Genomic DNA, 54777 nt, shown 5'->3' on the forward strand with positions numbered 1-54777 from the left:
GGCGCGCCAGCGGGCCGGGCGGCCAGCGCGCCGGCCGGCCGCGCGCCGGGAGGCCTGGCCGTGCCCACCGCCGGCCGCGCGCCGACGGCTTCGGGCGCGGCGCGGCCGGGCTCGGCCTGCTTGAGGTAGGCCTGCACCCCGGCGCGCACATCCTCGAACAGCACCGTGTTGCCCCGGTCCACCAGCACGACAACGTCGCAGTTGCGCAGGATCTCCTTGGTGTTGTGCGACACCATGATGACCTTGGCGCGCTGCAGGCGCTCGCGCAGCAGGCGCTGGCTCTTCTGCCGGAACTGCGGATCACCCACGGCCATCAGTTCGTCGATCAGGTAGTAGTCGAACTCGAAGGCCATGCTGGCGCCGAAGGCGACTCGCGCCCGCATTCCCGATGAGTACGAGGACACCGGCAGATCGAAGTAGTCGCCGATCTCTGCGAAGTCGGCGACGAAGTCGAGGATGCGGCGCATGGCTGGCCCGGTGGCGCCGTGGATGCGGCAGATGAACTGCAGGTTCTCGCGGGCCGTCAGCGAGTTCTGGAATCCCCCGGAGAGCCCGACAGGCCAGGAGATCCGCGCATCAGTCACCACGGCGCCGGCGTTCGGCGAATCGATGCCGCCCAGCAACCTGAGCAGCGTCGACTTGCCGGCGCCGTTGCGCCCGATCAGCCCGATGCTCGCGTTGTCCGGGAACTTGAAGCTGAGGTCGCGAAAGACGTAGCGTCGCCCGAACGGCGTCTGGTACCACTTGGTGAGATTGCGCAACTCGAGCATGCCGGGAAGGGTTCAGCCGACCGCAACGAACTGGTGGCGATACACGCGGTAGGCGCTCATCCCGAGCGCCAGGACAACAAGCGCGAAGGCGGTCGGGTAGGCCGCGTCGACACCCGGAAGTATCGTGTAGCTGGGGATGAAGTAGTACCTGGAGAGTTCCACCAGGTGCAGCACCGGGTTCCACAGCAGCAGGTCTCGCACCTCCGGCGACAGCGAGTGCAGGGGGAAGATGACCCCGGAAACGAAGTACAGGGGGAAGAAGGCCAGGTTGATCACCGTCGTGACTCGTGGGCGGCGGTGCGATACCACGGCCACGACCAGGCCCAACCCGAGGCCGAGCAGCACCAGCACGTTCATGGTGGCGATCAATTCCAGCGGCGCGCGCGGCACGCAGTGGTAGCCCAGCCAGCCCAGGATCACCAGGGCACAGAGGTAGACGGCGCCGTACAGGCCGATCTCGACCACGGCGCGTGCCGCGAGCGCGTCGATCGGCAGCACCTGCCTGTACGCGAACAACTGTCGATTGGCGTTGATGGCGGTCGGCACCTGGCGCGCCAGGTTCCTGAAGATGAAGAAGGGCAGCATGCCGGTGACCAGGAACACGGGGAACTCGATGTTCAGCGTCACGGCGTTCTGGCGGAAGTTGAACAGGGCCAGCACGGCCAGCACGTGCGCGAGCGGCTCGAACAGCATCCACAGCATGCCAAGCCAGCGGCCCTGCACGCGCGCGCGCAGCTCCCGGATCACCAGCGCCACCAACACTGCGCGCTGCACCTGGTAGGCGTCGCGCTTGGGGGGCGTCGGGGGCAGTTCCTGGGTCAGCATGGTCGGCGGCGAGCCCGCATTGTGCGCGAGCCGCGCGGTCAGCCCCCCTGGGGGCTCAGTCAAAGGTCCGGGCCCGGGCCCGGGCCAGGGCGGGGGCTGCCGCGTCCTTGGCCGACACCTGCGGCTCCGCGCCGGCCAGCGGCCAGCCGATCGCCAGCGCCGGGTCGTCCCAGCGCACGCTCGCCTCGCACTCGGGGGCGTAGTAGTCGGTCGTCTTGTAGAGGAAGTCGGCCGACTCGCTCAGCACCAGGAAGCCGTGCCCGAAACCCGGCGGGATCCACAGCTGGCGCTGGTTGTCCTCGCTCAGCTCGACGCCGACCCAGCGGCCGAAGCCCGGGCTGCCGCGGCGCAGGTCGACCGCCACGTCGAACACCGCGCCGCGCGCCACCCGCACCAGCTTGCCCTGGGCATGCGGCGGCAGCTGGTAGTGCAGGCCGCGCAGCACGCCGCGCAGCGAGCGCGAGTGGTTGTCCTGCACGAACTCGACGTGGCGGCCCACCGCCGCGTCGAAGGCGCGCTGGTTGAAACTCTCCATGAAGAAGCCGCGTGCGTCGCCGTGCACCTGCGGCTCGACGATCAGCACCTCGGGCAGCGCCGTCGGGGTGAAGCGCATCAGTAGGCCCTCTCGCGCAGCAGCCGCAGCAGATAGGCGCCGTAGCCGCTCTTGGCCAGCGGCAGGGCGAGCGCCTCGAGCTGCGCCGCGTCGATCCAGCCGGCGCGCCAGGCCACCTCCTCGGGGCAGGCCACCTTCAGGCCCTGGCGGCGCTCCAGCGTGGCGATGAACTGGCTCGCCTCGAGCAGGCTGTCGTGCGTGCCGGTGTCGAGCCAGGCGTAGCCGCGGCCCATCAGCTCGACATTGAGCTGGCCCTGCTCGAGGTAGGTCGCGTTGACCTCGGTGATCTCGAGCTCGCCGCGTGCGCTGGGCTTGATCGACGCGGCGATGTCGCACACCTGCGTGTCGTAGAAGTACAGCCCGGTCACCGCGTAGTTGCTCTTCGGCGCCTTCGGCTTCTCCTCGATGCTGACGGCGCGGTGCTGGTCGTCGAACTCGACCACGCCGTAGCGCTCGGGGTCGTTGACGTGGTAGGCGAACACGGTCGCGCCGCTGTTCTGGTCGGCCGCGTTGCGCAGCATGGCCTGGAAGTCGTGGCCGTAGAAGATGTTGTCGCCCAGCACCAGCGCGCTGGGCGCGCCGTCGACGAAGCCGCGCCCGAGGATGAAGGCCTGCGCCAGGCCGTCCGGGCTGGGCTGCACGCAGTACGAAATCGCGAGGCCCCAGCGCGCGCCGTCGCCCAGCAGCGCCTGGTAGCGCGGCGTGTCCTGCGGCGTGCTGATGACGAGGATGTCGCGGATGCCCGCCAGCATCAGCGTGCTCAGCGGGTAGTAGACCATCGGCTTGTCGTACACCGGCAGCAGCTGCTTGCTCAGCGCCAGCGTGGCCGGGTGCAGCCGGGTGCCGGAGCCCCCGGCGAGGATGATGCCCTTGCGTCGCATGCGTTGCTCCTGCTTGCCTCAGGTGCCGGCCAGCTCGTCGACCACCCGCTCCACGCCCTGTTGCCAGGGCGGCAGCACGAGGCCGAAGGCGGCCTGGAAGCGTGTGCAGTCCAGGCGCGAGTTGAGCGGCCGGCGCGCCGGCGTGGGGTATTCGGCGGTGGGGATGGCCTCGATCGCCTCGCGGGCCACGCGCACCGGCAGCCCGGCGGCACGCGCCCGCTCGATCGCGTGGCAGGCGTAGGCGTGCCAGCTGGTCGCGCCGGCGGCCGCCAGGTGGTAGGTGCCGCCCAGCCGCGCATCCGACCGCCAGGCGCGCAGCGCGTGCGCCGTGGCATCGGCCAGCAGCTCGGCGCCGGTGGGTGCGCCGAACTGGTCGTCCACCACGCGCAGCCGGTCGCGCTCGGCCGCCAGCCGCAGCATGGTGCGCAGGAAGTTGCCGCCGCGCGCCGCGTAGACCCAGCTGGTGCGCAGGATCAGGTGGCGGCAGCCGCTGGCGCGGATCGCCTCCTCGCCGGCCAGCTTGCTGTGGCCGTAGACCGACAGCGGCGCGGTCGGTGCGGATTCGTCGCGCGGCGTGTCGCCGCTGCCGTCGAACACGTAGTCGGTGCCGTAGTGGATCAGCCCGGCGCCGAGTTCGGCCGCCGCACGCGCCAGCGCCGCAGGCGCCGCGGCGTTGACGGTGTGGGCGGGCCCGGGTTCGCTCTCGGCGCGGTCCACGGCGGTGTAGGCGGCGGCGTTGACGATCACGTCCGGCCGCAGGCGGCGCACGGTGTCGGCCAGCTGCTCCGGAGCGCGCAGGTCGGCCGGCCCGGCCGGGCCGTCGCGCTCGGGCGCGATCAGCTCGCCCAGCGGCGCGAGCGCGCGCTGCAGCTCCCAGCCGACCTGTCCGCGCTGCCCGAGCAGGAGCACTCTCATGCCGCGGCGGCCGGACCGTACTGCCGCGCGATCCACTCCCGGTAGGCGCCGCTCTGCACCTCGCGCACCCAGTCGGCGTGCTCCAGGTACCACTGCACCGTGCGGCGCAGCCCGCTGGCGAAGGTCTCGGCCGGGCGCCAGCCGAGCTCGGCCTCGATGCGGCGCGCGTCGATCGCATAGCGCCGGTCGTGGCCCGGGCGGTCGGCCACATGCGTGATCAGCCGTGCGTAGGGGCCGGCCGGGTCGGGCTTCAGCTCGTCCAGCAGCGCGCAGATCTGGCGCACGATGTCGATGTTGGCCTGCTCGTTCCAGCCGCCCACGTTGTAGGTCTGGCCGGGGCGCCCGCGTGCCAGCACCGCGCGGATCGCGCTGCAGTGGTCGCCGACGTAGAGCCAGTCGCGCACCTGGCGGCCGTCGCCGTACACCGGCAGCGGCTTGCCGGCCAGCGCGTTGACGATCATCAGCGGGATCAGCTTCTCGGGGAAGTGATACGGGCCGTAATTGTTCGAGCAGTTGGTGGTCAGCACCGGCAGCCCGTAGGTGTGGTGCCAGGCGCGCACGAGGTGGTCGGCGCTCGCCTTGCTGGCCGCGTAGGGGCTGTTGGGCTCGTAGCGGTGTTGCTCGGTGAAGGCCGGCGCGTCGGGGGCAAGCGAGCCGAACACCTCGTCGGTGCTGACCTGCAGGAAACGGAACGCCGCGCGTTCCGGGTCCGGCAGCGTGGCCCAGTAGGCCCGCACCGACTCGAGCAGGGCCAGCGTGCCCATCACGTTGGTGCGCAGGAAGGCCTCCGGCCCGCTGATGGAGCGGTCCACGTGGCTCTCGGCGGCGAAATTCAGCACCGCGCGCGGCCGGTGCTCGGCCAGCAGCGTGGCGACCAGCGCCCGGTCGCCGATGTCGCCGCGCACGAAGCGGTGGCGGGGGTCGCCGTCCAGCGCGGCCAGGTTGCGCAGGTTGCCGGCGTAGGTGAGGGCGTCCAGGTTGACGACCGGATCGCCGTCGCGGTCCAGCCAGTCGAGCACGAAGTTGCTGCCGATGAATCCGGCGCCGCCGGTGACGAGGATCATGGGGTCTGAGGCTCTGCCCGAAGTGGCCGCGGATTATCGGCGATGCGTTTGGTGACGCCGTGTCGGAGGGTACGCCGGCCGGGCTGACTACACTTGCGGCCATGCTTGTTTTCGTGGCGGCGTTCGTCCTCTCGGCGGCGCTGACCCTGATCGTGGTCCGGCTGCTGCGCAGCCGCGGCTGGGCCACCAAGGATCATGACCTCACCGGGCCGCAGAAGGTCCACGTGCATCCGGTCGCGCGCGTGGGCGGCATCGGCGTGTTCGCGACGCTCGGCGTGCTGGCGCTGGCCTTCGCGCTGCTGCAGCCGCAGTCCGCGCTCGGGCGCATGCTGCTGCTGCTGCTGCTGTGCGGCGCGCCCGCCTTCGTGGCCGGGTTGCTGGAGGACGTGACCAAGCGCGTGTCGGTGGCGATGCGCCTGCTGGCGGCCATCCTGTCGGCCGTGCTGGCGGTGTTCGTGCTCGGCACCGCCATCACCCGCACCGACCTGCTGCTGCTGGACTGGGTCGCCTCGTTCGCGGTCGGCGCCGCGCTGCTGGCGGTGGTGGCGGTGGCCGGCATGGCGAACGCCGTCAACATCATCGACGGCTTCAACGGCCTGGCCTCGATGTGCGTGGTGATGATCCTGCTGGCCGTGGCCTACGTGGCCGGCGAGGTGGGCGACGCGCTGGTGATGCTGCTGGCGCTGGCCGGCGCCGGGGCGATCCTCGGCTTCTTCATCTGGAACTACCCGGCCGGGCTGATCTTCCTGGGCGACGGGGGGGCCTATTTCCTCGGCTTTTACGCGGCCGAGGTGGCGCTGCTGCTGCTGGCCCGCAACACCCAGGTGTCGCCCCTGTTCCCGCTGCTGGCCTCGATCTACCCGGTGTTCGAGACGCTGTTCTCGATGTACCGGCGCAAGGTGGTGCGCGGCCGCGCGGTGGGCATGCCCGATGGCGTGCACCTGCACAGCCTGGTGTACCGGCGCCTGCTGCGCTGGGCGGTCGGGCGCACGGATGCCGCCGCCTTGACGAAGCGCAATGCGATGACGGCCCCCTATCTGTGGCTGCTGAGCATGCTGGCGGTGGTGCCCAGCGTGCTGTTCTGGGACGACTCGCGCATCCTCGGCGCCTTCATCGTGCTTTTCGCCGCGGTTTACGTCTCCCTGTATGCCCTGATCATCCGCTTCAAGGCACCGCGCTGGCTGCAACTGCGCCCCGGATCCCCCCCTCGGCGATAATCCGGGGTACATGCAAACCGAAACCCCGCTGCCGGACGTGCCGGCACCCGCGCGATTCGACACCCTCGCGCTCGACCCGAAACTGCTGCGTGCGGTGGCAGACGCGGGCTACCTGACGATGACGCCGATCCAGGCCAAGGCGATCCCGATCGTGCTCGACGGCCGCGACGTGATGGGCGCCGCCCAGACCGGCACCGGCAAGACCGCCGCCTTCTCGCTGCCGCTGCTGCAGCGCATGATGAAACACGAGAACGCCAGCATGTCGCCGGCGCGTCACCCGGTGCGCGCACTGGTGCTGGCGCCTACGCGCGAACTGGCCGACCAGGTGGCCGCCAACGTCAAGCAGTACTCCAAGTTCACCCAGCTGCGCGCCGCGGTGGTGTTCGGCGGCATCGACATGAAGCCGCAGACCGAGGAGCTGCGCCGCGGCGTCGAGGTGCTGATCGCCACGCCCGGCCGGCTGCTCGACCACATCGAGGCCAAGAACGCGGTGCTCAACCAGGTCGAGTACGTGGTGCTCGACGAGGCCGACCGCATGCTCGACATCGGCTTCCTGCCCGACCTGCAGCGCATCCTCAGCTACCTGCCCAAGCAGCGCCAGACGCTGCTGTTCTCGGCCACCTTCTCGCCCGAGATCAAGCGCCTGGCCGAAAGCTACCTGCAGGACCCGATCCTGGTCGAGGTGGCGCGCCCGAACGCCACCGCCTCCACCGTCGAGCAGCGCTTCTACAGCGTGGCCTCCGACGACAAGCGGCGTGCCGTGCTCAAGCTGCTGAAGGACCGCGGCGTCACGCAGGCGCTGGTGTTCGTGAACTCCAAGCTCGGCTGCGCGCGCCTGGCGCGCTCCTTCGAGCGCGACGGCCTGCGCACCAACGCGCTGCACGGCGACAAGAGCCAGGACGAGCGGCTCAAGGCGCTGGACGCCTTCAAGCGCGGCGAGGTCGACGTGCTGGTGGCCACCGACGTGGCCGCGCGCGGCCTGGACATCGCCGACCTGCCGGCCGTGTTCAACTTCGACGTGCCGTTCAACGCCGAGGACTACGTGCACCGCATCGGCCGCACCGGCCGCGCCGGCGCCTCGGGCCTGGCGATGACGCTGGTCTCGCGCGAGGACCACCGCTCGATCGGCGACATCGAGCGCCTGATCAAGAAGAAGATCGAGATCGAGCCGCTCGAGCTCGACGATGCGCCGCCGCGCCGCGACCACTACCGCGACCGCACGCGCCACGACGACGAGCGCCCGGCGCGTGCCACGGCCGCCGCGCGCCCGGCCTACGCCGCGCCCAAGCCTGCCGCCGACCCGTTCTTCGACGAGCCCTACGAGCCGCCGGCCGATGCGCCCAAGCCGGCCTGGGACCAGAAACCGGCGTCGCCCGCGCCGCGTGGCCTGTCGCCCTACATCAAGCCGAAGAAGAAGGTGGCCGCGCTGTTCGGCGCGAAGAAGACGGACGACGTGCCGTCGGCCTGAACACCGCGCCGGGTCAGCCCGCGAGCAGGGCGAACACCGCCGGGCGGTCCGCCGGCAGCCCGGTCGGGCGGAGCCGCCAGCCGTCGATGCGGTCGCTGCGGGTGAAGCCCTCCGGCGTCGCGAGCGCGCAGCCGACCGCCAGGCGCGTGTCGCCCTTCAGCTGCGCAAGCAGCGCCGCCAGCAGCGCGGCATTGCGGTACGGCGTCTCGATCATCAGCTGGGTCTGCCCGAGGCGGCGTGAGGTGGCCTCGAGCTCGCGGATGCGGGCATCGCGTGCGCCCGCCTCCACCGGCAGGTAGCCGACGAAGGCGAAGCTCTGTCCGTTCAGGCCGCTGGCGGCCAGCCCCAGCAGCAGCGCGCTCGGGCCGGGCAGGGCCACCACCGGGATGCCCGCGGCATGCGCCGCCTGTACCAGCGCCGCGCCCGGATCGGCCACGGCGGGCAGGCCGGCCTCGGAGATCAGGCCGAGGTCGTGGCCGGCCAGCGCCGGCGCGAGCAGCGGCCGCAGGTCGGCCGGCGGCGCCTTCGCGCCCTTGGCCGGCCGGGGCAGCTCCACGATGGACAGCTCCTGCAGCGGTGCGGCCAGTGGCACGATCGCGTCGACACGCTTGAGCAGCGCGCGCGTGGTCTTGGCGTTCTCGGCCACCCAGTGCCGCAGCTGCGCGGCGCGCTGCAGCACGCCCAGCGGCAGCACGTCGCTCAACGGCGCCGCCTGCGCGCCCTCGATGCCGAAGTCCAGCGTGTTCGGTACGAGGTAGAGCGTCCCGGGTGTATCGCTCATGGCGCGAGCGGGTCGATGCCGGCCTCGCGCAGCATCGCGCTGGTGCGGATGAGCGGCAGGCCCACCAGCGCCGTCGGGTCGTCCGACTCGATCGCCTCCAGCAGCGCGATGCCCAGCGTCTCGGCCTTGGCGCTGCCGGCGCAGTCGTAGGGCTGCTCGGTGCGCAGGTAATGCTCGATCTCGGCGTCACTCAGGTCGCGCAGGCGCACCGTCACCGGCACGCGCACGCTGCGTTCGTGGCCCGTGGCCAGGCGCACCACCGTCACCGCGGTGTGGAACACCACGGCGCGGCCGCGCATGGCACGCAGTTGCTCGACGGCGCGCTCGTGGCTGCCGGGCTTGCCGATCGGCGCGCCGCCGAGGTCGGCCACCTGGTCGGAGCCGATCACGACGGCCTCCGGGTGCCGGCCCGCCACGGCCAGCGCCTTGGCACGGGCCAGTCGCTCCGACAGCGCCGCCGGCGTCTCGCCGGCGTGCGGGCTCTCGTCCACGTCCGGTGCCATCACGTCGAAGGGCAGGCGCAGGCGTTCGAGCAGTTCGCGCCGATAGCGCGACGTAGAGGCGAGGATCAGGCGCGGGCGCGTCGGCATGGCGGCGATTGTCCCATCGCGCCGCATACACTTCCCCGCATGAAAGCGCGCGCCTTGGATCCTCTGCACCTGGATGTCGCCGCCTTCGCCGAGCAGGCGGCGCAACTGCAGGGCTGCTGGCCGCTGCGCGAGCTCGAACGTCTGGCGGCTTCGGCCCATGCCGACTGCCCGCCCGGTGACACCCCGGTCGACTGGCAGGCACGCGGCGAGCAGCGCGCGGTGCGAGGCGGGGCGCCGCAGGTCTGGCTGCACCTGCAGGCGCGCACCGCCTTGCAGGTGGTCTGCCAGCGCTGCCTCGGGCCGCTGCCGGTGGACGTGCGGGCCGAGCGCAGCTTCCTGTTCGTGCCGGGTGAAGACCAGGCGGCCGAGCTCGATGCCGACTGCGAAGACGATGTGCTGGCGCTCACTCGCTCGCTGGACCTGAAGGAACTGGTCGAGGACGAACTGCTCCTGTCGCTGCCGCTGGTGCCCCGACATGCCGCCTGCCCGCTGCCGGCGGTGGCGGCGGAGGCCGAGGTCCTGGACGAGCGGCCGAATCCCTTCGCCGCGCTGGCCGCGCTGAAGGGCCGGCCACCCCGGCCGGACGGTTCGGCGTGACCGCTGGCGCTGCCGGCCTCGGCCCGGAATGCTAGAATCGCCGGCTTTTCGTGAGTTGCATGCCCTGGGTGGGCGTGCCAGGAGATCCATCATGGCCGTTCAGCAGAACAAGAAGTCGCCGTCCAAGCGTGGCATGCACCGCTCGCACAACGCCGTGGCCGCGCCCGGCACCGCGATCGAGCCGACCACCGGCGAGACGCATCTGCGCCACCACATCAGCCCGACCGGCTTCTACCGCGGCCGCAAGGTCCTGAAGACCAAGGCGGACGCCTGAGCGTTCGCCGCGGGAGCTGGCGACGCTCGGCATGGGCAGCGCCCCCACCGCAGCTGCGGCAACGGTCGCACCGATCGGTGGGGCGATCCGCCTCGCGGTCGATTGCATGGGCGGTGACCACGGTCCGGCGGTCACCCTGCCGGCCTGCCGGGCCTTCCTCGACGCCCATCCGCAGGCCGAACTGATCCTCGTCGGACGCGCCGCCGAACTGGCGCCGGCCGCCGGCTGGCCGCGCACTTCCGTGGTGGCGGCCAGCGAGGTCGTCGAGATGGACGACCCGGTCGAGGTGGCGCTGCGGCGCAAGAAGGATTCGTCGCTGCGCGTCGCCGTCGCGCAGGTCAAGCCGGGCGAGGACGGCAAGGCGGCCGCTCACGCCTGTGTCTCGGCCGGCAACACCGGCGCGCTGATGGCGGTCTCGCGCTACGTGCTCAAGACGCTCGAGGGCATCGACCGGCCGGCCATCGCCACCGTGATGCCGAACCAGCGCGACGGTTTCACCACCGTGCTCGACCTGGGTGCCAACGTCGACTGCAGCGCCGAGCACCTGCTGCAGTTCGCCGTGATGGGCAGCGCACTGGTCGCCGCCGTCGAAGGCAAGAGCGACCCGAGCGTCGGCCTGCTGAACATCGGCGAAGAGGCCATCAAGGGCAGCGAGACCATCAAGCGGGCCGCCGAGTTGCTGCGCGCGGCGGCTGCCAGCGGGCACCTGAACTTCCACGGCAACGTCGAGGGCAACGACATCTTCAAGGGCACCACCGACATCGTCGTCTGCGACGGCTTCGTCGGCAACGTGGCGCTGAAGACGGCCGAGGGGCTGGCCGCGATGCTGACCAGCTTCATCAAGCAGGAGTTCACCCGCAACGCCTTCACCAAGATGGCCGCGCTGGTGGCGATGCCGGTGCTCAAGCACTTCAAGGCGCGCGTGGACCACCGCCGCTACAACGGGGCCGCGCTGCTGGGGCTGCGCGGCCTGGTGTTCAAGAGCCACGGCTCGGCCGACGCCTTTGCCTTCCAGCAGGCGCTCAACCGCGCCTATGATGCGGCCCGCAACCGGCTGCTCGACCGGGTCCACGACCGTATCCTCGAGACGCTCGCGGCCATGCCGGTTGCCGGTGGCGAGACCCCGCCCGACTCGCCGGCCATGGTGGCCACACGATGAGCACACGATGAGCATCAGCGCGCGCTTCTCGCGCATCACCGGCACCGGCAGCTACCTGCCCCCGCAGCGCCTGACCAACGAACAGCTGGCCGCCCAGCTGGCGCGCGACGGGGTCGAGACCTCGGACCAGTGGATCGTCGAGCGCACCGGCATCCGCGCGCGCCACTTCGCCGCGCCCGAGGTCGCCTGCAGCGACCTCGCCCTGCACGCCGCACGCCACGCGCTCGAGGCGGCCGGCCGGCGCGCCGCCGACATCGACCTGATCATCGTCGCGACCTCGACGCCGGACATGGTGTTCCCGTCGACCGCCTGCATCCTGCAGAACAAGCTCGGCGCCAACGGTTGCCCGGCCTTCGACGTGCAGGCGGTGTGCTCGGGCTTCGTCTACGCGCTCGGCGTGGCCGACGCGATGATCCGCACCGGCGCGGCGGACTGCGCGCTGGTGGTCGGCGCCGAGGTGTTCTCGCGCATCCTCGACTTCAAGGACCGCACCACCTGTGTGCTGTTCGGCGACGGGGCCGGCGCGGTGGTGCTCGAGGCGAGCGACAAGCCGGGCATCCTCGCGACGGACCTGCACGCCGACGGCAAGCATGTCGACATCCTCTGCACGCCGGGCACGGTCTCGGGGGGGCAGGTGCTGGGGGTGCCGCTGCTCCGGATGGACGGCCAGGCCGTGTTCAAGCTCGCCGTCGGCGTGCTCGAGAGTGCCGCGCGCGCGGTGCTCGAGAAGGCCGGCCGCACCGAGGACGACATCGACTGGCTGATCCCGCACCAGGCCAACATCCGCATCATGCAGGGCACGGCCAAGAAGCTGAAGCTGCCGCCAGGCAAGCTGGTCGTGACGGTCGACGAACACGGCAACACCTCGGCCGCCTCGGTGCCGCTGGCGCTCGACGTGGCGGTGCGCAGCGGCCGCGTGAAGCGCGACGACACGGTGCTGCTCGAGGGCGTGGGCGGCGGCTTCACCTGGGGCGCGGTGCTGCTCGACTTCTGAGCGCGGCGGCGCGCCGAGCACGAGAACGACAACGAGAGAGACAAGGACGATGGCCAGCTTCGCATTCGTGTTCCCGGGCCAGGGCTCGCAGACCGTCGGCATGCTCGACGCCTGGGGCGACCATGCGGCCGTGAAGCAGACGCTCGCCGAGGCCTCCGAGGCGCTGCGCGAGGACATCGGCGCGCTGATCCATGCCGGCCCGAAGGAGCAGCTTGACCTGACCACCAACACCCAGCCGGTGATGCTGACCGCGGCGATCGCCTGCTACCGCGCCTGGATCGCCGAGACGGGGCTGGCCCCGGCGGTGCTGGCCGGTCACTCGCTGGGCGAGTACAGCGCACTGGTCGCGGCCGGGTCGCTCACGCTGGCCCAGGCGCTGCCGCTGGTGCGCCTGCGCGCCCAGGCGATGCAGGACGCCGTGCCGGTGGGGGCCGGCGCGATGGCCGCGATCCTCGGCCTGGACGCGGACGTGGTGCGCGACACCTGCGCCGAGGTGGCCGCCCAGGTGGGCGAGGCGGTGGCCGCCGCCAACTACAACGACCCGAAGCAGACCGTCATCGCCGGCACCAAGGCCGCGGTCGACAAGGCCTGCGAGGCCCTCAAGGCGCGCGGCGCCAAGCGGGCGCTGCCGCTGGCGGTGTCGGCGCCGTTCCACTCCAGCCTGATGAAGCCGGCCGCCGAGCGGCTGAAGCTGGCACTGGCCGAGGTGGCGCTGGCCGCACCGACGATTCCGGTGATCAACAACATCGACGTCGCCGTGCTGAGCGATCCGGCCGCCATCAAGGAGGCGCTGTACCGCCAGGCCTTCGGCCCGGTGCGCTGGGTCGAGATCGTGCAGGCGATGCGTGCCCGCGGCATCACGCACCTGTTCGAGTGCGGTCCGGGCAAGGTGCTGGCCGGGCTGGCCAAGCGCATCGACGCGGAGCTGGTGGTCGGCAACGTGCTCGACCCGGCCACGCTCGCCGACGCGAAGGGGGTGCTGGCATGAGCGCGCCTGGCCGATCCCAAGCGCGAATCCCGGATCGCATTGCGCGGAGGGCAGTCCTGTGAGCGACCACGTGACGATGAATGGCCAGGTGGCCCTGGTCACCGGCGCTTCGCGCGGCATCGGCCGGGCCATCGCGCTGGCACTGGCCGAACGTGGCATGCAGGTGGTGGGCACGGCCACCAGCGACGCCGGCGCGCAGGCCATCTCCGAGGCGCTGGCCGGCCATGCCGGTTGCCGCGGGCTGGTGCTGAACGTCACCGACGGCGCGGCGCTCGACGCCGCGATCGACGGCATCGTCAAGGCGCAGGGCGGGCTGCACGTGCTGGTCAACAACGCCGGCATCACGCGCGACATGCTGTCGATGCGCCTGAAGGACGAGGACTGGGACGCGGTCATCGACACCAACCTGAAGGCGGTGTTCCGCGCCTGCCGCGCCGCCACGCGGCCGATGATGAAGCAGCGCTATGGCCGCATCGTCAACATCACGTCGGTGGTGGGCGCGAGCGGCAACCCGGGCCAGGCCAACTACGCTGCCGCCAAGGCCGGCGTGGCCGGCATGACACGCTCGCTGGCGCGTGAGCTCGGCAGCCGCGGCGTGACGGTCAACTGCGTCGCGCCGGGCTTCATCGACACCGACATGACCAAGTCGCTGCCCGAGGCGCAGACCGCCGCGCTGCTGGCGCAGATCCCGCTCGGCCGGCTCGGCCACGCCAGCGAGATCGCGCACGCCGTGGCCTTCCTCGCCTCGCCGCAGGCCGGCTACATCACCGGCACCGAACTGCACGTCAACGGCGGCATGTTCATGTGCTGATGCGCCCGGCGCCGGCCCCGCGGGGGCGCGACGCCAACCCTTAGAATCCCGCCCTGTTTCCGTAAACACTCCCGGAGGAGTCATGAGCGACATCGAAGCCCGAGTCAAGAAGATCATCGCCGAACAGTTGGGTGTTCCCGAAGCCGACGTCGCCAACGAGAAGGCCTTCGTCGCCGACCTGGGCGCCGACTCGCTGGACACGGTCGAGCTGGTGATGGCGCTCGAGGATGAGTTCGGCATCGAGATCCCGGACGAGGAAGCCGAGAAGATCACCACGGTGCAGCTCGCGATCGACTACGCGATGAAGCACCAGAAGGCCGCCTGAGGCTGCCGCACTTGCCGTCGTTCGTCTGCGCATGAGCCGCCGTCGCGTCGTCATCACCGGCCTGGGCCTCGTCAGCCCGGTGGGCAACTCGGTCGCCGAAGGCTGGGGCAATCTGGTCGCCGGCCGCTCCGGCATCGCCACCGTGACGCGCTTCGACGCGTCCGCCTTCGCCTGCCGCTTCGCCGGCGAGGTCAAGGGCTTCCGGATCGAGGACTACATCCCGGCCAAGGAAGCGCGCCACATGGACACCTTCATCCACTACGGGATGGCGGCGTCGATCCAGGCGGTGCGCGACGCGGGCCTGCCCACCAACGACGCGCTGAACGAGGAGCAGGCCGAACGCATCGGCTGCCTCGTGGGCTCGGGCATCGGCGGGCTGCCGATGATCGAGCAGACCGATGGCGACTACCGCGAGCGCGGTCCGCGCCGCATCTCGCCGTTCTTCGTGCCGGCCTCGATCATCAACATGATCTCCGGCCATGTGTCGATCCACTTCGGCTTCCAGGGGCCGAACCTGGCCATCGTCACCGCCTGCACCACCGGGCTGCACTGCATCGGCGAGGCCGGCCGGCTGATCGAGTATGGCGATGCCGACGTGATGGTGGCCGGCGGCGCCGAAGCCACCGTCTCGCCGCTGGGCATCGGCGGCTTCGCGGCAGCGCGGGCGCTGTCGACCCGCAACGACGACCCCGCCACCGCCTCGCGCCCCTGGGACAAGGACCGCGACGGCTTCGTTCTCGGCGAGGGCGCCGGCGTGCTGGTGCTCGAGGAGTACGAACACGCGAAACGGCGCGGCGCGAAGATCTACGCCGAGCTCGCCGGATTCGGCATGGGCGCGGACGCGTACCACATGACCGCGCCGAACGTCGACGGCCCGAAGCGCTCGATGCGCGCGGCGCTGCGCAACGCGGGCATCAACGCCGACCAGGTGCAGTACCTGAACGCGCACGGCACGTCGACGCCGCTGGGCGACGTCAACGAGAGCAACGCGATCAAGCTGGCGTTCGGCGACGCGGCGAGGAAGATCGTTGTCAACTCGACCAAGTCGATGACCGGCCACCTGCTCGGCGGCGCCGGCGGCATCGAATCGGTCTTCACGGTGCTGGCGCTGCATCACCAGGTCTCGCCGCCGACGATCAACATCTTCAACCAGGATCCCGAGTGCGACCTGGACTACTGCGCCAACACCGCGCGCGAGATGAAGATCGAGTACGCCGTCAAGAACAACTTCGGCTTCGGCGGCACCAACGGCACCCTGGTCTTCAAGCGCGCCTGAACCGGCCGCGGCACGCGCCGTGAGCACCGGCTGGCCGGCCCTGACGGTGGAACTGCCGCCCTCGCGTGCCTGGCGTGCGGGCATCGACCTGCTGGCGGTGCTGGCCTGTCTTGCCCTGGCGGCCTGGTGGTGGCTCGGCGCCGGTGAACTGACGATCGGTTGGCGCCTGGCCGGCGCCGTGCTCGGCACGGCAGCCATCGTGGCGGCCTGGGGGCTGCGCGCGGCCGCCGGGGCCAGGCTGCGCTGGGACGGCCGGGCCTGGTGGCTGGCACGCCGCGACAGGCCGCCGATCGAGGGTCGCCTGGTGGTGGCCCTGGACCTCGGGGCCTGGATGCTGCTGCGCTTCGACGCCGAGGCGCCGTCCGCCCGGCACTGGATACCGGCCGGGCGCGCGGATCTGGCCGGCCAATGGCATGACTTTCGCTGTGCGGTATATTCCGCGCGTCCTGCGCCCGGAGGGTCCTCCGCGGCGGCCTCCCCCGCTCCCGACGAATGAACGCCGCAGACGCCGACGCTCCGCTGATCGAACGCGTCAAGCAAGGGGACATCCGGGCCTTCGAGATGCTCGTGGTGAAGTACCAGCGCCGCATCGAGCGCCTGATCGGCCGCATGGTGCGCGACGTCGACCTCGTGCCCGACATCGCGCAGGAGACCTTCATCCGCGCCTACCGCGCGATCCCGCAGTTCCGCGGCGAGAGCGCCTTCTACACCTGGCTCTACCGCATTGCGGTGAATACCGCGAAAAAATCCCTCGTCGAGCTCAAGCGCGACCCCGTGATCACGGAGGCGGCCCTCGCGGCGCGCGAGGAGGACGACGAAACTTCACGGGTGGAAAACGAACTAAGCGACGGCGAAACCCCCGACGCCGTGCTTGCCAGCAAGGAGATCGCCGCGGCCGTGAACGCCGCGATCGAGGCGCTTTCCGACGATCTTCGCCAGGCCATCACCCTGCGCGAGATCGAAGGGCTGAGCTACGAGGAGATCGCCGAGCTGATGAACTGCCCGATCGGCACCGTGCGCTCGCGGATCTTCCGCGCGCGCGAGGCGATCGCGGCGCGGTTGCGGCCCCTGCTGGACACGCGTGAAGGCGAGCGCTGGTAGGCGGCGGGGGGCCCGGGGTGATGACGATGGAGCAGCAGATGTCCAGGGAACAGGCGGTCGATCCGAAGGCGGCAGAAGTGCTGTCCGCGCTGATGGACGGCGAGGTGCGCGACGCCGCAGAGGTGGCGCGCGCGTGCCGGGCGTGGCGCGACGAGACGCAACTTCGCGAGTCCTGGCACCGCTACCACCTGATCGGCGACGTGCTGCGCTCGGACGATCTGGCGTCGGTTGCCGGTCGCGATGCGGCGTTCCTGGCCCGCTTGCGCGGCCGGCTCGAGGCCGAACCCGTGGTGTTGGCTCCGACGCCGCGGGCGACCGTCACGCGGGTGCGCCGCTGGCGCTGGGCGGGCCCGGCGGCGGTGGCGGCCGGGTTCGTGGCGGTGGCCGGTGTGCTGGTGGTGACCCGCGCACCGGAACCGCTGGCCCCGCAGAAGGTGGCCGAAGGCGGCGCGGAAGTGCGGGCCGTCGCCGACACGGCGGCGAAGCCGGTGGCGGTGCCGGTCGTGCCGGCGGAGCCCGAGGAGATCGTCGCCAACGGCAAGATGATCCGCGACGCGCGGATCGACCGCTACCTCGAGGCGCATCACCAGTTCGGCAACTCGACCATGCTGGGCGGCTCGCCGCTGGTGCGGCGTGCGGCCGTGGATTCGGTGCAGCGCTGAGCGCAGGTCGGTCGCTCGCTTCCCATGCGGATCCACCCCTTCTTCGCGCTGACCCTGCTCGGCGCCTTCTGCGGTTTTGTGTCCGCCGCGCCGGCGCCGGCGGCGAGTGCGGCGTCCGACGCGTCACAGCCCGTGCGCAGCTGGCTGCTGCGCATCCACGAGGCGGCGGGCAAGCGCAATTTCCAGGGCACCTTCGTCGTCAGCGGCGGCGGTGCGGTGTCGAGCGCGCGCATTGCGCACTTCTACGTGGCCGGGCAGCAGTACGAGCGCATCGAGTCGCTCGACGGCCAGGCGCGGCACGTGTTCCGCCACAACGACCTGGTGCAGACGGTGTGGCCCTCGAGCCGCGTCGTGGTCGTCGAGCAGACCCAGCTGCCGCGCGCCTTTCCCGCGGTGCTGCAGACCGGCGACGACCGCCTCTCCGAGTTCTACGCGCTGCATCCGGAGGGGGGCGGGCGTGTCGCCGGCCACGACGCCGACGTGCTGCGGGTGCAGCCGCGCGACCATCGCCGCTTCGGATACCGGCTGTGGGCCGACCGCAGCACCGGGCTGCTGCTGCGGGCCGACGTGCTGAACGACAAGGACGAGGTGCTCGAGAGCTCGGCCTTCTCGGACGTGACGATCAACGTCCGGCCGCAGCCCGACAGTGTGCTGCAGGCGATGCGACGTCTCGACGGCTACCGCGTGCTGCGCCCCTCGTTGCAGCCGATCCGCCTGGAGGACGAGGGCTGGATGCTGCGCGAGGCCACGCCCGGTTTCCGGCTGATCAGCGGCGTCAAGCGCCCGATCGGCGCTGCCGCCGGCGGCGAGGGTGACCCTCCCGGGCCGTCCGTGCTGCAGGCGGTCTACTCCGATGGCCTCACCCATGTGTCGTTGTTCATCGAGCCCTACGACCCGAAGCGCCACACCAAGGACATGCGGGCCACGCTCGGCGCAACGCAGACGCTGATGCGGCGCCACGGCGAGTGGTGGGTGACGCTGGTCGGTGACGTGCCGCTGGCCACCTTGAAGGAATTTGCCAAGGGCCTCGAACGTCGTCCCTGACGCCTCGGCCCAGGCCCCGTTTTCACTCGTTCCACGCTTGACCATGACCCTCAAGACGACCGATCTCCTCGTCGCGCCGGCGCTGCGCCGCCGGTTCTGGCTGGCTGCCCTGGCGCTGGGCGTCGCGCTGGTGGCGGCTTTGCCGGCGGCGCCCGTGCACGCACAGCCGCAGGTGACCTTGCCCGACTTCGCCGACCTGGCCGAACGGGTGGGCCCGTCCGTCGTCAACATCCGCACCCTGGAGCGCTCGCGCGGCGCCCGCGGCGTGCCCGAGATGGACGAGGACATGCTCGAGTTCTTCCGCCGGTTCGGGTTGCCGATCCCGAACCAGCCCGGGCCGCGCGGACAACGTCCAGCGCCCGATGGCGGCGAGCCGCAGCAGCGCGGTGTCGGCTCCGGCTTCATCCTCAGCGCCGACGGCTACGTGATGACCAATGCGCACGTGGTCGACGGCGCCGACGAATTGATCGTGACCCTGCCCGACAAGCGCGAGTTCAAGGCGCGCCTGATCGGCACCGACAGGCGCTCCGACGTGGCGCTGGTGAAGATCGAGGCCAGCGGGCTGCCGACCGTGAAGATCGGCGACGTGAACAAGCTGCGCGTGGGCGAGTGGGTGATCGCGATCGGCTCGCCCTTCGGCCTGGAGAACACGGTGACGGCCGGCATCGTCAGCGCCAAGGCGCGCGACACCGGCGAATTCCTGCCGCTGATCCAGACCGACGTGGCCATCAACCCCGGCAACTCCGGCGGCCCGCTGCTGAACCTGCGCGGCGAGGTGGTCGGCATCAACTCGCAGATCTACAGCCGCTCGGGCGGCTACATGGGCATCTCGTTCGCGATCCCGATCGACGAGGCGACGCGCGTGGCCGATCAGTTGCGCACCAGCGGCCGGGTGAGCCGCGGCCGCATCGGCGTCAGCATCGACCAGGTGACCAAGGACGTGGCCGAGTCGATCGGCCTGGGCAAGGCCGGCGGGGCGCTGGTGCGCAGCGTCGAGGCCGGCGGCCCGGCCGAGAAGGCCGGGGTCGAGCCGGGCGACATCATCACCAAGTTCGACGGCAAGGCGGTCGAGAAGTCGGGTGACCTGCCGCGCATCGTCGGCGGCGTGAAGCCGGGCAGCAAGGTGACGCTGCAGGTGTTCCGGCGCGGCAGCTACAAGGACCTGTCGGTGACGGTGGCCGAGGTCGAGCCTGACCAGAAGCGCGCGGCGGCCGAATCGGGCGGCGCGAGCAAGCCACAGGCCACCGTGGCGACACTGGGCATCGGGGTGTCGGACCTGGGCGAGGCGCAGAAGCGTGAACTCAAGATCAAGAACGGCGTGCGCGTGGACAGCGTCGACGGACCGGCCGCGCGCGCCGGCCTGCGCGAGGGCGACGTCATCCTCTCGATCGACAACGCCGAGGTCTCGAGTGCGAAGCAGTTCGAGGCGGTGGTCTCCAAGCTCGACAAGACCCGGGCCGTCACCGTGCTCGTGCGGCGCGGGGACACGGTCAACTTCCTGATCATCCGGCCGGCACGCTGACCCCGACACCCGAGTCCGGCGGCGGGTCTTTTTGCGATCCGGAACGCCGGATCGAAGGGGGCTGGTTCGGCGGCCAGCGCGCGTGAAAAGTTTGCGCCCGCTAACTTTTCACGAGGCGGGATTGGGGCCGGCAGGCGATAGAATTAAGGCCTGCGGGACACTGGTTGCGCCGGGCCCGATCAACAAAAAAAGGCGCCGGTAACTATCCCCAAGCGGTCCACAAGGGTTTGTGGATAAGGTGTTGATGGAATTGCCTGTTGGCACCCTGCAACGACGCGAAATCAAGCATTGGCGCGGTTTTCCGCGGGGGTCTTTTGGCTACAATGAAAGCCCAACAAGCAGTTGCCATACGTTTTGTTGGAAGGCGCGTCACTCTTTCGACGTGCCTTTTTTTTAGCTTCAGCACGGCGCTACGCGCCTTCACATCGCTGCGCGATGTGAGCTTGCGCAGCAACGGCATGGCCGTTGTGCCCACCGCGTGAGCTTCCAGTCACGGTGTCCATGGACCACATCCGCAACTTCTCCATCATTGCCCACATCGACCACGGCAAGAGCACGCTGGCCGACCGGCTGATCCAGCGCTGCGGCGGCCTGAGCGATCGCGAGATGGAGGCGCAGGTGCTCGACTCGATGGACATCGAACGCGAGCGCGGCATCACCATCAAGGCGCAGACCGCGGCGCTGCAGTACACCGCCCGCGACGGGAAGACCTACAACCTCAACCTGATCGACACGCCGGGCCACGTCGACTTCAGCTACGAGGTCAGCCGCTCGCTCTCGGCCTGCGAGGGCGCGCTGCTGGTGGTCGACGCGAGCCAGGGGGTCGAGGCCCAGACGGTGGCCAACTGCTACACCGCGATCGAGCTCGGCGTGGAGGTGGTGCCGGTGCTCAACAAGATGGACCTGCCGCAGTCGGACCCCGAACGCGCCAAGTCCGAGATCGAGGAGGTGATCGGCATCGACGCCACCGACGCCATCCCCGCCAGCGCCAAGACCGGCGAGGGGATCGACGAGATCCTCGAGGCGGTGATCCACCGCATTCCGGCGCCGCGCGGGGCGGCCGACGCGCCGCTGCGCGCGATGATCATCGACTCCTGGTTCGACAACTACGTCGGCGTCGTGATGCTGGTGCGGGTGGTCGACGGCTCGCTGACGAAGGGCGAGCGCATCCGCCTGATGGCCAGCGACGCGGTCTACGGCGTCGAGCAGCTCGGCGTGTTCACGCCCAAGTCGGTCGCGCGCGAGAGCCTCGCCGCCGGCGAGGTGGGCTTCGTGATCGCCGGCATCAAGGAACTGCAGGCGGCCAAGGTCGGCGACACCATCACGCTCGAGAAGAAGCTGCCGAACAACCGCGGCGTGGCCACCGAGCCGCTGCCGGGCTTCAAGGAGATCCAGCCGCAGGTCTTCGCCGGCCTGTACCCGACCGAGGCGAGCGAGTACGACCAGCTGCGCGACGCGCTCGAGAAGCTCAAGCTGAACGACTCCTCGCTGCGCTACGAGCCCGAGGTCAGCCAGGCGCTGGGCTTCGGCTTCCGCTGCGGCTTCCTCGGCCTGCTGCACATGGAGATCGTGCAGGAGCGGCTCGAGCGCGAGTTCGACCAGGACCTGATCACCACCGCGCCCTCGGTCGTCTACGAGGTCGAGCTCAACGACGGCACGGTGCTCAAGGTCGAGAACCCGTCGAAGATGCCGGACCAGGGCCGCATCCGGGAGATCCGCGAGCCCATCGTCACGGTGCAGCTGTACATGCCGCAGGACTACGTCGGTCCGGTGATGACGCTGGCCAACCAGAAGCGCGGCACGCAGGTCAACATGGCCTACCACGGCAAGCAGGTGCACCTGACCTACGAGCTGCCGCTGGCCGAGATCGTGCTCGACTTCTTCGACAAGCTGAAGAGCGTGTCGCGCGGCTACGCGTCGATGGACTACGCGTTCAAGGAGTACCGTGCGGCCGATGTCGTGAAGGTCGACATCCTGCTCAACGGCGACCGGGTCGACGCGCTGTCGATCATCGTGCACCGCAGCCAGAGCGTCTACCGCAGCCGCGCGGTGGTGACCAAGATGCGCGAGCTGATCTCGCGCCAGATGTACGACGTGGCGGTGCAGGCCGCCATCGGCGCCAACATCATTGCGCGTGAGACAATCAAGGCGCTGCGCAAGAACGTGCTCGCGAAGTGCTACGGCGGCGACATCACCCGCAAGCGCAAGCTCCTCGAAAAACAAAAGGCCGGCAAGAAGCGCATGAAGCAGATCGGCTCCGTCGAGGTGCCGCAGGAAGCGTTTCTGGCCATCCTGCAAGTGGACGACTGATGGGACTTCTGACGGGCGTTCTGTATGGCGCGCTGGCCGTCTACCTGGGCGGCTGGTACCTGGGCAAGTGGACCGGCAACTTCTCCCTGCTGCTGTTCATCCTCAGCGTCGTCACGCTGGTGTACTGGCTGGCCGAGCGCTTCCGCTTCGCGCCGGCTCGGCGGGCCGCCGCCGCCGAGCTCGAGCGCCAGGATGCCCAGCGCCGCGCCGAGCTGGCGCGCCAGGGCATCACGCGCGTCGACACCGACGTGGACAGCGCGCGCGAGAAGCTGCTCGCGCAGCCCTGGTGGCTGGACTGGACGGCCGGGCTGTTCCCGGTGATCCTGGCGGTGTTCCTGCTGCGCTCGTTCCTGTTCGAGCCGTTCAAGATCCCCTCCGGCTCGATGATCCCGACGCTGCTGGTGGGCGACCTGATCCTGGTGAACAAGTATCACTACGGCGTGCGCCTGCCGGTGATCAACAGGAAGGTCATCGCCAACCACGATCCGCAGCGCGGTGACGTGATCGTGTTCCGCTACCCCAAGGACACCAGCGTCGACTACATCAAGCGGGTCGTCGGCGTGCCGGGCGACGAGGTCTCCTGGCGCGACCAGAAGCTCTGGCTCAATGGGCAGGAGGTGCCGGTCGAGGCGCTGCCGCCGCCGGGCTACTACGACGAGGACTCGCTGCGCTACTTCCAGGTGTTCAAGGAGAAGCTCGGCACGATCGAGCACCGCATCCTGGTCAATCCGCAGGCACGGCGGCCGTTCGGCCCGGAAGAGGTCTACACCTTCCCTTTCCGCGAGAACTGTCGCTACAGTGCGGAAGCCGTCACGTGCAAGGTGCCCCCGGGGCACTACTTCATGATGGGCGACAACCGCGACAATTCCGAGGACTCGCGCTACTGGGGCTTCGTTCCGGACCAGAACATCGTCGGAAAGGCGTTTTTCGTCTGGATGAACTTCGGCAACCTCAGGCGCATCGGGTCGTTCAACTGAACGGGAGCATTGACGCATGACGAGGGAGCTTGCACGGGCGCGCCGCCAGCGCGGGGTCACCCTGTTCGGGTTGCTGTTCTGGGCCATCGTGATCGGCTTCGCGGCCCTGATCGCGATGCGGGTGCTGCCCACGCTGAACGAGTACTTCACGATCCAGCGGGCGGTCGAGAAGATCGCCAAGGAAGGCGGCACCACGGTGCCCGAGATCCGCGCCGCCTTCGAGAAGCAGAAGACGATCGAGTACTCGATCCAGTCGATCTCGGGCTCGGACCTCGAGGTCACGAAGGAAAACGAGAAGATCGTCGTCAGGTTCGCCTACAACAAGGAGATCGAACTGGCGGCGCCGGTCTACCTGCTGATCAAGTACGAGGGGCGCTCGAAGTAGCGTGAGGGGGGCATCCAACGAACCCCATGGACGAACGACTCGACGAACTCCAGGCCCGGCTCGGGCATCGCTTCCGCCAACCGGACCTGCTCGCGCGGGCCCTGACGCACCGCAGCTTCGGCGCCGACCACAACGAGCGCCTCGAATTCCTGGGCGACGCCGTGCTCAGCCTGGCGATCTCCAGCCTGCTGTTCGACCGATTCGCCGGCTCCGACGAGGGTGACCTGACCCGCGTGCGCGCCCACCTCGTGCGCGAGGAGAGCCTGCACCGCGTGGCGCTGCAGATGGGGCTGCCCGACGTGCTGCGCCTGTCCGAGGGCGAGGCGCGCGGCGGCGGTGCCCAGCGCGCCTCGATCCTGGCCGACGCGCTCGAGGCGCTGATCGGCGCGACCTTCCTGGACGGCGGCTTCGACGCCGCGAAGGACCTGGTGCAGCGCCTGTTCGGAGAGGTGATCGCCAGCACCGAGGTCGGCAACTGGGCCAAGGACGCCAAGACCGAACTGCAGGAATGGCTTCAGGCGCGCCGCCTGCCGGTGCCGAGCTACCGCATCGTCGCCACGCGCGGCCAGGCCCATGCACAGACCTTCGAGGTCGAGTGTGCCGTGCCGGCGCTCGGCCTGGCCGAGCCCGGCGAGGGCCGCTCGCGGCGCCAGGCCGAGCAAGATGCCGCCCGGCGCATGCTGGACGCACTGAAGGACAGCGACCGCCCCGGCGGCCCGCTGAGGTCGTGAGCGATTCGCCCGCCGGCAGCGCGGCACCGCACTGCGGACTGGTCGCCATCGTCGGCCGGCCCAACGTCGGCAAGTCGACGCTGCTGAACGCGCTGGTGGGCCAGAAGATCAGCATCACCTCGGCCAAGGCACAGACCACGCGGCATCGCATCACCGGCATCCGCACCGTGGGTGACGCGCAGTTCGTGTTCGTCGACACGCCGGGTTTCCAGACGCGCCACCAGGCCGCGCTGAACCGCACGCTGAACCGCACCGTGCGCGGCGTGCTGGCCGATGTCGACGTGGTGCTGTTCGTGGTCGAGGCCGGCCGCTTCGGGCTCGACGACGCCAAGGTGCTGGCGCTGATCCAGGAATCCGGCCGGCCCGGCCAGCCGGTGGTGCTGGTGGCCAACAAGCTCGACGCCGTGCAGCGCCGCGCCGAGCTGCTGCCCTGGCTCAAGGGCATGCAGGAGCGCCACGCGTTCGCCGAGTACGTGCCGCTGTCGGCGAAGAAGGGCGCCGATGTCGAACGCCTGCTGGAGATCGTGCGGCCCTACCTGCCGGCGCAGGCCTGGCTCCACGACGAGGACGCGCTGACCGACCGCAGCGAGCGTTTCCTGGCCAGCGAGATCATCCGCGAGAAGCTGTTCCGCCTGACCGGCGACGAACTGCCCTACACCTCGACCGTCGTGATCGACAAGTTCGAGGAGGAGGGCGAGCTGCGCCGCATCGCCGCCTCGATCGTGGTCGAGCGCGAGGCGCACAAGGGCATGGTGATCGGCGGCGGCGGCGAACGGCTCAAGCGCATCGGCTCGGAGGCGCGCCAGGAGCTCGAGACCCTGCTGGACGGCAAGGTGTTCCTCGAACTCTTCGTCAAGGTGCGCTCCGGCTGGGCCGCCGACGAGGAGCACCTGCGCAGCTACGGCTACGAGTGATGGCCGCCTCGCGCGCCGCGGCGCCGCAGCCGGCCTACGTGCTGCACCAGCACGACTGGAGCGAATCCAGCCTGATCCTGGACCTGTTCACGCGTGGCCAGGGCCGCGTGGTCGCCGCGGCCAAGGGCGCCAAGCGGCCCTACTCGCAGCTGCGCGCGGTGCTGCTGCCCTTCCAGCGCCTGAACGTGTCGCTCGGCAGGTTGCCCGAGGGCGCCGAGGTGCAGAACCTGCGTCATGCCGAATGGGCCGGCGGCATGGCGCTGCCGCAGGGCGCGGCGCTGTTCTCCGGCTTCTACCTCAACGAGCTGCTGATGCGCCTGCTGCCGCGCCACGACGCGCACCCGGTGCTGTTCGACGCCTATGCGCAGACCCTGCCCGCGCTGGCCGGCGATGAACCCTCCGTCGAGGCGGCGCTGCGCGCCTTCGAACTGGTGCTGCTGCGCGAGACCGGCTCGCTGCCCGACCTGCATCTGGCCACCCTGACGCAGCAGCCGCTGCGAGCGGACCGCCGCTACGCGCTGCGCGGCGAGGCCGGCGTGATCGAGTCGGCCGACGAGGTGGCGCTGGAGGCCGCCGCGCTGGTCGGCCTGCAGGCGGCGCTCGAACACGGCAGCCTGGCGGCGCTGCAGCAGGCCTGCACCGGCACGCTGCCGGCGCTCAAGCAGCAGCTGCGCGCGCTGCTTCACTATCATCTCGGCTCCCCGGCCCTGCGCACGCGGCAGGTCATGCGCGACCTGCAGCAGCTCCCATGAATCCCCTCGTCACCACCGGACTCGAGGCCCACCGCGGCACGACCGCGCTGTCGGTCAACCTGAACAAGGTCGCGCTGCTGCGCAACACCCGCAGCATCGGCATCCCGAGCGTCACGCGCGCCGCGACGATCGCGCTGGAGGCCGGTGCGCACGGCATCACCGTGCACCCGCGGCCGGACCAGCGCCACATCCGGGCGCACGACGTGGTCGAGCTGGCCGAGCTGCTGCAGGCCTGGCCGGGGCGCGAGTACAACATCGAGGGCAACCCGTTCCACAACCTGATGGACGAGGTGCGCGGCCTGGTGCGGCGCGGCCTGCCGGTGCACCAGGTGACCTTCGTGCCCGACAGCGTCGAGCAGTCCACCTCCGACCACGGCTGGCGTTTCCCCGACGACGCGCAGCGCCTCGCGCCGCTGGTGGCCGAGGCGCTCGGCCTGGGCCTGCGCGTCAGCCTGTTCATGGATCCGGTGCCGGCGCAGATGGCGGCGGCGCGTGCGCTCGGCGCCCAGCGCGTCGAGCTCTACACCGAGCACTACGCCAGCACGCACGGCACGCCCGAGGGCGGCGCGGTGCTGGGCGGCTATGTCGCCGCCGCGCAGGCGGCACTGGCGGCGGGACTGGAACTGAACGCCGGCCACGACCTGAATCGCGCCAACCTGACCGACTTCCTGCGTGCCGTGCCCGGCGTGCTCGAGGTGTCGATCGGCCATGCACTGATCGCCGACGCGCTCGAGCTCGGCCTGGCCGAGACGGTGCGCGACTACCTGCGCTGCATCCACGCGGCCGGCGCTCCCACATGATCTTCGGCATCGGCATCGACCTGTGCGACCTGCGCCGTCTGCGCCAGACCTGGGCGAGGCGCGGCGAGCGATTCGCGCAGCGGGTGCTCGGACCGGGCGAGATCGAGGTGTTCCGCCACCGCTTCGCGCGCTCCGAGTCGCGTGGCATCGCCTACCTCGGCAGCCGTTTCTCCGCCAAGGAAGCCTTCTCCAAGGCCATCGGCATGGGCATGCGCATGCCGATGACCTGGCGTGCCTGCGAGGTGCTGAACGCGCCGAGCGGCAAGCCCGAGATCCGCCTGCACGGCGACCTCGCGGCCTGGTTCGAGGCGCGCGGCCTGGCCGCGTGTGTCAGCGTCACCGACGAGGTCGACTACGCCGCGGCCTACGTCGTCGTCGAAACGAAAGCATCCGCATGAGCGCCATCCACGCCCCGGTGATCCTGGACATCGCCGGCACCGAACTCAGCGCCGACGACCGGCGCCGCCTGCAGCACCCGCTGACCGGCGGGCTGATCCTGTTCGCACGCAACTGGCTGGACCGGCGCCGCCTGCTCGAGCTGAGCGCGCAGATCAAGGACCTGCGCGCCGACCTGCCGATCTGCGTCGACCACGAGGGCGGCCGGGTGCAGCGCTTCCGTACCGACGGCTTCACGCACGTGGCGCCGATGCGCACGCTCGGCGAGCTGTGGATGAAGGACCCGCTCGTCGCCACCGACGCCGCCACGGCCGCCGGCGTCGTGCTCGGCAGCGAACTGCGCGCCTGCGGCGTGGACCTGACCTTCGCCCCCGTGCTCGACCTCGACTTCGGCCGCAGCGGCGTGATCGGCGACCGGGCCTTCCACCGCGACCCGCGCGTCGCCACGCTGCTGGCCAAGAGCCTGATGCACGGCCTGCTTCAGGCCGGCATGGCCAACTGCGGCAAACACTTCCCCGGGCACGGTTTCGTCGCCGCCGACAGCCACCACGAGATCCCGGTCGACCGGCGCTCGCTCAAGGCGATCCTGGCCGACGATGCGCGTCCCTACGAATGGCTGTCGACCAGCCTGGCCGGCGTGATGCCGGCCCACGTGGTCTACCCCAAGGTCGACGATCGGCCGGCCGGCTTCTCGCCGCGCTGGCTGAAGGAGATCCTGCGCCAGCAGCTCGGCTTCACGGGTGCGATCTTCAGCGACGACCTGAGCATGGCCGGCGCACGCCGCATCGGCGGCGTCGAGGTGAGCTACGTGGACGCCGCGACGGCGGCCCTGACGGCCGGCTGCGACCTGGTGCTGCTGTGCAACCAGTCGCTGGACGGCGGCGCCGCGGTCGACCAGCTGCTCGACGGCCTGCTCGAGGCCCAGCAGCGGGGCCGCTGGCAGGCCGATCCGGACAGCGAGGCGCGGCGTCTGCGCCTGCTGCCCGCGAGCGCGCCGCTCGACTGGGACACGCTGATGCACGACCCGGTCTACCAGCGCGCGCTGGAACGCCTGCCCTGACCGCTGCGCGGCCGGGCAGGCTCGCACTCAGCCGGCGCGCTGCTCCGATGCGGCCGCCGTGTTGGGCGGCAGGTCGAAGGGCAGGGTGATCTGAGACAGGTCCTTGCGCGTCTCGACCAGCACCAGCGGGCCTTCGTCGATCTGCACCAGCGGCGGCCGCTCGCGCGGCACGTGCATGGGCTTGGGCTCGCGCGCGATCGCCTCCTGCGCGGCGCGGATCTTCTCGACGTCCGAGTTGACCCACTGCAGCCCGGCGGATTCCGCCAGCCGCATCAGGTCGTCGGCCGGCAGCACGAACGGCTCCACCACGGCGGCCGGCACCGACACGGGCTCGGCAGCGGCCAGCGGCGCAGCGGCCACGGCCACCGGTTCGGCGGCGACGGCCGCCGGCGCGGCCGCGGCCAGCGGCTCGGCGACGTCTTCACCGGCCTGCGCGGCCTGCGCACCCTCGCCCTCGTCGCGGCGCTCGCGGCGTTGCCGGTCGCGGCCGCGTCCGCGGCGGCGCGATTCGCGCGGCTCGCCCTCGGCGGCGCCAGCCTCCGGTGCCGTGGCGGCGTCCGCCCCGGTGGCCTCGGCCACGGCGCCTTCGGCCGGCGGCAGACCGCCCGGCTCGGCGGCCACGATCGCCTCGGCGGCCTCAGCGGCCTCGGGGACGCCGCTCACCTCGCCCTCGCGGGCCTCGTCGCGGTCGCGCCCACCCCGGCCGCGGCGGCGCCGGCGGCCGCTGCGCTCGGCCTGCTCGGCAGCCTCGCCGACCGGGACGGTGTCGACAAAGCCCGGCGTGCCGGGTTGCGCAGCCAGCGCAGCCTCGTCGCCCACCGGGGCGGCCACGGCTTCGGGCGCGGGACGGCGCTCGCCGCCACGTTCGCCACGCTCGCCGCGCTGGCCACGCCGGCCGTCGCGCCCCTCACGGGGTTCGCGCGGTTCACGAGGTTCGCGCGGTTCACGGGCCTCGCGCGTTGCCTGCTCGGCGCCCTCGGCGCGCAGCGCCTCCTCGCCCTCCGGGCGCTCGCCGCGGCGGTTGCGTCCGTCGCGGCCCTCGCGGTTCTCGCGGCCCTCACGGCCTTCACGGCCGCCACGCGCCTCGCTGCGTTCACCGCGCTTGCCGTCGCGGCCCTCGCCGCGGCCCTCACGTCCGTCGCGCCCGCCGCGGTTGTTGCGGCCACGCTCGCCGCGGCCTTCGCGGCGCGCTTCGGCAGGCTCGGCGGGTGCGGGCGCGGCCACCGCAGGGGCGCTGGCCGGCGCGGCCGTGCTGCCGCCGCTGAACAGCTTCACCACCCAGGCAAAGAAGCCGCTGCCCGCTGCGGCCGGCGCGGGCGCGGCCACCGGTGCGGGTGCCGGGGCGGCGGCCACCGGGGCCGGCGCGGGTTCGGGCTTGGCCACCGGCTGCGGCGCGGGGGCGTCGGGCAGGATGCCCTTGATCACCGGCTCCTGCTTGGGCTTGCCCTTTTCCGCCGCGTCGCGGCGGCGCGTGATGCCGACTTCCTCGTCGACCTCGTCGATCATCGTGTAGCTGGCCTGCAGGTTCTCCAGCCGCGGGTCGTCGTGGCGCAGGCGCTCGAGGCGGTAGTTCGGCGTCTCGAGGTTCTTGTTCGGCACCAGCAGCACGGTGACGCGCTGCTTCAGCTCGATCTTGGTGATCTCGGTGCGCTTCTCGTTGAGCAGGAAGCTCGTCACCTCCACCGGCACCTGCACGTGCACGGCGGCGGTGTTCTCCTTCATCGACTCCTCCTGCACCATGCGCAGGATCTGCAGCGCCGAGCTCTCGGTGTCGCGGATGTGGCCGGTGCCGTTGCAGCGCGGGCAGGTGATGTGGCTGCCTTCGCTGAGCGCCGGGCGCAGGCGCTGGCGGCTCAGCTCGAGCAGGCCGAACTTGGAGATCGAGCTGAACTGCACACGCGCGCGGTCCTGGCGCAGCGCGTCGCGCAGACGCGTCTCGACCTCGCGGCGGTTCTTGCTCTCCTCCATGTCGATGAAGTCGACGACGATCAGGCCTCCAAGATCCCGGAGCCGCATCTGGCGCGCGATCTCGTCCGCCGCCTCGAGGTTGGTGCGGGTCGCGGTCTCCTCGATGTCGCTGCCGCGCGTGCTGCGCGCGGAGTTGACGTCGACGCTGACCAGCGCCTCGGTGTGGTCGATCACGATCGCGCCGCCGGAGGGCAGGTTGACCGTGCGGCTGAAGGCCGTCTCGATCTGGTGCTCGATCTGGAAGCGGCTGAACAGCGGCGCATCGTCGCGGTAGCGCTTGACCTTGTGAGCCGTGTCCGGCATCACGTGGTTCATGAACTGCTGCGCCTGCTCGAAGATGTCGTCGGTGTCGATCAGGATCTCGCCGATGTCCGCGGTGAAGTAGTCGCGGATCGCGCGGATCACCAGGCTCGATTCCTGGTAGATCAGGAAGGCGCCCTTGCCGGCCTTGGAGGCGCCTTCGATCGCCTCCCACAGCTTGAGCATGTAGTTCAGGTCCCACTGCAGCTCGGCGGCGGAGCGACCGATGCCGGCGGTGCGGGCGATCAGGCTCATGCCCTTGGGGTACTCGAGCTGGTCGAGGTTCTCCTTCAGCTCCTCGCGGTCCTCGCCCTCGATGCGCCGGCTCACGCCGCCGCCGCGCGGGTTGTTGGGCATCAGCACGAGGTAGCGGCCGGCCAGCGAGACGAAGGTGGTCAGCGCCGCGCCCTTGTTGCCGCGCTCCTCCTTCTCGACCTGCACCAGTAGCTCGCTGCCGTTGGAGATGACGTCCTGGATCTTCGCGTCGCGGACGCTCACGCCCGGCTTGAAGTACTCCTTGGCAATTTCCTTGAAGGGCAGGAAGCCGTGCCGGTCCTCGCCGTAGTCGACGAAGCAGGCTTCCAGCGAGGGCTCGACGCGCGTGACGACGGCCTTGTAGATGTTGCCCTTGCGCTGCTCGCGCCCTTCGATCTCGGTCTCGAAGTCCAGCAGCTTCTGGCCATCGACGATGGCCAGGCGACGCTCTTCCTGCTGCGTCGCGTTGATCAGCATGCGCTTCACGTTTGCTCCTCACGCGCGGCCGCGAACGGCCGCAATCACCTCAAGCGCCCTCGCGGGCGGCGTTTCGATGCACGGCAGACGCGTGGGAACCGGAAGGAATCGCCCTGGACTGCCCGGTGCGGTGTCGATCAGCCGATCGAGCGCGGGGGCAGCGTTGGCGCGTGCGTGGCAGCGAGGAGGGCAGCGGTTGCCGGGGTCCGGGGCCGCCGCGCAGGCGGACACCCCCGTGCGGCGCCGGCTTCTGGCCGGGGCAGCGGGAGCGTGGCACGCGGGGGGAAGGGGACCGGGGACAACATCCGCCTGGAGTCACTGGACGCGAACCGGAGCCGGCATGGCGAAACCGCCCGAGCCTGTCTCCGCTTCTTGAAACCTTGTTCTGGGTTCGTTGTTCGTCTGCGTTGCCACCCTGCGCTCGCGGCCGCGCCGTCACGTGGGGACGGGGCCCGCCGCCTGCTGCGGGGTGTGGCATCACCTGTGGCCCGGGCTCGCCGGACCGGCTCCCCTTGCGCCGCGCCGCTAAACTCCGATAAATCAAGCACTTACGGCAGCAAGGTGGAGCGACGGATTATAGGGGCCAAACCGGCCTCGGCGCGTGCGGCCGCGAGCGCCCCGCCGGCCCCCGCCGTGCTGCGGCTCACGGTGGACGAGGCGGGCGAGGGCCAGCGCCTCGACAACTTCCTGCTGCGCCTGCTCAAGGGCGTGCCCAAGACCCATGTCTACCGCGTCATCCGCTCCGGCGAGGTGCGCGTCAACAAGGGCCGCGCCGCCGCGGACACCCGCCTCGCGCTCGGCGACGAGGTGCGTGTGCCGCCGGTGCGCACCGCGCAGCGCGACGAGGCGGCGCCGGCGCCAGCGCGCGAGTTCCCGATCGTGTTCGAGGACGAGCACCTGCTGGTCGTCGACAAGCCGGCCGGCGTAGCGGTGCACGGCGGCAGCGGGGTGAGCTTCGGCGTGATCGAGCAGCTGCGCCGCGCCCGGCCGCAGGCGAAGTTCCTCGAACTGGTGCACCGTCTCGACAAGGAGACCTCCGGCCTGCTGATGCTGGCCAAGAAGCGCAGCGCGCTCACGGCCCTGCAGGACCAGCTGCGCCAGCGGGAAACCGGCAAGACCTACGCGGCGCTCGTGCCGGGCGCCTGGCCCGACAAGCTCAAGGTCATCGACGTGCCGCTGCACAAGTTCCTCACCGGCGAGGGCGAACGCCGCGTGCGCACGGTCGAGCCCGGTCATGAAGATGCCAAGCGCTCGATCACGCTGGTGAAGGTGGCGCGCCGCTTCCGGGACTTCACGCTGCTCGAGGTCACCATCAAGACCGGCCGCACCCACCAGATCCGCGTGCACCTGGCACATGCCGGGCATGCCATCGTCGGCGACCCGAAGTACGGCGACTTCGCGCTGAACAAGTCGCTGGCGCGCGGGCCGGCGAAGTTCGAGCGCATGTTCCTGCATGCTCAGCGGCTGCGCTTCGTCCACCCCGCCACCGGCGCGGAGATCGGGCTCGAGGCGCCGCTGCCGCCAGAATGCGAGGCTTTCCTGAACTCCCTGGCCGCATGACCCGCCCGCGCCAATTCGACCTGATCGTCTTCGACTGGGACGGCACGCTGTTCGATTCGACCGCGCTGATCGCGCGCTGCATCCAGGCCGCCTGCGCCGACCTCGGCGTGCCGGTGCCCAGCGACGAGCGCGCCAGTTACGTGATCGGCATGGGGCTGATCGACGCCCTGCAGCATGCCGCGCCCGACCTGCCGCGCGAGCGCTACCAGGAGCTCGGCGCGCGCTACCGCCACCACTACTTCGCCAGGCAGCACGAGATCGTGCTGTTCCCCGGCACGCTGGAGATGCTGCAGGCGCTGCGGGCGCGCCACCACTGGCTCGGCGTGGCCACCGGCAAGTCGCGCCGCGGGCTCGACGAGGCGCTGCAGTCGGTGCAGCTCAAGGGCGTGTTCGACGCCACCCGTACCGCCGACGAGACCGCCTCCAAGCCGAACCCGCAGATGCTGCTCGAGCTGATGCGCGAGTTCGGCGCCGAGCCGGCGCGCACGCTGATGATCGGCGACACCACGCACGACCTGCAGCTCGCCGCCAACGCCGGCACCGCGGCGGTCGGCGTGGCCTATGGCGCCCACCCGCACGAGAACTTCGCCGGCTTCGACACCCGCGCCGTGGCGCACTCGGTGGCCGAGCTGCACGACTGGCTGGCCCGCCATGCCTGAGCCGCAGCCGCTGTGCGCCTCGGCGCAGCTCGCCGAACGCGGCGACGCGGTCGTGTTCGACGTGCTCGAGTACCGCCGCCCGGCACGGGCCTTCGCGCTGCGCTTCGAGGGCCGCGTGGTCGCCTACCTGAACCGCTGCATGCACACGCCGGTGGAGATGGACTGGCAGGAGGGCAAGTTCCTCGACATGGACCGGGCGTACATCCTCTGCTCGATCCACGGCGCGGCCTACGAGCCGCTGTCGGGCCGCTGCGTCGGCGGGCCCTGCACCGGGGCGCGGCTGATCCCGATCGACGTCCAGGAGCGCGACGGTCAGGTGTATTGGTATCCTTCCCGCGACATCCAACCTCCCTTCGCCGACTGAAGCGGCCGCCCGGCCGCCGCGCGGCCCATCCTCCGGCAGTCCTCCGATGAGCACCCCCGATCCTTCCTCGTCGCCCGAACGTGTCGAACCCGGCTTCGGCAGCGCCGCCGCCGAGGCCGCCCGCCCGGCCGCGGCGCCCGCCGCGGTCACCGCACCCGCCTGGGCCGCCGGGCTCGAGCAGCTTGGCCGCGACTTCGTCCGCGAACGCCGCAGCGAGCGCCGCTGGCGCGTCTTCTTCCGCCTGTTGTGGGCGCTGCTGCTGCTGACGCTGCTGGTGCTGCTGATCGCGCCGCAGATCCCGAGCAGCGCGCCGAGCACGCCGCACACCGCGCTGATCGAGGTGCGCGGCGAGATCGCCGTCGACGCCGAGGCGAACGCGGAGAGCCTGGTCGGCGCGCTCAAGTCCGCGTTCGAGGACACCGGCGCGCAGGCCGTGGTGTTGCGCATCAACTCGCCCGGCGGCAGCCCCGTGCAGGCCGGCATCGTCAACGACGAGATCCGCCGCCTCAAGGCGCTGCACCAGAAGAAGGTCTACGCCGTCGTCGAGGAGATGTGTGCCTCCGGCGCCTACTACATCGCCGTGGCGGCCGACGAGATCTACGTCGACAAGGCCAGCCTGGTGGGCAGCATCGGCGTGCTGATGGACGGCTTCGGTTTCACCGGCGCGATGGAGAAGCTCGGTATCGAGCGTCGCCTGCTGACCGCCGGCGAGAACAAGGGCATGCTCGACCCGTTCTCGCCGCAGAACGAGCAGCACCGCGCCTTCGCCAAGGCGATGATCGACCAGATCCACCAGCAGTTCATCGCGGTCGTGAAGCAGGGCCGCGGCACGCGGCTGAAGGAGACGCCCGAGACCTTCTCAGGCCTGTTCTGGAACGGCGAGGAGGCGATCAAGCTCGGCCTGGCCGACCACCGCGGCAACCTCGACTACGTCGCCCGCGAGGTGATCAAGGCCGAGGACATCATCGACTACACGCCCAAGGAGAACGTGGCCGAGCGCCTGGCCAAGCGCTTCGGCGCGGCGATCGGCTCGGGCGCGGTGCGCACGCTGCGCGAGCTGGCGCCGCTGCGCTGACGTGGCGCGAACGGTGCAGGCCTGCATGCCCGCACCGCGTCGAACCTACCGAGCGTGCGCAGGCACGCTCGGCTTCACGGTTCTCCGTCCCAGTAGTCCAGGCTGTCCGCGGGCCGCTGCACGATGCGCACGCCGCGCGTGTAGGCCGCCACCTTGCCCGAGTCCGGGTACTCGCACAGCTCGGGCCGCTGCTGCGTGCTGATGCTCAGGTAGCGCAGCGCCGCGTCCGAGGTGTTCACGAACTGGTGCGGGTACTCCGGCCCGGGCGGGATGAACACCAGGTCGCCGGCGCGCACCGGCAGCATCTCGCCGGCCACGCGCAGGTGGCCCGTGCCCTCGAGGATCACGAACAGCTCCTCCTGGGCGTGGTGGAAGTGGTAGGGGCAGCTGCGCTTGCCCGGCGCCAGCACGTCGTAGCCGGCGCCGAGCTGGCTTGCCACGGTGCCGTCGGAGACGCCGCCGCAGCGCGTGTCGTACAAGGGCTCGCGCTGCTGGCGCTCGAGCCGCACCTCGTCGAGGTTGCGGATCAGCTGCCGGCGCAGCGCGCTCGCCTTCTCGTTCATGCCGCGGCCCTGAGCAGCCCCTTGGTCTCGATGAACTCGATCACCTGCTGCAGCCCCTCGCGCGTCTTCAGGTTCGTCATCACGTAGGGCCGGTTCGGGCGCATGCGCTTCGTGTCGGCCTCCATCACCGCCAGGTCGGCACCGACATGCGGTGCGAGGTCGGTCTTGTTGATGACGAACAGGTCGCTCTTGGTGATGCCCGGGCCGCCCTTGCGCGGGATCTTCTCGCCCGCGGCCACGTCGATCACGTAGATCGTCAGGTCGGAGAGTTCCGGGCTGAAGGTGGCGGCCAGGTTGTCGCCGCCGGACTCGATGAAGACGATGTCCGCGTCCGGGAACTTCGCCAGCATGCGGTCCACCGCCTCGAGGTTGATCGAGGCGTCCTCGCGGATCGCGGTGTGCGGGCAGCCGCCCGTTTCCACGCCCATGATGCGCTCCGGCTCGAGCGCGCCGGCCACGGTGAGCAGGCGCTGGTCTTCCTTGGTGTAGATGTCGTTGGTGACGACCACCAGGTCCCAGCGCTCGCGCATGCTCTTGCACAGCATCTCGACCAGCGTCGTCTTGCCCGAGCCGACCGGGCCGCCGACGCCGACGCGCAGCGGCGGCAACTTCTTGGTGCGCCTGGAAGCGGAGATGTTCATGCGCCGATTATGTCGGCGCCGGCGCGGCCATGCTCACAGCCTGTCAGGCCGCGATGCCCACCGTCAGCGTTGCCGCGAAGCCGGCCGTGACGCTGCCGGTCACGCTGGCGATCTGCGTCGCGGCCTGGTCGTCGCTGAACACGTTGTCGGTGGCCAGCGAGATGCTCGCGAAGTTCGAGGCGCTGCTGTCGTAGCCGGTGGCCGTGCCGTAGACCTGGTTGCAGGCGGTGGCCGGCATCGCGAGCTGCGAGGTCTTGACGTCGTTGCTGCCGCTGGTGGCGCTGGCCAGGCTCGGGTAGATCTCGAAGTGCATGTGCGGCCAGCGCCCGCTGTAGCAGCCGGGGAAGATGGTCGTGAAGCTCACCTCGCCGTTGGCATCGGTCACCTGCACGCCGCGCAGGAAGTTCTCGTCGGCGACGCCGGCCGAGTACAGCGAGTAGCCGCCGTCGCGCGTGCAGTGCCACAGATAGATCGCGTACCCCTGCAGGCCGGCGCAGGAGGAGGCGGTGTTCACCAGCTTGAGCGTCACGGTCAGCGGCACGCCCGCTGCGGTGCCGCTGGCGCTTCCGACGCTGGTGCGGATGTCGCTGCGCACGATGCCCGCGAGCGTGAGCGCGTTGATCGTGCCGCTGCCGTTGCCGTTGGTGCCGTCGCCGGGATAGGGCCCGGCGGTCTCGGACGGGATCACCGAGCAGCTCGTGCTCGTGCCGCCGCCGGTGGCGGAACCGGAGTCGCTGTCCGAGCTGCTCGTCGAGGTGGCGCCGGCATCGCCGCCCCCGCCGCAGCCCAGCAGCGCGAGCGGCGCCGCGCCGGCCAGGCCGAGCCAGCGCAGCGCCCGGCGGCGTTGCGCGCTGCGGCGCATGAGAGTGTCGAGGTCGTGGGCCAGGCCGTGGTCATGGTGCGGCATCGTGTTGCTCCCGGGCTGAGGTGACGAGGGTGTCGGGCAGGCCGGCCAGCGCGATCTCGATCTCGAGCGTCTGGCCGGTGCGAGGGTCGCCCCGCGGGGCCGGCGTGAGCAGGCGCCCCAGGGTGTCGAGCTGCGCGTGCGGCGGGGCCGGGTCGTAGCGGCGCAGGCCGGGCAGCACCAGCGTCGTGCGGGCGACCGCGTACAGCAGGCCGTCGCGGGTCAGGCCGAGCTGCAGCTCGATCGACCCGGTGCCGTCGATCCCCGGCGGCGGACGCAGCGTGCACAGCCGCACGCGGCCGTCGGCATCGCTGATCTGCACGCCGCACAGGGCAGCAGGGCGGCGCTGCTGCAGGCAGACCGCCACGTCGCGCAGCGGTGCGCCGGTGCCGGCGTCCAGCAGCCGCAGGCGCAGGTCCAGCGCCATGCCGGGATGCGCGCCGCGCAGGTCAGCGCGCAGCAGCGCCGACCGCGCCAGCATGCCCGGCAGCGGGTAGGGGGCGCCGGGGCGCTCGACCTGCAGGCGTGGCGCCGCCGGGGTGCGCTGAATCTCCATGGGCGCCCATGGTGGCGCCGGCCCGTGTCGGGCTGATCACTCGTTCGTGTCCGGCCGGACACAGTCGTGTCACGCCGGCGGCAGGCGCAGGCGGGCACGCAGGCCGCCCTCGGGGCGGTTCTCCAGCGTCAGCTCGGCGCCGTCGCGCTCGGCCAGGTCGCGCGCGATCGCCAGCCCCAGCCCATGCCCGGGGCTGGCGGCGCTGCCGGGCAGCCGCACCCAGGGCTGGAAGGCGCGCTCGATCTGTTCCGGCGCGATGCCAGGGCCGTCGTCGTCGACCAGCACCTCGGTGTGCCCGTCGCCGCCGGCGCGCACGCTCAGGCGCGCGCCGCCGCCGTGCTTGAGCGCGTTGCCCAGCAGGTTGGCGAGGATGCGCCGCAGCGCCGCCGGGTGCGCCCGCACGCGCGGCGCCGGCTCGGCCTGCAGGCTCACGGCGTGGCCGAGTTCGGCCTGGTCGTCCACCAGCGCCTGGACCAGCGCCGCCGCATCGACCGGTCGGGCCGGTTCGTCGTCGCGCTGCTCGCGCAGCACCGCCAGCGTGCCGTCCACCAGTTCGTCCATCTCGCGGATGTCGGCCACGGCGCCCGGCAGCGCGTCCTCGGGCAGGCGTGCCAGCCGCATGCGCAGGCGGGTCAGCGGGGTGCGCAGGTCGTGCGACAAGGCGGCCATGTGCAGGCTGCGCGTGTCGAACTGCTCCTGCAGGCGGCGCGCCATGGCGTTGAATACCGCCGCCGTCGCGCGCACCTCGCGCGTGCCGCGCTGCTCGTCCAGCGGGGCCGGTGCCGCGCCGCCGGCGAGCTGGCCGGCCAGCGCCGACGCGGCGCGCGACAGGCGCCGCATCGGCGCCGACAGCCAGCGGGCCCCGAGCGCGGCACCGAGCGCGATCACCAGCAGGCGCACCGCGTAGTCGGTCCACAGCGCGCCGGCCGGCAGGCCGGGCGCGCCGTCGCGCGGCACCCGATCCGGTCGGCCTGGGCCGGGGTCGAAGGGAGGGGGTGGAGGCGCCGGCCCGGCGGCCCCGAACGGCCCGCCCGGCGGCAACGAGGGCAGGGTGGGCAGCGGGCGGTCCGAGCCCGGTCCGCCGCCGGGCGCCGCGACGGACCAGGCGGCCAGGTGGCTGAGCACCAGCGTGACCCACATCAGCACGAACAGGCGCAGGAACAGCGTGTCGAAGCGCTTCAGCATGCGGTCTCCACGGTGGCGTCGAGCAGATAGCCTTCGCCGCGCAGCGTGCGCAGCAGCGGCCGGGCGCGGTCGGTGTCGCCCAGCTTGGCGCGCAGGCGCGAGACGGCCAAGTCGATGCTGCGATCGCTCACCGCCGTGCCGGAGGCGCGCGTCAGGTCGATCAGGCGCTCGCGGCTCAGCAGATGCCCCGGGTGGGCGACGAAGGCGGCCAGCAGCCGGTACTCGGCCGCCGACAGCGCCACCACCGTGCCGTCGGGGGCGAGCAGTTCGCGCTTCAGGCGGTCGAAGGTCCAGCCGGCAAAGCGCACGCTGCCGCCGGCCGCGGCGGCGCCGCTGCCGCGCCTCAGCACGGCCTTGATGCGCGCGACCAGCTCGCGCGGCTCGAAGGGCTTGGGCAGGTAGTCGTCGGCGCCCAGCTCGAGGCCGAGCACGCGCGACAGCGGGTCGCCCTGGGCCGTCAGCATGATGATCGGCAGCGCGGGTCGGGTCTGCTTGAGCCAGCGGCACAGGTCCAGGCCATGCTGGTCGGGCAGCATCAGGTCCAGCAGCAGCAGGTCGATGCCGCCGGCCCCGACGCGCCGGCGCAGCGCGGCCCCGTCGGCCACCGCCTCGACCTCGAAGCCGAAGCGCTGCAGGAAGTCCGCCACCAGCGCGCGGATGGCGGGGTCGTCGTCGACGAGCAGGCAGCGCGTCACGCTCAGGAGCGGAACAGGCGCGAGTACTGCACCTCGTGCTGCGCGCTGCGGATCGCCAGCAGCGGGCTGAAGGCCTGGCGGGCCTCGTCGGGCAGCACGAGGGCGTGGTCGACCGCCGCGGGAATGGCCGCGGCCAGCGCGGCGAGCACGCGCTGGCCCGCGCCCTGGCCCAGCGGCACGGCCTTCAGCGCGGCCTGCACCAGGTTCTCGGCCCAGCCGAAGGCGAACGCCAGCAGCGCGTCGCGCGGCGCCGCGCCCGAGTCGGCGGCCGCCAGGGCGAAGGCGAGCGGCCAGCTCGGCGCCGGCACGAGGCCGGCCAGCCAGGCCACGCGCTCGTCCGGCGTGCCGCGGTTCTTCAGCCATTCGACCATCGAGCGGCCCATCTGCTCGGCCTGGCCGCGCAGCTCGCGCGTTTCGCGCGTCTGCAGCACCCAGTCGTTCAGCCCCTGCAGGCGGGTGCGGTCGCCGGCGCGCCAGGCGGCCAGGGCCGCGGCGAGTACCGGCAGCTCGCTGCGGGCGAGCGCGAGCTGCAACTGGTCGCCCAGCCAGCGCGCGGCGCTCGCCTCGTCGCCGACCAGGCCGGCATCGACCGCGGTCTCGAGGCCCTCGGAGTAGCTGAAGCCGCCCACCGGCAGGGCCGGCGAGGCCAGCCAGATCAGCTGCAGCAGCGCGGCCGGCGGCAGTGCCTCAGTGGCCGTGGCCGTGTTCGTGCGGGTGCCGGTGCTCGTGGTCATGGTCGTGCCCGTGGCCATGGCCATGGCCGTGATCGTGAGCGTGGTCGTGTGCGTGGTCATGGGCATGGTCGTGCCCGTGATGGGCATGGCCATGCGCCGGCGCGGCGTACGCCCCGCCCTCCGGTTCGAAGGCCTCGGTGACCTCGTGCACGATCAGGTGGCGCTGGCGCAGCAGGTCGGCCAGCACATGGTCGGGCTCGAGCTTCAGGTGGTCCGGCTGCAGTTCCAGCGTGACATGCCGGTTGCCCAGGTGGTAGGCGGCGCGCAGCAGGTCGAACGGCGAGCCGTGCTCGGCGCAGGCGGTGACCTTGAGCACCGGCTGGGCGGCCGCCACCACGCGCACCAGCGAGCCGTCCTCGCCCACCAGCACGTCGCCGCCGCGCACCACCATGCCGCGCGGCAGGAACACGCCGAGCGCGCGGCCGGTGGAATCGGTGGCGTCGAAGCGGCTCTTCTGGCGCACGTCCCAGTCGAGCTCGACCGTGGCGGCACGCTTGAGCAGCACCGCGGCGAGGCCGCGGCCGCCGGGGATCAGCTTGTTGATGGTCAGCATGGGTGGATTGTGCGCGAGCGTGCGAACTGGCACACGGACCCCGGGTAGTTCTGCGGTTCGGCGGCGCTGCGGCAATGGTGCAATCGAGGCCGGCGGCCTGTGTACCATGCGCGCCGTCCACGACATGCCCGTCATCGCAGTCATCAACCGCAAGGGCGGCAGCGGCAAGAGCACGCTGGCCACCCACCTCGCCGGCTACTGTGCCCGGCAGGGGCTGCGCACGATGCTGGGCGATACCGACCGGCAGCAGTCCACCCAGGCCTGGCTGCGCGCCCGCGCGGCGCAGCCGCTGCCCGAGGCCCTGCCGATCGTCGGCTGGGCGCTCGACCCGAAGAGCCAGCTGCGCCCGCCCGTCGGCGTCACCCACGTGGTGCTGGACACCCCGGGCGGCATGCGCGGCTTCGAGCTGGCCAAGGTGGTGTCGTATGCCGATGCGGTGCTGATGCCGGTGTGCCAGTCGCTGTTCGACCGCGAGTCGGCGGCCGAATGCCTGGCCGAGCTGCGCACGCTGCCGCGCGTGGCCAGCGGGCGCTGCCAGGTCGCGGCGATCGGCATGCGGCTGGATGCCCGCACCAAGGCCGGCGAGCTGCTGGAGCACTGGGCCGCCGGGCTCGAGCTGCCGTTCATCGGCGTGCTGCGCGAGACGCAGACCTATGTGCGCTGCGTCGAACTCGGGCTGACCGTGTTCGACCTGCCGCCCGCCAAGGTGGCGGCCGACCGTGCCCAATGGCAGCCGATCATCGACTGGCTCGAGCCGGTGCTGCGCCCGACCGTGAAGGAGCAGGCCTTCGTGCCCAGGCCGACCCGGCCCTGCACCGTGCCGGGCGAACTGCGCCCGCTGCCGCGCGTGGAACCGGCGCCGCGCCCGGTGCGGACACCGCAGCCGCTGGGCGGCGAGGTGCCGCTGGGCATTCTCGAGGCCGCGCCGCGCCGCGGCCTGGGGCAGCGTGTCGCCGAATGGCTCGCCGGCTGGGCCCCACGCCGGCCGCGCCGGGCCTGACGCCGCCCCTCAGAACAGGAAGTAGCGCTGCGCCAGCGGCAGCACCGTGGCCGGCTCGCAGGTCAGCAGCTGGCCGTCGGCCCGCACCTCGTAGGTCTGGGCGTCGACCTCCATCACCGGCACGTAGCCGTTGTGGATCATGTCGGCCTTGCGCACCGCGCGGCAGCCCTTCACCGCGGCCACGGCTTTCTTCAGCCCGAGCGACTGCGGCACGCCGCCGGCCAGCGCGGCCTGGCTGACGAAGGTCAGCGAGCCGGCATGCAGCGCGCCGCCGAAGGCGCCGAACATCGGCCGGTAGTGCACCGGCTGGGGCGTCGGGATCGAGGCATTCGGGTCGCCCATCGCCGCCGCGGCGATGAAGCCGCCCTTGAGGATGAGCGCCGGCTTGACGCCGAAGAAGGCCGGCTTCCACAGCACCAGGTCGGCCCACTTGCCGGGCTCGATGCTGCCGAGCTCGTGGCTCAATCCGTGCGCCAGCGCCGGGTTGATGGTCAGCTTGGCGATGTAGCGCTTGACGCGGGTGTTGTCGTTGCGCGCCGAGTCTCCGGGCAAGGCGCCACGCTGCAGCTTCATCTTGTGCGCCGTCTGCCAGGTGCGGATCACGACCTCGCCGACCCGGCCCATGGCCTGGCTGTCGCTGCTCATCATGCTGATCGCGCCCAGGTCGTGCAGCACGTCCTCGGCGGCGATGGTCTCGCGCCGGATGCGGCTCTCGGCAAACGCCAGGTCCTCGGCGATGGAGGCGTCGAGGTGGTGGCACACCATCAGCATGTCGACGTGTTCGTCGAGCGTGTTGACGGTGTAGGGCATGGTCGGGTTGGTGGAGGAGGGCAGGAAGTTCGCCTCGCCCACCACGCGCAGGATGTCCGGGGCATGGCCGCCGCCCGCGCCCTCGGTGTGGAAGGCGCACAGGGTGCGGCCCTTGGTGGCCGCGATGGTGTTCTCGACGAAGCCGGATTCGTTCAGCGTGTCGCTGTGGATCGCCACCTGCGTGTCGGTCTGCTCGGCCACGTCGAGGCAGTGGTCGATCGCCGAGGGCGTGGTGCCCCAGTCCTCGTGCAGCTTCAGGCCCACCGCGCCGGCCTCGACCTGCTGGCGCAGCGCCTCGGGCCGGCTCGCGTTGCCCTTGCCGAGGAAGGCCAGGTTCATCGGAAAGGCATCGGCCGCCTGCAGCATGCGCGCGATGTTGGCCGGCCCCGGCGTGCAGGTGGTGGCGAAGGTGCCGGTGGCCGGGCCGGTGCCGCCGCCGAGCATCGTCGTCACGCCCGAGGCGAGCGCCTCCTCGATCTGCTGCGGGCAGATGAAGTGGATGTGCGAGTCGATCGCGCCGGCCGTGACGATCATGCCCTCGCCCGCGATGATCTCGGTGCCCGGGCCGATGACGATGTCCACGCCCGGCTGCACGTCCGGGTTGCCGGCCTTGCCGATGGCGGCGATGCGCGTGCCGCGGATGCCGATGTCGGCCTTGACGATGCCCCAGTGGTCGACGATCACGGCGTTGGTGATCACGCAGTCGACGGCGTCCTGCGCGCCGGGGCCGTTGATCCGCTGGCCCTGGCCCATGCCGTCGCGGATGGTCTTGCCGCCGCCGAACTTCACTTCCTCGCCGTAGCCGCCGGCGCCGAGCGTGTAGTCGCGCTCGATCTCGATGACCAGCTCGGTGTCGGCCAGGCGCAGCCGGTCGCCCACGGTCGGGCCGAACATCTCCGCATAGGCGCGCTTGCCGATCGTGGCCATCTAGAGCTTTCCTTGCACCAGGCCGCGGAAGCCGTAGACCACACGATCCCCGCCGAAATCCACGAGCTCCACCGTGCGCTGCTGCCCCGGCTCGAAGCGCACCGCGGTGCCGCTGGCGATGTTCAGCCGCATGCCGCGTGCGGCCTCGCGGTCGAACCGGAGCGCGCCGTTGGTCTCGGCGAAGTGGTAATGCGAGCCGACCTGGATCGGCCGGTCGGCGCCGTTCTCGACCACCAGCGTCAGCGTGCGGCGACCCGGGTTCAGCGTCAGGTCGCCGTCGTCGACGAGCAGCTCGCCCGGCGTCACTTGCGGCCCCGCCACCACAGCACGCCGGCGGCGACCGCCACGACGAGCAGCAGACCGAACAGGTCGCTCGCGTGCCAGTGCGGGTTGGCCAGGCCGTGGCCCTCGTGGGCGGTGGCCAGCGCCGGCGACAGCACGGCCGGCAGCACTGCGGCGAATCGAAGCATCGTCGTCTCCCTCGTGGTCAGGTCGTTCATGCAATGGGTTGGTGCACGGTCACCAGTTTGGTGCCGTCCGGAAACGAGGCCTCGACCTGGATGTCCGGGATCATCTCGGCCACCCCATCCATCACGTCCTGGCGCGACAGGATGGTCTTGCCCTCGCTCATCAGCGCCGCGACGCTCTTGCCGTCGCGCGCCCCCTCCATGATGGCCGCGCTGATCAGCGCCACCGCCTCGGGATAGTTGAGCTTCAGGCCACGCGCCTTGCGGCGCTCGGCCAGCAGGGCCGCGGTGAAGATCAGCAGCTTGTCCTTCTCGCGGGGCGTCAGTTCCATGGTGGCGCAGCGTCAGCAGGAGGTGTGCCAGCCGATGATAGGTTGGCACAGGCCTTGCCCCAAGTCGGCGCATGCCCTCGGATCAGACCTCTCCCGTCGCGGCGCTCCCGGTCGGGCCGGGGCTGACGCCGCCCCCGGGCACCAAGCCGGTGCAGCGGGTGGTCAAGGTCCGGCGCGACTACAACAGCTGGGTCGCGCGCGAGACCATGGAAGACTATGCGCTGCGCTTCACGCCGCGCAGCTTCCGCAAGTGGTCGTCGATGCGGGTGGCCAACACGGCCTTCGGTGCGGCGTCCTTCCTGGTGCTCGAGGCGGTGGGCGGCACGCTGCTCGTGGACTACGGCTTCGTCAACGCGTTCTGGGCCATCCTCGCCACCGGGCTGATCATCTTCGCGGCCGGCTGGCCGATCAGCGTCTACGCCGCGCGCCACGGCGTCGACATGGACCTGCTCACGCGCGGCGCCGGCTTCGGCTACCTGGGCTCGACGATCACCTCGCTGATCTACGCCAGCTTCACCTTCATCTTCTTCGCGCTCGAGGCGGCCATCATGGCCTACGCGATCGAGCTCGCCTTCGACATCCCGCCGGCCTGGGGCTACCTGATCTGCGCGCTGGTGGTGATTCCGCTGGTCACGCACGGCGTGACGACGATCAGCCGCCTGCAGGTGTGGACCCAGCCGCTCTGGCTGGCGATGCTGATCGTTCCATTCTTCTACATCTTCGCGCAGCACCCCGGGGTGCTGGGCGAGCTGTGGCAGTTCGGCGGCATCGCACCCGGCGGCGCGCCCGACGAGCGGATGCCCGCCGGCTTCGACCTGCTCAAGTTCGGCGCCGCCATGACGGTGGGCATCGCGCTGATCACGCAGATGGGCGAGCAGGCCGACTATCTCCGTTTCATGCCCGAGGCCACGCCCGGACGCAAGGCCTCGTGGTGGGCCGGCGTCGTGATCGGCGGCCCGGGCTGGGTGATCCCCGGCGTGCTGAAGATGCTGGCAGGCGCGCTGCTGGCCTTCCTCGCGCTCGGCTACGCGGTGCCGCCCGACCGCGCCGTCGACCCGACGCAGATGTACCTGATCGCCTATGGCGCGATGACCGGCAAGTTCGGCCTGGCGGTCGCGGCCACGGCGATCTTCGTGATCGTCTCGCAGCTCAAGATCAACGTCACCAACGCCTACGCGGGCTCGCTGGCCTGGTCCAACTTCTTCGCCCGGCTGACCCACAGCCACCCCGGGCGCGTGGTGTGGATGGTGTTCAACACCCTGATCGCGCTGATGCTGATGGAGCTGAACGTCTTCCAGGCGCTCGGCAAGGTGCTCGGGCTGTACTCGAACATCGCGATCAGCTGGATGATGGCGGTGGTGGCCGACCTGGTGATCAACAAGCCGATGGGCTGGTCGCCGCGCGGCATCGAGTTCAAGCGCGCCCACCTGTACGACGTGAACCCGGTGGGCGTGGGTGCGATGGGCATCGCCTCGGTGGTGTCGATCGCCGCCTACCTCGGGGCGATGGGCGAGCTGGCGCAGGCGTTCTCGGCGGTGATCGCGATGGTCACGGCCTTCGTCGCGTCGCCCGTCATCGCGTGGGCGACGAAGGGCCGCTACTACCTCGCCCGCCAGCCCGAGAAGAACGAGGAGCCGGGCACCTACAAGCGCCTTACCCGCTGCACGATCTGCGAGCGCGACTACGAGCGCGACGACATGGCGCACTGCCCGGCCTACGGCGGCGCGATCTGCTCGCTGTGCTGCTCGCTCGACGCGCGCTGCCACGACCTGTGCAAGCCCGAGGCACGGCTGTCGGTGCAGTGGCGCCGCGCGCTCTCGCGCGTGGTGCCCGAGCCGCTCTGGGCGCGCCTGGACACCGAGCTCGGCCACTACCTGATGCTGATGGCGCTGGCCGTGCCGGCGCTGGCCGGGTTGTTCGTCGCGGTGTGGCGCCACGAGCGTCGCCTGCTGGGCGCACTTTCGCCAGCGGCCGAGTCGGCGCTGCAGCTCGGCTACCTGAAGATCTTCGCCGCGCTGCTGGTGCTCACCGCGGTGGTGCTGTGGTGGCTGGTGCTGAAGCACCGCAGCGCGCTGGTGGCGCAGGAGGAGTCGAACCGCCAGACCCTGCTGCTGGTGCAGGAGATCGAGTCGCACCGCCGCACCGACGCCGCGCTGCAGCTGGCCAAGCAGGCCGCCGACAGCGCCAACCAGGCCAAGAGCCGCTACATCTCGGCCATCAGCCACGAGCTGCGCACACCGCTGAACAGCATCCTCGGCTACGCGCAGCTGCTCGACGACGACCCCGCCATCCCCGAGGCGCGCCGCCAGGCGGTGCGGGTCATCAAGCGCGGCGGCGACCACCTGCTCTCGCTGATCGAGGGCACCCTGGACATCGCCCGCATCGAGGGCGGCAAGCTGCGCCTGGAGCCCGGCGCGATGCGGCTGCGCGAGGCGCTGCAGGAGATCGCCCGCATGTTCGAGCTGCAGGCGCGCTCCAAGGGCATCGACTTCGTCGCCGAGATCGACCCGCAGGCCCCCGGGGTGGTGCGCGCCGACGAGAAGCGGCTGCGCCAGATCCTCATCAACCTGCTCGGCAACGCGGTCAAGTTCACCGCGCGTGGCCAGGTCCGCTTTCGCCTGCGTTATGCGCGCGAGATCGCGCAGTTCGAGGTCGAGGACACCGGGCCGGGCATCGCGCCGGACGAGCTGGCGCGGGTGTTCGAACCCTTCGCGCGCGGTGCCTCGGCGGGCCAGGGCGGCGGCACCGGGCTGGGCCTGACGATCGCCAAGATGCTCACCGAGCTGATGGGCGGCGAGCTGACCGTCGACAGCCGCCCCGGGCACGGCAGCACCTTCCGGGTGCGCCTGTTCCTGCCCGAGCTGCGCGCCGATGCGCTGCCGGCACGTGTGGCGCAGGCGCGCACCGGCTACGCCGGTCCGCGCCGCCGCATCCTGGTGGTCGACAACGAGGAGGCCGACCGCGGCCTGCTGGTCAACCTGCTGCAGCCGCTCGGCTTCGAGGTGCGCACGGCCGAGTCCGGCGAGGACTGCCTGGCCAGGCTGCGGGCCTGGCGCGAGGGCGCCGGTCCCTGGCCCGACGCGATCTTCATGGACCTGGCGATGCCCGGCATCGACGGCTGGGAGACGCTGCGCCGCATCCGCCGCGAGGCGCTCGGCCCGGCGGCGCTGGCCATCGTGTCGGCCAACGCCTTCGACAAGGGGCTGGAGAACGACGTCGGCATCGGCGCAGCCGACTTCATCACCAAGCCCGTGCGCGTGGACGAGCTGCTCGACTGGCTGGGCCGCGCGCTCGCGCTCGACTGGACCGCCAGTGCCCCGGCCGCACCGGAGCCCCTGCCCGAGGCGCCGCTCTCGCTGCCGGCCGAACCGCAGCTGCGCGCGCTGCAGGAGCTGGTGAACCTGGGCTACGTGCGCGGCATCGTGCGGCAGCTCGACCAGATCCAGGCCGAATCGCCCGACAGCGCCGCCTTCGTCGAGCGCATGCGCACGCTGGCGCGCGGCTTCCGGCTCGACGAGATGAACGGCGAGCTCTCGCGCGCGCTGTCGGACTGAGCGATGATCGACCGGCACAACTCCGACCTGGTGCTGATCGTCGACGACGTGCCGGACAATCTGTCGGTGCTGCACGACGCGCTGGACGAATTCGGCTACACGGTGCTGGTGGCCACCAACGGCGAACAGGCGCTGCAGCGCGCCGCGCAGGCGCTGCCCGACATCATCCTGCTCGACGCGCTGATGCCCGGGCTCGATGGCTTCGAGGTGGCGCGGCGCCTGAAGGCCGACCCGGCGACGAGCACCATCCCGATCGTCTTCATGACCGGGCTGACCGAGACCGAGCATGTGCTCTCGGCCTTCCAGGCCGGTGGCATCGACTACGTGACCAAGCCGATCCGGCCGATGGAGGTGCTGGCGCGCATCGCCGCGCACGTGCAGGGCGCACGCGAGCGGCGCCAGGCGCGCAATGCGCTCGATGCCTTCGGCCACGCGACCCTGTCGGTGCGCGCCGCCGACGGGCGTGTGCTGTGGCAGACGCCGCTGGCGCGCCAGATGCTGCTGGCGCACGAGGTGGGCGACGGCCAGCAGCTCGGCGAGGCCGTGCTCGACTGGCTGCAGGCCCAGGCGGTGGTGCATGCCACCGGCGGCCGGCCGCAGGCGCTCACGCTCGCGCGCCACGGCAAGCGCCTGACCGTCGCGCTGCACGAGGCCAGCGCGGCCAGCGGCGGCGCGAGCGGCGGCGAGGACGAGTGGCTGCTGGTGATGAGCGAGGCCTCGGACGAATCGACCATCGAGGCGCTCGGCCTCGCGTTCCGGCTCACCGCGCGCGAGGCCGAGGTGCTCTACTGGGTGGTGCAGGGCAAGACCAACCGCGACATCGGCGAGATCCTCGGCACCAGCCCGCGCACCGTGCACAAGCACCTGGAACATGTGTTCGAGAAGCTCGGCGTCGAGACGCGTACCGCGGCCGCCGGACTGGCGATGGCGCGCGTGCGGCAGCTGGCCGCCACGCGCTGAAGGAGGAAGGGCCGATGGACGACCTGCTGATCCGCCCCGCCGAGCCGCGCGACGCCGCCGCGCTGGCCGAGATCTACGCGCCCAGCGTGACGCAGCGGCCCACCTCGTTCGAGTTGCAGGCGCCCGATGCCGCCGAGATGGCCGCGCGCCTGCAGCGCGTGACCGCGACCTGGCCGTGGCTGGTGGCCGGGCAAGGCGGCGAGGTGCTGGGCTACTGCTACGCGAGCGCCTTTGCCGAGCGGCCGGCCTACCGCTGGTCGGTCACGACCACGGTCTACGTGCGCGATGCGGCGCAGCGTTGCGGCGTCGGCCGTGCGCTCTATGCGCGCCTCTTCGAGATGCTGCGCGCGCAGGGCGCCGTGATGGCGTACGCCGGCATCACGCTGCCCAACGAGGCGAGCATCGGCCTGCACCGGGCCGTGGGTTTCGAGCCGGTGGGCGTCTATCCGCGGGCCGGCTTCAAGCTCGGCCGCTGGTGGGACGTGGCCTGGTTCGGCCTGACCCTGCGTGCGCTCGCGCCCGACGAGCCGCCGGGCGAACTCCGGCCCTGGCAGGACGCGGCGCGGGCCTGATCAGGCGATCGTCGGCACCCCGTCGTGCCGGCGCGGCCGGTCGTGCAGGATCGCCTCGGTGACCATCGAGCGGTTGATGCGCCAGCGCGCCAGCAGATGGTCGAACACCAGGCGCTCGTCGCCCGAGACCTGGCCATCGGCCGTCAGCACGGCGGCCGCGAAGCGGCACACGAGCAGGCGCTCCTGCGCGTCGGTCACCGCGTCCAGCAGCTGGTCGATGTAGGCCTGGTCGCGCGCCCGCAGCCAGGAGCATTCCGCCAGCCCGGCGCCGATCTCGCGCACACATTCGCCGACCAGGGCCAGGAAATGGGCGCGCGGCAGGCCGAGGCGGGCGAAGGCGTCGAGTTCGTCCAGGGCCTGCAGCTCGCGCGGGTCGGCGCGGCCGTTGGCGGCCACCAGCAGCGCCAGCACGCGCACCGCGGCGATCGAGAGCGGCCTGGTTTCGTGGGTCGTCATCCTTGTCTCCTCCGCGCTGTCCTGCGCCCCATGGCGCACGGTCACCGGAACCGCCACAGAGCCGCGCGCGCCGGCGAAGTTCCCGGCATCGACGCCGAACGGCTTCCGGCTTGACGCCGCGCAACTGCGGCCGCGGGCCGCGCGACCCGCGCCGGGTCCCTCGGCAGAATCGCCGCCACGCCCCAACCGAGACGCAGACCACCGACGTGCCGCCGACGACCGCCGATGTTCCCCCCGCCGCGATCGACTGGCACGCGCTCGGTGCCGACGAGGCCCTGCGCCGCTGCGGCACCGACCCCGTGCGCGGGCTGGACGCGGCCGGTGCCGCGCGCCGGCTCGCCGAACACGGCCCCAACGCATTGCCCGAGGCGCCGCCGCGGCCGGCCTGGCGCACCTTCGTGCGCCAGTTCAGGAGCCCGCTGATCTACATCCTCTTCGCCGCCGCGGTGCTGGCGGTGGCGCTCGGTCACCATGGCGATGCCGGGGTGATCCTCGCGGTGGTGCTGGTCAATGCCGTGATCGGCAGCTTCCAGGAGGGCCGCGCCGAGCGCTCGATGGCCGCGCTGCGCCGCCTGTCCTCGCTGCACGTGCGCGTGCTGCGCGACGGCCGCGAGCAGGTGCTCGAAGCGCGCGAGCTGGTGCCGGGCGACCTGATGCTGCTGGCCGCCGGCGACGCGGTGGCCGCCGACGCACGCCTGGTCGAGGAGGCGCAGCTGCAGGTGGCCGAGGCCGCGTTGACCGGCGAATCGGTGCCGGTGGTCAAGTCGGTGGCGGCGGTGCCCGAGGCCACGGGCCTGGCCGACCGGCACGACATGGTCTATTCCGGCACGCACGTCACCGCCGGGCGTGCGCGGGCCGTGGTGGTGGCCACCGGCATCCACACCGAGGTCGGCCGCATCGCCGGCCTGACCGAACGTGCCGAGGAGCCCAGGACGCCGCTGGAGCGGCGCCTCGAGCAGTTCGGCCGCGCGCTGGCGGCGGCGGCGCTCGGGCTGTTCGTGCTCGTCGTGCTGCTCGGCCTGTGGCGCGCGCTGCCGCTGGCCGAGGTGCTGATGGTGGCGATCAGCCAGATGGTCTCGATGGTGCCCGAGGGCCTGCCGGTGGCGATGACGATCGCGCTGGCGGTGGGCATGCAGCGCATGGCCGCGCGCGGCGCGATCATCCGCCGTCTCGCGGCGGTGGAGACGCTCGGCTCCACCACGGTGATCTGCAGCGACAAGACCGGCACGCTGACGAAGAACGAGATGACCGCCGTCGAGCTGTGGCTGCCCGGCGCCGGCGGCGCGCACCGCGAGATCGCGGCCGGCGGCATCGGCTATGCGCCCGAGGGCACGCTGCTCGAGCACGGCCGCCCGGCCGACGTGCACGATGCCGCGTTGCGCGAGCTGATCGCCGCCGCCGCGCTGTGCAACGACGCCGAACTGCTGCCGCCGGAAGACGAACGCACCGCCTGGACGGTGCTCGGCGACCCCACCGAAGGGGCGCTGCTGGTGCTGGCCGGCAAGGCCGGCATCGGGCTCGCGGCGCTGCGCCGCGACGCGCCGCGCGAGGCCGAGCTGCCGTTCGACTCCGACACCAAGCTGATGGCCACGCGGCACCGCCTGGCCGGCCAGCCGCGCCATGTGTTCATCAAGGGCGCCCCCGAGGCCGTCCTGCGCCTGGCCGACGGGACCCACGATGCGACGCTGAACGCGGCGCGCCGCCAGGCCGAGGCCATGGCCGCACGCGCGCTGCGTGTGCTCGCCTTCGGCGCGGTCGACGACGATCCGCTCGACCCGGCCGACGGCTTCCAGGCGCTGGCCGGCCGTGTGCGCCTGCTCGGCCTGATCGGCCAGATCGACCCGCCGCGCGAGGAGGTGAAGCTGGCGGTGGCCGAGTGCCGCCGTGCCGGCATCCGCGCGGTGATGGTGACCGGCGACCACAAGCTCACCGGCCTCGCGATCGCGCGCGAGCTGGGCATCGCGCGGGAGGCGGACAGGGCGGTCGACGGCCCCGAGCTCGAGCGCATGGGCGAGGCCGAGCTGCGCGACGAGCTGCCCGGCATTGCCGTGTTCGCGCGTGTGCAGCCGGCGCAGAAGCTGCGCATCGTCGAGGCGCTGCAGGCGCGCGGCGACGTGGTGGCGATGACCGGCGACGGCGTCAACGACGCGCCCGCGCTGGCACGCGCCGATGTCGGCGTGGCGATGGGCATCACCGGCACCGAGGTGGCCAAGAGCGCGGCCAAGATCGTCGTCACCGACGACAACTTCGCCACCATCGTCGGCGCGGTGGAGGAAGGCCGGGTGGTCTACGGCAACCTGAAGAAGGTGATCCTGTACCTGTTCGCCACCTCGATGGCCGCGCTCGCGGTGCTGCTGCTGGCCCTGCTGACGGGCCTGCCGCTGCCGCTGGCGGCGGTGCAGATCCTGTGGATCAACATCGTCACCGAAGGCACGGTGACGGTGAACCTGGTGCTCGATCCGCCCGACGGCGAAGAGATGCGGCGCCACCCCGTGCCGCGCGACGACCGCCTGCTCGGCCCGGAGCTGCTGGCGCGCGTGGCGCTGATGACGCCGATGATCGCGGCCGTGACCTTCGGCTGGTTCACCTGGCGGATCTCGCAGGGGGCGCCCGAGATGCTGGTGCGATCGGAGACCTTCACCCTGCTGGCCATGTGCGCCTGGTTCAACGTGCTCAATTGCCAGAGCGCCACCGCCTCGGCCCTGGGCCCGCGGCTGCTGCGCAACCGCTGGCTGGCCGGCGGCCTGACGCTGAGCGTGGCGCTGCAGGCGGCCGTGCTGTACGTGCCGGCGATGAACACGCTGTTCCACACCGTGCCGCTGCCGCCGGCCTCGCTGCTGCCGCTGCTGGCGCTGGCCAGCCTGGTGCTGTGGGCGGAGGAACTGCGCAAGCTGGTCGTGCGCCGCACGCGCGGCACGCACCACGAGGCGGCGTGATGGGGCTGGTCGGGCTGGTGCTGCAGTTCCTGCTCTGCGCGGCGCTGATCGCCGGCGCCGGCTTCGTGCTCAGCCGCAGCGCCGACGCCCTGGCCGAGGCGCACGGCTGGGGCCGCGGCTGGGTCGGCCTGGCGCTGCTGGCCACCGTGACCTCGCTGCCCGAGCTGGCTTCGGGCGTGAGCGCGGTGGCGCTGGTGGGCGCGCCCAACCTCGCGGTGGGCAACGCACTCGGCGCCTGCGTGGTCAACCTGGCCTTCCTCGTCGTCGTCGACCTGCTGCAGCGCCACCAGCCCATGTACCACCTGGCCAGCGAAACGCATCTGCTGTCGGCCGGCTTTGGCGTGGTGATGCTGGGCTTCGTGGCGATGAGCCTGGTCACCGGCCGCGCGGCGCCGCAGTTCCTCGGCATCGGCCTGTACAGCCCGGCGCTGCTGGCGCTGTACCTGCTCGCGCTGCGCAGCGTGTTCGCGCACGAGCAGTCGGCGCGCCGGCGTGTGGCGGCGGCGGCGCCCGAGCGGGCCGCGCAGGCGGACGTGCGGCGCGAGTGGCGCCGCTTCGGCGCGGCGGCGCTGGTGGTGCTCGCCGCCGGCAGCTGGCTGCCGCAGGTGGCCGACGGGCTGTCGCGCTCGCTCGGGCTGTCGCGCAGCTTCGTCGGCACGGTGTTCATGGCGCTGGTGACCACGCTGCCCGAGATGGCCGTCACCGTGGCCGCGCTGCGCCTGGGCGCGCTCGACATGGCGATCGGCAACCTGCTCGGCAGCAACCTCTTCAACCTGACCATCCTCGCGATCGACGACCTGGCCTACCTGCCGGGGCCGCTGCTGGCGGACGTGTCGACCGCGCACGCCGGCACGGCCGCCACCGCGCTGGTGATGACCGGGCTGGTGATCGTCGGCCTGGTGATGCGGCCGCAGGGCCGGGTGCTGCGTGTCGCCAGCTGGGTCAGCGTCGGCCTGGTGGCCGCGTATGGCATCAATGCGGCGCTGATCTACCTGGCCGGGGCCTGACGGGGAGCAGCGACGATGTCCCCTCCCTGCGGCATGAGCGGCCGACGCCGCCGCCTGGATGCGCTGCCCGCGCAGCCGGTGTCCGCCGTGCGGTGGACGCCCACGCCGGCGGCCGCGCCGAGGGATTCGTGTCGCGCTGCGACCTGCTCCGCGCGATCGTGGCCGATCCGCCGCCGGACCTGAGGGGCTGAGCCACGGCCATGCACAACGCGTTCGAACAGTTCGCCCTGCTGCTGCTGATCTGCGCCCTGGCCGGCGCGCTGTTCGTGCGGCTGCGCCAGCCGGTACTGATCGCCTACATCGTGGTCGGCATTGCGGTCGGGCCGGCCGGCTTCGGGCTCGTCAGCGCGCACGACCAGGTCGACCTGCTCGCGCAGGTGGGCGTGGCGGTGCTGCTGTTCGCCGTCGGCCTCAAGCTCGACCTGCACCACATCCGCCACATCGGCCCGGTGGCGCTGGCCACCGGCCTCGGGCAGCTGGCCTTCACGATCGTGATCGGCTTCGCGTTGCTGCTGGCGTTGGGCAAGGGGCTGATGGACGCGATCTACGTCGCGGTGGCGCTGACCTTCTCCAGCACCATCATCATCGTCAAGCTGCTGTCCGACAAGCGCGAGCTCGACAGCCTGCACGGCCGCATCGCGGTGGGCTTCCTGATCGTGCAGGACCTGGCGGTGGTGGTCGCGATGATGGCCATGAGCGCGCTGCGCAGTGGCGCCGGCGACGCCTCGCTGGCCGACGTCGCGCTGTCGCTGGCCTGGCGCGTGGCCGTGGCGGCTGCGGCGCTGGCGGTGCTGATGCGCTGGGTGCTGCCGGCCGTGGTGGCGGCGATGGCACGCTCGCAGGAACTGCTGCTGGTGTTCGCGGTGGCCTGGGGCGTGGCGCTGGCCGCGCTGGGCGAATGGGCCGGCTTCAGCAAGGAGGCCGGCGCCTTCCTGGCCGGCTTCTCGCTTGCCTCCACGCCCTACCGCGAGGCGATGAACGCACGGCTGACGGGGCTGCGCGACTTCCTGCTGCTGTTCTTCTTCATCGACCTGGGCGCGCGGCTGGACTTCTCCACGCTCGGCG

57 protein-coding genes (1 of these 57 only partly in view) are annotated in these 54777 nt (G+C 71.6%); 35 read left to right on the top strand and 22 right to left on the bottom strand.

Annotated elements, in window-relative coordinates:
• The 6 genes from D9C15_RS27025 to rfbB form a co-directional block, all read right to left on the bottom strand.
• Positions 1-770, bottom strand: a 770-nt coding sequence (locus tag D9C15_RS27025; RefSeq protein WP_164886873.1) for an ABC transporter ATP-binding protein, incomplete at its 3' end; no start/stop codon positions are given.
• Between the two features lie 12 nt (positions 771-782).
• A complete protein-coding gene (locus D9C15_RS27030) occupies positions 783-1595 on the bottom strand; it encodes an ABC transporter permease (RefSeq protein ID WP_128001996.1) in 813 nt (270 codons plus the stop codon).
• Between the two features lie 55 nt (positions 1596-1650).
• Positions 1651-2208 (bottom strand): dTDP-4-dehydrorhamnose 3,5-epimerase, encoded by a 558-nt coding sequence (rfbC, locus tag D9C15_RS27035; protein ID WP_128001998.1) that lies wholly within the window; start codon positions 2206-2208, stop codon positions 1651-1653.
• Positions 2208-3089, bottom strand: a complete 882-nt coding sequence (gene rfbA / locus D9C15_RS27040; RefSeq protein ID WP_128001999.1) for a glucose-1-phosphate thymidylyltransferase RfbA — start codon at positions 3087-3089, stop codon at positions 2208-2210. The genes rfbC and rfbA overlap by 1 nt, the downstream gene beginning before the upstream one ends.
• A gap of 18 nt (positions 3090-3107) precedes the next feature.
• The gene (gene rfbD, locus D9C15_RS27045; RefSeq protein WP_128002001.1) at positions 3108-4004 is read right to left on the bottom strand and encodes a dTDP-4-dehydrorhamnose reductase; all 897 of its coding nucleotides are present in this window, start codon (positions 4002-4004) and stop codon (positions 3108-3110) included.
• On the bottom strand, positions 4001-5068 hold the full coding sequence (gene rfbB / locus D9C15_RS27050) for a dTDP-glucose 4,6-dehydratase (protein ID WP_128002003.1): 1068 nt from the start codon (positions 5066-5068) through the stop codon (positions 4001-4003). The genes rfbD and rfbB overlap by 4 nt, the downstream gene beginning before the upstream one ends.
• A gap of 101 nt (positions 5069-5169) precedes the next feature.
• Between rfbB and D9C15_RS27055 the strand changes: the two genes are divergently transcribed.
• Both D9C15_RS27055 and D9C15_RS27060 read left to right on the top strand, forming a co-directional pair.
• The gene (locus D9C15_RS27055) at positions 5170-6285 is read left to right on the top strand and encodes an MraY family glycosyltransferase (protein WP_128002005.1); all 1116 of its coding nucleotides are present in this window, start codon (positions 5170-5172) and stop codon (positions 6283-6285) included.
• A 10-nt stretch (positions 6286-6295) separates the two neighbouring features.
• Positions 6296-7753, top strand: coding sequence for a DEAD/DEAH box helicase (locus D9C15_RS27060; RefSeq protein ID WP_128002007.1), 1458 nt, complete (start codon positions 6296-6298; stop codon positions 7751-7753).
• 13 nt (positions 7754-7766) lie between these two features.
• Here D9C15_RS27060 and D9C15_RS27065 read toward each other — a convergent pair whose 3' ends face one another.
• Both D9C15_RS27065 and D9C15_RS27070 read right to left on the bottom strand, forming a co-directional pair.
• The gene (locus D9C15_RS27065; protein WP_128002009.1) at positions 7767-8534 is read right to left on the bottom strand and encodes an SAM-dependent methyltransferase; all 768 of its coding nucleotides are present in this window, start codon (positions 8532-8534) and stop codon (positions 7767-7769) included.
• Positions 8531-9124: a Maf family nucleotide pyrophosphatase gene (locus tag D9C15_RS27070; RefSeq protein WP_128002011.1), complete on the bottom strand. Its 594-nt coding sequence runs from the start codon at positions 9122-9124 to the stop codon at positions 8531-8533. Before D9C15_RS27070 ends, D9C15_RS27065 begins: the two co-directional genes overlap by 4 nt.
• Positions 9125-9163: 39 nt before the next feature.
• Between D9C15_RS27070 and D9C15_RS27075 the strand changes: the two genes are divergently transcribed.
• The 22 genes from D9C15_RS27075 to nagZ all read left to right on the top strand — a co-directional run bounded on the left by D9C15_RS27075 (position 9164) and on the right by nagZ (position 28202).
• Positions 9164-9721 (top strand): YceD family protein, encoded by a 558-nt coding sequence (locus D9C15_RS27075; protein WP_128002012.1) that lies wholly within the window; start codon positions 9164-9166, stop codon positions 9719-9721.
• A 91-nt stretch (positions 9722-9812) separates the two neighbouring features.
• Positions 9813-9995, top strand: coding sequence for a 50S ribosomal protein L32 (gene rpmF / locus D9C15_RS27080; protein WP_112190625.1), 183 nt, complete (start codon positions 9813-9815; stop codon positions 9993-9995).
• 31 nt (positions 9996-10026) lie between these two features.
• Complete coding sequence (gene plsX, locus D9C15_RS27085; RefSeq protein WP_128002014.1) at positions 10027-11154, top strand: phosphate acyltransferase PlsX; 1128 nt, start codon at positions 10027-10029, stop codon at positions 11152-11154.
• Between the two features lie 7 nt (positions 11155-11161).
• Complete coding sequence (locus D9C15_RS27090; RefSeq protein ID WP_128002016.1) at positions 11162-12148, top strand: beta-ketoacyl-ACP synthase III; 987 nt, start codon at positions 11162-11164, stop codon at positions 12146-12148.
• 49 nt (positions 12149-12197) lie between these two features.
• Entirely contained in the window at positions 12198-13136 is a 939-nt protein-coding gene (gene fabD, locus D9C15_RS27095; protein WP_128002018.1) for an ACP S-malonyltransferase, read from the top strand.
• Between the two features lie 76 nt (positions 13137-13212).
• On the top strand, positions 13213-13947 hold the full coding sequence (gene fabG / locus D9C15_RS27100; RefSeq protein WP_128002181.1) for a 3-oxoacyl-ACP reductase FabG: 735 nt from the start codon (positions 13213-13215) through the stop codon (positions 13945-13947).
• A gap of 82 nt (positions 13948-14029) precedes the next feature.
• Positions 14030-14272, top strand: a complete 243-nt coding sequence (gene acpP, locus D9C15_RS27105) for an acyl carrier protein (RefSeq protein ID WP_112190630.1) — start codon at positions 14030-14032, stop codon at positions 14270-14272.
• 31 nt (positions 14273-14303) lie between these two features.
• Entirely contained in the window at positions 14304-15548 is a 1245-nt protein-coding gene (gene fabF / locus D9C15_RS27110; protein WP_128002020.1) for a beta-ketoacyl-ACP synthase II, read from the top strand.
• 19 nt (positions 15549-15567) lie between these two features.
• A complete protein-coding gene (locus D9C15_RS27115) occupies positions 15568-16044 on the top strand; it encodes a hypothetical protein (protein WP_128002022.1) in 477 nt (158 codons plus the stop codon).
• Entirely contained in the window at positions 16041-16649 is a 609-nt protein-coding gene (rpoE, locus tag D9C15_RS27120; RefSeq protein WP_128002024.1) for an RNA polymerase sigma factor RpoE, read from the top strand. Before D9C15_RS27115 ends, rpoE begins: the two co-directional genes overlap by 4 nt.
• A gap of 26 nt (positions 16650-16675) precedes the next feature.
• Entirely contained in the window at positions 16676-17311 is a 636-nt protein-coding gene (locus D9C15_RS27125) for a sigma-E factor negative regulatory protein (RefSeq protein WP_164886874.1), read from the top strand.
• A 24-nt stretch (positions 17312-17335) separates the two neighbouring features.
• Positions 17336-18355, top strand: a complete 1020-nt coding sequence (locus D9C15_RS27130) for a MucB/RseB family sigma factor regulatory protein (protein WP_128002028.1) — start codon at positions 17336-17338, stop codon at positions 18353-18355.
• A 43-nt stretch (positions 18356-18398) separates the two neighbouring features.
• Positions 18399-19877 carry a DegQ family serine endoprotease gene (locus tag D9C15_RS27135; RefSeq protein WP_128002030.1) on the top strand — a complete coding sequence of 493 codons (1479 nt, stop codon included), beginning with the start codon at positions 18399-18401 and terminating at the stop codon, positions 19875-19877.
• A 501-nt stretch (positions 19878-20378) separates the two neighbouring features.
• Complete coding sequence (gene lepA / locus D9C15_RS27140) at positions 20379-22187, top strand: translation elongation factor 4 (RefSeq protein ID WP_128002032.1); 1809 nt, start codon at positions 20379-20381, stop codon at positions 22185-22187.
• Positions 22187-23164, top strand: a complete 978-nt coding sequence (lepB, locus tag D9C15_RS27145; protein ID WP_128002034.1) for a signal peptidase I — start codon at positions 22187-22189, stop codon at positions 23162-23164. Before lepA ends, lepB begins: the two co-directional genes overlap by 1 nt.
• A 16-nt stretch (positions 23165-23180) precedes the next feature.
• On the top strand, positions 23181-23549 hold the full coding sequence (locus D9C15_RS27150) for a DUF4845 domain-containing protein (protein ID WP_128002036.1): 369 nt from the start codon (positions 23181-23183) through the stop codon (positions 23547-23549).
• A gap of 26 nt (positions 23550-23575) precedes the next feature.
• Positions 23576-24280: a ribonuclease III gene (rnc, locus tag D9C15_RS27155; RefSeq protein ID WP_128002038.1), complete on the top strand. Its 705-nt coding sequence runs from the start codon at positions 23576-23578 to the stop codon at positions 24278-24280.
• The gene (era, locus tag D9C15_RS27160; RefSeq protein WP_128002040.1) at positions 24277-25194 is read left to right on the top strand and encodes a GTPase Era; all 918 of its coding nucleotides are present in this window, start codon (positions 24277-24279) and stop codon (positions 25192-25194) included. Before rnc ends, era begins: the two co-directional genes overlap by 4 nt.
• A complete protein-coding gene (recO, locus tag D9C15_RS27165; protein WP_128002042.1) occupies positions 25194-25946 on the top strand; it encodes a DNA repair protein RecO in 753 nt (250 codons plus the stop codon). The genes era and recO overlap by 1 nt, the downstream gene beginning before the upstream one ends.
• Positions 25943-26746 carry a pyridoxine 5'-phosphate synthase gene (locus D9C15_RS27170; RefSeq protein ID WP_128002043.1) on the top strand — a complete coding sequence of 268 codons (804 nt, stop codon included), beginning with the start codon at positions 25943-25945 and terminating at the stop codon, positions 26744-26746. The genes recO and D9C15_RS27170 overlap by 4 nt, the downstream gene beginning before the upstream one ends.
• Positions 26743-27144 (top strand): holo-ACP synthase, encoded by a 402-nt coding sequence (acpS, locus tag D9C15_RS27175; protein ID WP_128002045.1) that lies wholly within the window; start codon positions 26743-26745, stop codon positions 27142-27144. Before D9C15_RS27170 ends, acpS begins: the two co-directional genes overlap by 4 nt.
• Positions 27141-28202: a beta-N-acetylhexosaminidase gene (gene nagZ, locus D9C15_RS27180; RefSeq protein WP_128002047.1), complete on the top strand. Its 1062-nt coding sequence runs from the start codon at positions 27141-27143 to the stop codon at positions 28200-28202. The genes acpS and nagZ overlap by 4 nt, the downstream gene beginning before the upstream one ends.
• A 27-nt stretch (positions 28203-28229) precedes the next feature.
• Here nagZ and D9C15_RS27185 read toward each other — a convergent pair whose 3' ends face one another.
• The gene (locus D9C15_RS27185) at positions 28230-31211 is read right to left on the bottom strand and encodes an Rne/Rng family ribonuclease (protein ID WP_128002049.1); all 2982 of its coding nucleotides are present in this window, start codon (positions 31209-31211) and stop codon (positions 28230-28232) included.
• 624 nt (positions 31212-31835) lie between these two features.
• On the opposite strand from D9C15_RS27185, the gene D9C15_RS27190 reads away from it, so the two are divergent.
• The 4 genes from D9C15_RS27190 to D9C15_RS27205 are packed head-to-tail and all read left to right on the top strand — an operon-like array spanning position 31836 to position 34860.
• Entirely contained in the window at positions 31836-32762 is a 927-nt protein-coding gene (locus D9C15_RS27190) for an RluA family pseudouridine synthase (RefSeq protein ID WP_128002051.1), read from the top strand.
• Positions 32759-33421 (top strand): HAD family hydrolase, encoded by a 663-nt coding sequence (locus tag D9C15_RS27195; RefSeq protein WP_128002053.1) that lies wholly within the window; start codon positions 32759-32761, stop codon positions 33419-33421. Before D9C15_RS27190 ends, D9C15_RS27195 begins: the two co-directional genes overlap by 4 nt.
• Entirely contained in the window at positions 33414-33785 is a 372-nt protein-coding gene (locus D9C15_RS27200) for a Rieske (2Fe-2S) protein (protein WP_128002055.1), read from the top strand. Before D9C15_RS27195 ends, D9C15_RS27200 begins: the two co-directional genes overlap by 8 nt.
• A gap of 46 nt (positions 33786-33831) precedes the next feature.
• Positions 33832-34860, top strand: a complete 1029-nt coding sequence (locus D9C15_RS27205; RefSeq protein WP_128002057.1) for a S49 family peptidase — start codon at positions 33832-33834, stop codon at positions 34858-34860.
• Positions 34861-34934: 74 nt separating this feature from the next.
• On the opposite strand, the gene D9C15_RS27210 is transcribed toward D9C15_RS27205, so the two are convergent.
• The 8 genes from D9C15_RS27210 to ureE form a co-directional block, all read right to left on the bottom strand.
• Positions 34935-35423 carry a cupin domain-containing protein gene (locus D9C15_RS27210; RefSeq protein ID WP_128002059.1) on the bottom strand — a complete coding sequence of 163 codons (489 nt, stop codon included), beginning with the start codon at positions 35421-35423 and terminating at the stop codon, positions 34935-34937.
• A complete protein-coding gene (gene ureG / locus D9C15_RS27215; RefSeq protein ID WP_128002061.1) occupies positions 35420-36064 on the bottom strand; it encodes an urease accessory protein UreG in 645 nt (214 codons plus the stop codon). Before ureG ends, D9C15_RS27210 begins: the two co-directional genes overlap by 4 nt.
• Positions 36065-36107: 43 nt before the next feature.
• Positions 36108-36971 (bottom strand): dioxygenase family protein, encoded by an 864-nt coding sequence (locus tag D9C15_RS27220; RefSeq protein ID WP_128002062.1) that lies wholly within the window; start codon positions 36969-36971, stop codon positions 36108-36110.
• Positions 36958-37524: a hypothetical protein gene (locus tag D9C15_RS27225; RefSeq protein ID WP_128002064.1), complete on the bottom strand. Its 567-nt coding sequence runs from the start codon at positions 37522-37524 to the stop codon at positions 36958-36960. Before D9C15_RS27225 ends, D9C15_RS27220 begins: the two co-directional genes overlap by 14 nt.
• A 69-nt stretch (positions 37525-37593) precedes the next feature.
• Positions 37594-38709 carry an ATP-binding protein gene (locus tag D9C15_RS27230; protein ID WP_128002066.1) on the bottom strand — a complete coding sequence of 372 codons (1116 nt, stop codon included), beginning with the start codon at positions 38707-38709 and terminating at the stop codon, positions 37594-37596.
• Positions 38703-39404, bottom strand: coding sequence for a response regulator (locus D9C15_RS27235; RefSeq protein WP_128002068.1), 702 nt, complete (start codon positions 39402-39404; stop codon positions 38703-38705). The genes D9C15_RS27230 and D9C15_RS27235 overlap by 7 nt, the downstream gene beginning before the upstream one ends.
• Before the next feature lie 2 nt (positions 39405-39406).
• Positions 39407-40138 (bottom strand): urease accessory protein UreF, encoded by a 732-nt coding sequence (locus tag D9C15_RS34215; protein ID WP_128002183.1) that lies wholly within the window; start codon positions 40136-40138, stop codon positions 39407-39409.
• Positions 40092-40691, bottom strand: coding sequence for an urease accessory protein UreE (gene ureE, locus D9C15_RS27245; RefSeq protein ID WP_128002070.1), 600 nt, complete (start codon positions 40689-40691; stop codon positions 40092-40094). The genes D9C15_RS34215 and ureE overlap by 47 nt, the downstream gene beginning before the upstream one ends.
• Before the next feature lie 124 nt (positions 40692-40815).
• Here ureE and D9C15_RS27250 point away from each other — a divergent pair, with 124 nt between their 5' ends.
• Entirely contained in the window at positions 40816-41691 is an 876-nt protein-coding gene (locus D9C15_RS27250; protein WP_128002072.1) for a nucleotide-binding protein, read from the top strand.
• A 9-nt stretch (positions 41692-41700) separates the two neighbouring features.
• Here D9C15_RS27250 and ureC read toward each other — a convergent pair whose 3' ends face one another.
• Genes ureC through ureA form a run of 4 tightly spaced genes read right to left on the bottom strand, consistent with a single transcriptional unit; the run spans position 41701 to position 44227 of the window.
• The gene (ureC, locus tag D9C15_RS27255; RefSeq protein WP_128002074.1) at positions 41701-43428 is read right to left on the bottom strand and encodes an urease subunit alpha; all 1728 of its coding nucleotides are present in this window, start codon (positions 43426-43428) and stop codon (positions 41701-41703) included.
• Positions 43429-43734: an urease subunit beta gene (locus D9C15_RS27260; protein WP_128002185.1), complete on the bottom strand. Its 306-nt coding sequence runs from the start codon at positions 43732-43734 to the stop codon at positions 43429-43431.
• Positions 43731-43928, bottom strand: coding sequence for a hypothetical protein (locus D9C15_RS27265; RefSeq protein ID WP_128002076.1), 198 nt, complete (start codon positions 43926-43928; stop codon positions 43731-43733). The genes D9C15_RS27260 and D9C15_RS27265 overlap by 4 nt, the downstream gene beginning before the upstream one ends.
• Complete coding sequence (gene ureA, locus D9C15_RS27270) at positions 43925-44227, bottom strand: urease subunit gamma (protein WP_128002078.1); 303 nt, start codon at positions 44225-44227, stop codon at positions 43925-43927. Before ureA ends, D9C15_RS27265 begins: the two co-directional genes overlap by 4 nt.
• 71 nt (positions 44228-44298) lie before the next feature.
• Between ureA and D9C15_RS27275 the strand changes: the two genes are divergently transcribed.
• Genes D9C15_RS27275 through D9C15_RS27285 form a run of 3 tightly spaced genes read left to right on the top strand, consistent with a single transcriptional unit; the run spans position 44299 to position 49313 of the window.
• The gene (locus D9C15_RS27275; RefSeq protein ID WP_128002080.1) at positions 44299-47781 is read left to right on the top strand and encodes a hybrid sensor histidine kinase/response regulator; all 3483 of its coding nucleotides are present in this window, start codon (positions 44299-44301) and stop codon (positions 47779-47781) included.
• 3 nt (positions 47782-47784) lie between these two features.
• Complete coding sequence (locus D9C15_RS27280) at positions 47785-48741, top strand: response regulator transcription factor (RefSeq protein ID WP_128002082.1); 957 nt, start codon at positions 47785-47787, stop codon at positions 48739-48741.
• A 14-nt stretch (positions 48742-48755) separates the two neighbouring features.
• A complete protein-coding gene (locus tag D9C15_RS27285) occupies positions 48756-49313 on the top strand; it encodes a GNAT family N-acetyltransferase (RefSeq protein WP_205854918.1) in 558 nt (185 codons plus the stop codon).
• On the opposite strand, the gene D9C15_RS27290 is transcribed toward D9C15_RS27285, so the two are convergent.
• Positions 49314-49769: a hypothetical protein gene (locus D9C15_RS27290; RefSeq protein WP_240668614.1), complete on the bottom strand. Its 456-nt coding sequence runs from the start codon at positions 49767-49769 to the stop codon at positions 49314-49316.
• 206 nt (positions 49770-49975) lie between these two features.
• On the opposite strand from D9C15_RS27290, the gene D9C15_RS27295 reads away from it, so the two are divergent.
• The 3 genes from D9C15_RS27295 to D9C15_RS27305 all read left to right on the top strand — a co-directional run.
• Entirely contained in the window at positions 49976-52705 is a 2730-nt protein-coding gene (locus tag D9C15_RS27295; protein ID WP_128002084.1) for a cation-translocating P-type ATPase, read from the top strand.
• Positions 52705-53712, top strand: coding sequence for a sodium:calcium antiporter (locus tag D9C15_RS27300; RefSeq protein WP_128002189.1), 1008 nt, complete (start codon positions 52705-52707; stop codon positions 53710-53712). The genes D9C15_RS27295 and D9C15_RS27300 overlap by 1 nt, the downstream gene beginning before the upstream one ends.
• Positions 53713-53912: 200 nt before the next feature.
• Positions 53913-54777: the 5' portion of a cation:proton antiporter gene (locus D9C15_RS27305; RefSeq protein WP_128002086.1), read on the top strand. 791 nt of this gene lie beyond the right edge of the window; 865 of the gene's 1656 nt are visible here — the first part of the coding sequence; the start codon lies at positions 53913-53915; the stop codon falls past the right edge of the window.

Source organism: Piscinibacter defluvii, from assembly GCF_004011805.1.
Taxonomy (GTDB): domain Bacteria; phylum Pseudomonadota; class Gammaproteobacteria; order Burkholderiales; family Burkholderiaceae_C; genus Piscinibacter; species Piscinibacter defluvii.

Excerpts from the sequence above, each read along its gene's own strand:
- D9C15_RS27030 (WP_128001996.1), bottom strand. The coding sequence starts at position 1,595 with ATGCTGACCCAGGAACTGCCCCCGACGCCCCCCAAGCGCGACGCCTAC.
- rfbC (WP_128001998.1), bottom strand. The coding sequence starts at position 2,208 with ATGCGCTTCACCCCGACGGCGCTGCCCGAGGTGCTGATCGTCGAGCCG.
- rfbA (WP_128001999.1), bottom strand. The coding sequence starts at position 3,089 with ATGCGACGCAAGGGCATCATCCTCGCCGGGGGCTCCGGCACCCGGCTG.
- rfbD (WP_128002001.1), bottom strand. The coding sequence starts at position 4,004 with ATGAGAGTGCTCCTGCTCGGGCAGCGCGGACAGGTCGGCTGGGAGCTG.
- rfbB (WP_128002003.1), bottom strand. The coding sequence starts at position 5,068 with ATGATCCTCGTCACCGGCGGCGCCGGATTCATCGGCAGCAACTTCGTG.
- D9C15_RS27055 (WP_128002005.1), top strand. The coding sequence starts at position 5,170 with ATGCTTGTTTTCGTGGCGGCGTTCGTCCTCTCGGCGGCGCTGACCCTG.
- D9C15_RS27060 (WP_128002007.1), top strand. The coding sequence starts at position 6,296 with ATGCAAACCGAAACCCCGCTGCCGGACGTGCCGGCACCCGCGCGATTC.
- D9C15_RS27065 (WP_128002009.1), bottom strand. The coding sequence starts at position 8,534 with ATGAGCGATACACCCGGGACGCTCTACCTCGTACCGAACACGCTGGAC.
- D9C15_RS27070 (WP_128002011.1), bottom strand. The coding sequence starts at position 9,124 with ATGCCGACGCGCCCGCGCCTGATCCTCGCCTCTACGTCGCGCTATCGG.
- D9C15_RS27075 (WP_128002012.1), top strand. The coding sequence starts at position 9,164 with ATGAAAGCGCGCGCCTTGGATCCTCTGCACCTGGATGTCGCCGCCTTC.
- rpmF (WP_112190625.1), top strand. The coding sequence starts at position 9,813 with ATGGCCGTTCAGCAGAACAAGAAGTCGCCGTCCAAGCGTGGCATGCAC.
- plsX (WP_128002014.1), top strand. The coding sequence starts at position 10,027 with ATGGGCAGCGCCCCCACCGCAGCTGCGGCAACGGTCGCACCGATCGGT.
- D9C15_RS27090 (WP_128002016.1), top strand. The coding sequence starts at position 11,162 with ATGAGCATCAGCGCGCGCTTCTCGCGCATCACCGGCACCGGCAGCTAC.
- fabD (WP_128002018.1), top strand. The coding sequence starts at position 12,198 with ATGGCCAGCTTCGCATTCGTGTTCCCGGGCCAGGGCTCGCAGACCGTC.
- fabG (WP_128002181.1), top strand. The coding sequence starts at position 13,213 with ATGAATGGCCAGGTGGCCCTGGTCACCGGCGCTTCGCGCGGCATCGGC.
- acpP (WP_112190630.1), top strand. The coding sequence starts at position 14,030 with ATGAGCGACATCGAAGCCCGAGTCAAGAAGATCATCGCCGAACAGTTG.
- fabF (WP_128002020.1), top strand. The coding sequence starts at position 14,304 with ATGAGCCGCCGTCGCGTCGTCATCACCGGCCTGGGCCTCGTCAGCCCG.
- rpoE (WP_128002024.1), top strand. The coding sequence starts at position 16,041 with ATGAACGCCGCAGACGCCGACGCTCCGCTGATCGAACGCGTCAAGCAA.
- D9C15_RS27125 (WP_164886874.1), top strand. The coding sequence starts at position 16,676 with ATGGAGCAGCAGATGTCCAGGGAACAGGCGGTCGATCCGAAGGCGGCA.
- D9C15_RS27130 (WP_128002028.1), top strand. The coding sequence starts at position 17,336 with ATGCGGATCCACCCCTTCTTCGCGCTGACCCTGCTCGGCGCCTTCTGC.
- D9C15_RS27135 (WP_128002030.1), top strand. The coding sequence starts at position 18,399 with ATGACCCTCAAGACGACCGATCTCCTCGTCGCGCCGGCGCTGCGCCGC.
- lepA (WP_128002032.1), top strand. The coding sequence starts at position 20,379 with ATGGACCACATCCGCAACTTCTCCATCATTGCCCACATCGACCACGGC.
- lepB (WP_128002034.1), top strand. The coding sequence starts at position 22,187 with ATGGGACTTCTGACGGGCGTTCTGTATGGCGCGCTGGCCGTCTACCTG.
- D9C15_RS27150 (WP_128002036.1), top strand. The coding sequence starts at position 23,181 with ATGACGAGGGAGCTTGCACGGGCGCGCCGCCAGCGCGGGGTCACCCTG.
- rnc (WP_128002038.1), top strand. The coding sequence starts at position 23,576 with ATGGACGAACGACTCGACGAACTCCAGGCCCGGCTCGGGCATCGCTTC.
- recO (WP_128002042.1), top strand. The coding sequence starts at position 25,194 with ATGGCCGCCTCGCGCGCCGCGGCGCCGCAGCCGGCCTACGTGCTGCAC.
- D9C15_RS27170 (WP_128002043.1), top strand. The coding sequence starts at position 25,943 with ATGAATCCCCTCGTCACCACCGGACTCGAGGCCCACCGCGGCACGACC.
- acpS (WP_128002045.1), top strand. The coding sequence starts at position 26,743 with ATGATCTTCGGCATCGGCATCGACCTGTGCGACCTGCGCCGTCTGCGC.
- nagZ (WP_128002047.1), top strand. The coding sequence starts at position 27,141 with ATGAGCGCCATCCACGCCCCGGTGATCCTGGACATCGCCGGCACCGAA.
- D9C15_RS27195 (WP_128002053.1), top strand. The coding sequence starts at position 32,759 with ATGACCCGCCCGCGCCAATTCGACCTGATCGTCTTCGACTGGGACGGC.
- D9C15_RS27200 (WP_128002055.1), top strand. The coding sequence starts at position 33,414 with ATGCCTGAGCCGCAGCCGCTGTGCGCCTCGGCGCAGCTCGCCGAACGC.
- D9C15_RS27205 (WP_128002057.1), top strand. The coding sequence starts at position 33,832 with ATGAGCACCCCCGATCCTTCCTCGTCGCCCGAACGTGTCGAACCCGGC.
- D9C15_RS27210 (WP_128002059.1), bottom strand. The coding sequence starts at position 35,423 with ATGAACGAGAAGGCGAGCGCGCTGCGCCGGCAGCTGATCCGCAACCTC.
- ureG (WP_128002061.1), bottom strand. The coding sequence starts at position 36,064 with ATGAACATCTCCGCTTCCAGGCGCACCAAGAAGTTGCCGCCGCTGCGC.
- D9C15_RS27220 (WP_128002062.1), bottom strand. The coding sequence starts at position 36,971 with ATGCCGCACCATGACCACGGCCTGGCCCACGACCTCGACACTCTCATG.
- D9C15_RS27225 (WP_128002064.1), bottom strand. The coding sequence starts at position 37,524 with ATGGAGATTCAGCGCACCCCGGCGGCGCCACGCCTGCAGGTCGAGCGC.
- D9C15_RS27230 (WP_128002066.1), bottom strand. The coding sequence starts at position 38,709 with ATGCTGAAGCGCTTCGACACGCTGTTCCTGCGCCTGTTCGTGCTGATG.
- D9C15_RS34215 (WP_128002183.1), bottom strand. The coding sequence starts at position 40,138 with ATGACCACGAGCACCGGCACCCGCACGAACACGGCCACGGCCACTGAG.
- ureE (WP_128002070.1), bottom strand. The coding sequence starts at position 40,691 with ATGCTGACCATCAACAAGCTGATCCCCGGCGGCCGCGGCCTCGCCGCG.
- D9C15_RS27250 (WP_128002072.1), top strand. The coding sequence starts at position 40,816 with ATGCCCGTCATCGCAGTCATCAACCGCAAGGGCGGCAGCGGCAAGAGC.
- ureC (WP_128002074.1), bottom strand. The coding sequence starts at position 43,428 with ATGGCCACGATCGGCAAGCGCGCCTATGCGGAGATGTTCGGCCCGACC.
- D9C15_RS27265 (WP_128002076.1), bottom strand. The coding sequence starts at position 43,928 with ATGAACGACCTGACCACGAGGGAGACGACGATGCTTCGATTCGCCGCA.
- ureA (WP_128002078.1), bottom strand. The coding sequence starts at position 44,227 with ATGGAACTGACGCCCCGCGAGAAGGACAAGCTGCTGATCTTCACCGCG.
- D9C15_RS27275 (WP_128002080.1), top strand. The coding sequence starts at position 44,299 with ATGCCCTCGGATCAGACCTCTCCCGTCGCGGCGCTCCCGGTCGGGCCG.
- D9C15_RS27280 (WP_128002082.1), top strand. The coding sequence starts at position 47,785 with ATGATCGACCGGCACAACTCCGACCTGGTGCTGATCGTCGACGACGTG.
- D9C15_RS27285 (WP_205854918.1), top strand. The coding sequence starts at position 48,756 with ATGGACGACCTGCTGATCCGCCCCGCCGAGCCGCGCGACGCCGCCGCG.
- D9C15_RS27290 (WP_240668614.1), bottom strand. The coding sequence starts at position 49,769 with ATGACGACCCACGAAACCAGGCCGCTCTCGATCGCCGCGGTGCGCGTG.
- D9C15_RS27300 (WP_128002189.1), top strand. The coding sequence starts at position 52,705 with ATGGGGCTGGTCGGGCTGGTGCTGCAGTTCCTGCTCTGCGCGGCGCTG.